This window comes from Arthrobacter sp. MSA 4-2, assembly GCF_016405885.1.
In the GTDB taxonomy this organism is placed as follows: domain Bacteria; phylum Actinomycetota; class Actinomycetes; order Actinomycetales; family Micrococcaceae; genus Arthrobacter_D.
In genome coordinates this window covers 55,315-109,332 of record NZ_JAEKGC010000005.1, presented here as the reverse complement: position 1 = coordinate 109,332, position 54,018 = coordinate 55,315, and the positions used below count along the sequence as shown (strand labels likewise).

At 68.4% G+C, this 54,018-nt stretch carries 56 protein-coding genes, 4 tRNA genes and 1 pseudogene (2 of these 61 cut by a window edge); 22 read left to right on the top strand and 39 right to left on the bottom strand.

What is annotated here, in order from left to right; all coding sequences use genetic code 11:
* The 4 genes from araA to I6N91_RS07240 all read right to left on the bottom strand — a co-directional run.
* Positions 1 to 1,460, bottom strand: the 5' portion of a protein-coding gene (araA, locus tag I6N91_RS07255) for an L-arabinose isomerase (RefSeq protein ID WP_198811929.1). The gene continues 55 nt to the left of window position 1, outside the view; 1,460 of the gene's 1,515 nt are visible here — the first part of the coding sequence; the start codon lies at positions 1,458 to 1,460; its stop codon lies beyond the left edge, outside the window.
* On the bottom strand, positions 1,457 to 2,185 hold the full coding sequence (locus I6N91_RS07250; RefSeq protein WP_198811928.1) for an L-ribulose-5-phosphate 4-epimerase: 729 nt from the start codon (positions 2,183 to 2,185) through the stop codon (positions 1,457 to 1,459). Before I6N91_RS07250 ends, araA begins: the two co-directional genes overlap by 4 nt.
* Entirely contained in the window at positions 2,182 to 3,849 is a 1,668-nt protein-coding gene (araB, locus tag I6N91_RS07245) for a ribulokinase (RefSeq protein WP_307843281.1), read from the bottom strand. The genes I6N91_RS07250 and araB overlap by 4 nt, the downstream gene beginning before the upstream one ends.
* Positions 3,850 to 4,129: 280 nt before the next feature.
* Positions 4,130 to 5,164 (bottom strand): LacI family DNA-binding transcriptional regulator, encoded by a 1,035-nt coding sequence (locus tag I6N91_RS07240; protein ID WP_198811926.1) that lies wholly within the window; start codon positions 5,162 to 5,164, stop codon positions 4,130 to 4,132.
* Positions 5,165 to 5,306: 142 nt separating this feature from the next.
* On the opposite strand from I6N91_RS07240, the gene I6N91_RS07235 reads away from it, so the two are divergent.
* Positions 5,307 to 6,587 (top strand): FAD-binding protein, encoded by a 1,281-nt coding sequence (locus I6N91_RS07235; protein WP_198811925.1) that lies wholly within the window; start codon positions 5,307 to 5,309, stop codon positions 6,585 to 6,587.
* A gap of 15 nt (positions 6,588 to 6,602) precedes the next feature.
* Here I6N91_RS07235 and I6N91_RS07230 read toward each other — a convergent pair whose 3' ends face one another.
* Positions 6,603 to 7,409: a carbon-nitrogen hydrolase family protein gene (locus I6N91_RS07230; protein ID WP_198811924.1), complete on the bottom strand. Its 807-nt coding sequence runs from the start codon at positions 7,407 to 7,409 to the stop codon at positions 6,603 to 6,605.
* Between the two features lie 80 nt (positions 7,410 to 7,489).
* On the opposite strand from I6N91_RS07230, the gene I6N91_RS07225 reads away from it, so the two are divergent.
* Positions 7,490 to 7,984, top strand: coding sequence for a DUF427 domain-containing protein (locus I6N91_RS07225; protein WP_198811923.1), 495 nt, complete (start codon positions 7,490 to 7,492; stop codon positions 7,982 to 7,984).
* A gap of 31 nt (positions 7,985 to 8,015) precedes the next feature.
* Here the strand turns inward: I6N91_RS07225 and I6N91_RS07220 are convergent, their stop codons facing one another.
* Positions 8,016 to 9,305 carry an adenylosuccinate synthase gene (locus tag I6N91_RS07220; RefSeq protein WP_120165775.1) on the bottom strand — a complete coding sequence of 430 codons (1,290 nt, stop codon included), beginning with the start codon at positions 9,303 to 9,305 and terminating at the stop codon, positions 8,016 to 8,018.
* 158 nt (positions 9,306 to 9,463) lie between these two features.
* On the opposite strand from I6N91_RS07220, the gene I6N91_RS07215 reads away from it, so the two are divergent.
* The gene (locus I6N91_RS07215; protein ID WP_198811922.1) at positions 9,464 to 10,063 is read left to right on the top strand and encodes a hypothetical protein; all 600 of its coding nucleotides are present in this window, start codon (positions 9,464 to 9,466) and stop codon (positions 10,061 to 10,063) included.
* Between the two features lie 92 nt (positions 10,064 to 10,155).
* Here the strand turns inward: I6N91_RS07215 and I6N91_RS07210 are convergent.
* The 4 genes and pseudogenes from I6N91_RS07210 to I6N91_RS07195 form a co-directional block, all read right to left on the bottom strand.
* Positions 10,156 to 10,369, bottom strand: a pseudogene (locus I6N91_RS07210) (helix-turn-helix domain-containing protein).
* A 142-nt stretch (positions 10,370 to 10,511) separates the two neighbouring features.
* Positions 10,512 to 10,931, bottom strand: a complete 420-nt coding sequence (locus I6N91_RS07205; protein ID WP_198811921.1) for a DUF3151 domain-containing protein — start codon at positions 10,929 to 10,931, stop codon at positions 10,512 to 10,514.
* Between the two features lie 2 nt (positions 10,932 to 10,933).
* Positions 10,934 to 11,953 (bottom strand): class II fructose-bisphosphate aldolase, encoded by a 1,020-nt coding sequence (gene fbaA, locus I6N91_RS07200; RefSeq protein ID WP_198811920.1) that lies wholly within the window; start codon positions 11,951 to 11,953, stop codon positions 10,934 to 10,936.
* A 155-nt stretch (positions 11,954 to 12,108) separates the two neighbouring features.
* On the bottom strand, positions 12,109 to 12,711 hold the full coding sequence (locus I6N91_RS07195; protein ID WP_307843280.1) for a TrmH family RNA methyltransferase: 603 nt from the start codon (positions 12,709 to 12,711) through the stop codon (positions 12,109 to 12,111).
* Positions 12,712 to 12,862: 151 nt separating this feature from the next.
* Between I6N91_RS07195 and I6N91_RS07190 the strand changes: the two genes are divergently transcribed.
* Positions 12,863 to 13,642, top strand: a complete 780-nt coding sequence (locus I6N91_RS07190; RefSeq protein ID WP_198811918.1) for an HAD-IIA family hydrolase — start codon at positions 12,863 to 12,865, stop codon at positions 13,640 to 13,642.
* Between the two features lie 57 nt (positions 13,643 to 13,699).
* On the opposite strand, the gene I6N91_RS07185 is transcribed toward I6N91_RS07190, so the two are convergent.
* Together I6N91_RS07185 and pyrE are read right to left on the bottom strand one after the other, a co-directional pair.
* Positions 13,700 to 14,698, bottom strand: coding sequence for a thioesterase domain-containing protein (locus I6N91_RS07185; RefSeq protein WP_198811917.1), 999 nt, complete (start codon positions 14,696 to 14,698; stop codon positions 13,700 to 13,702).
* A 69-nt stretch (positions 14,699 to 14,767) separates the two neighbouring features.
* Positions 14,768 to 15,358, bottom strand: coding sequence for an orotate phosphoribosyltransferase (pyrE, locus tag I6N91_RS07180; protein WP_198811916.1), 591 nt, complete (start codon positions 15,356 to 15,358; stop codon positions 14,768 to 14,770).
* Positions 15,359 to 15,484: 126 nt separating this feature from the next.
* Between pyrE and nadE the strand changes: the two genes are divergently transcribed.
* From nadE to I6N91_RS07165, 3 genes are read left to right on the top strand one after another with little or no spacing between them, the layout of a single operon-like run.
* The gene (gene nadE, locus I6N91_RS07175; protein WP_198811915.1) at positions 15,485 to 16,309 is read left to right on the top strand and encodes an ammonia-dependent NAD(+) synthetase; all 825 of its coding nucleotides are present in this window, start codon (positions 15,485 to 15,487) and stop codon (positions 16,307 to 16,309) included.
* A gap of 26 nt (positions 16,310 to 16,335) precedes the next feature.
* Positions 16,336 to 17,145, top strand: coding sequence for an exodeoxyribonuclease III (locus tag I6N91_RS07170; protein ID WP_198811914.1), 810 nt, complete (start codon positions 16,336 to 16,338; stop codon positions 17,143 to 17,145).
* On the top strand, positions 17,142 to 17,996 hold the full coding sequence (locus tag I6N91_RS07165) for a hypothetical protein (RefSeq protein WP_307843270.1): 855 nt from the start codon (positions 17,142 to 17,144) through the stop codon (positions 17,994 to 17,996). The genes I6N91_RS07170 and I6N91_RS07165 overlap by 4 nt, the downstream gene beginning before the upstream one ends.
* Before the next feature lie 62 nt (positions 17,997 to 18,058).
* On the opposite strand, the gene I6N91_RS07160 is transcribed toward I6N91_RS07165, so the two are convergent.
* The 12 genes from I6N91_RS07160 to I6N91_RS07105 all read right to left on the bottom strand — a co-directional run bounded on the left by I6N91_RS07160 (position 18,059) and on the right by I6N91_RS07105 (position 25,513).
* The gene (locus I6N91_RS07160) at positions 18,059 to 19,069 is read right to left on the bottom strand and encodes a LacI family DNA-binding transcriptional regulator (protein ID WP_198811913.1); all 1,011 of its coding nucleotides are present in this window, start codon (positions 19,067 to 19,069) and stop codon (positions 18,059 to 18,061) included.
* 5 nt (positions 19,070 to 19,074) lie between these two features.
* A complete protein-coding gene (locus I6N91_RS07155; RefSeq protein ID WP_198811912.1) occupies positions 19,075 to 20,040 on the bottom strand; it encodes a carbohydrate ABC transporter permease in 966 nt (321 codons plus the stop codon).
* Positions 20,037 to 21,002, bottom strand: coding sequence for a carbohydrate ABC transporter permease (locus I6N91_RS07150; RefSeq protein ID WP_198811911.1), 966 nt, complete (start codon positions 21,000 to 21,002; stop codon positions 20,037 to 20,039). The genes I6N91_RS07155 and I6N91_RS07150 overlap by 4 nt, the downstream gene beginning before the upstream one ends.
* A 149-nt stretch (positions 21,003 to 21,151) precedes the next feature.
* The gene (locus I6N91_RS07145) at positions 21,152 to 22,501 is read right to left on the bottom strand and encodes an ABC transporter substrate-binding protein (RefSeq protein WP_198811910.1); all 1,350 of its coding nucleotides are present in this window, start codon (positions 22,499 to 22,501) and stop codon (positions 21,152 to 21,154) included.
* A 217-nt stretch (positions 22,502 to 22,718) separates the two neighbouring features.
* Entirely contained in the window at positions 22,719 to 23,321 is a 603-nt protein-coding gene (locus tag I6N91_RS07140) for a hypothetical protein (protein ID WP_198811909.1), read from the bottom strand.
* Positions 23,318 to 23,914 carry a DUF6286 domain-containing protein gene (locus tag I6N91_RS07135; protein WP_198811908.1) on the bottom strand — a complete coding sequence of 199 codons (597 nt, stop codon included), beginning with the start codon at positions 23,912 to 23,914 and terminating at the stop codon, positions 23,318 to 23,320. The genes I6N91_RS07140 and I6N91_RS07135 overlap by 4 nt, the downstream gene beginning before the upstream one ends.
* Complete coding sequence (locus tag I6N91_RS07130) at positions 23,911 to 24,300, bottom strand: hypothetical protein (protein ID WP_198811907.1); 390 nt, start codon at positions 24,298 to 24,300, stop codon at positions 23,911 to 23,913. Before I6N91_RS07130 ends, I6N91_RS07135 begins: the two co-directional genes overlap by 4 nt.
* Complete coding sequence (locus I6N91_RS07125; protein ID WP_133404402.1) at positions 24,297 to 24,488, bottom strand: DUF2273 domain-containing protein; 192 nt, start codon at positions 24,486 to 24,488, stop codon at positions 24,297 to 24,299. The genes I6N91_RS07130 and I6N91_RS07125 overlap by 4 nt, the downstream gene beginning before the upstream one ends.
* Before the next feature lie 22 nt (positions 24,489 to 24,510).
* Positions 24,511 to 24,957: an Asp23/Gls24 family envelope stress response protein gene (locus I6N91_RS07120; RefSeq protein ID WP_198811906.1), complete on the bottom strand. Its 447-nt coding sequence runs from the start codon at positions 24,955 to 24,957 to the stop codon at positions 24,511 to 24,513.
* A 183-nt stretch (positions 24,958 to 25,140) separates the two neighbouring features.
* Positions 25,141 to 25,216 (bottom strand) — tRNA-Phe (locus I6N91_RS07115).
* A 61-nt stretch (positions 25,217 to 25,277) separates the two neighbouring features.
* A tRNA-Asp gene (locus tag I6N91_RS07110) sits at positions 25,278 to 25,351 on the bottom strand.
* A gap of 89 nt (positions 25,352 to 25,440) precedes the next feature.
* A tRNA-Glu gene (locus I6N91_RS07105) sits at positions 25,441 to 25,513 on the bottom strand.
* A 146-nt stretch (positions 25,514 to 25,659) separates the two neighbouring features.
* On the opposite strand from I6N91_RS07105, the gene I6N91_RS07100 reads away from it, so the two are divergent.
* Positions 25,660 to 26,019, top strand: coding sequence for a metallopeptidase family protein (locus I6N91_RS07100; RefSeq protein WP_120165793.1), 360 nt, complete (start codon positions 25,660 to 25,662; stop codon positions 26,017 to 26,019).
* Positions 26,020 to 26,054: 35 nt separating this feature from the next.
* Here the strand turns inward: I6N91_RS07100 and I6N91_RS07095 are convergent, their stop codons facing one another.
* The gene (locus I6N91_RS07095; protein WP_198811905.1) at positions 26,055 to 27,074 is read right to left on the bottom strand and encodes a universal stress protein; all 1,020 of its coding nucleotides are present in this window, start codon (positions 27,072 to 27,074) and stop codon (positions 26,055 to 26,057) included.
* A gap of 256 nt (positions 27,075 to 27,330) precedes the next feature.
* On the opposite strand from I6N91_RS07095, the gene I6N91_RS07090 reads away from it, so the two are divergent.
* On the top strand, positions 27,331 to 27,963 hold the full coding sequence (locus I6N91_RS07090; protein ID WP_307843269.1) for an FAD-dependent monooxygenase: 633 nt from the start codon (positions 27,331 to 27,333) through the stop codon (positions 27,961 to 27,963).
* Between the two features lie 16 nt (positions 27,964 to 27,979).
* On the opposite strand, the gene I6N91_RS07085 is transcribed toward I6N91_RS07090, so the two are convergent.
* The gene (locus tag I6N91_RS07085) at positions 27,980 to 28,609 is read right to left on the bottom strand and encodes a copper resistance CopC family protein (RefSeq protein WP_198811904.1); all 630 of its coding nucleotides are present in this window, start codon (positions 28,607 to 28,609) and stop codon (positions 27,980 to 27,982) included.
* Between the two features lie 100 nt (positions 28,610 to 28,709).
* On the opposite strand from I6N91_RS07085, the gene I6N91_RS07080 reads away from it, so the two are divergent.
* Entirely contained in the window at positions 28,710 to 30,158 is a 1,449-nt protein-coding gene (locus I6N91_RS07080; protein WP_198811903.1) for an NCS2 family permease, read from the top strand.
* A 36-nt stretch (positions 30,159 to 30,194) separates the two neighbouring features.
* Here the strand turns inward: I6N91_RS07080 and I6N91_RS07075 are convergent, their stop codons facing one another.
* On the bottom strand, positions 30,195 to 31,007 hold the full coding sequence (locus I6N91_RS07075; protein ID WP_198811902.1) for a fused MFS/spermidine synthase: 813 nt from the start codon (positions 31,005 to 31,007) through the stop codon (positions 30,195 to 30,197).
* Positions 31,007 to 31,345, bottom strand: a complete 339-nt coding sequence (locus I6N91_RS07070; RefSeq protein ID WP_198811901.1) for a thiamine-binding protein — start codon at positions 31,343 to 31,345, stop codon at positions 31,007 to 31,009. The genes I6N91_RS07075 and I6N91_RS07070 overlap by 1 nt, the downstream gene beginning before the upstream one ends.
* A gap of 93 nt (positions 31,346 to 31,438) precedes the next feature.
* Here I6N91_RS07070 and pta point away from each other — a divergent pair, with 93 nt between their 5' ends.
* Positions 31,439 to 33,565 carry a phosphate acetyltransferase gene (gene pta / locus I6N91_RS07065; RefSeq protein ID WP_198811900.1) on the top strand — a complete coding sequence of 709 codons (2,127 nt, stop codon included), beginning with the start codon at positions 31,439 to 31,441 and terminating at the stop codon, positions 33,563 to 33,565.
* A complete protein-coding gene (locus I6N91_RS07060) occupies positions 33,562 to 34,698 on the top strand; it encodes an acetate/propionate family kinase (RefSeq protein ID WP_198811899.1) in 1,137 nt (378 codons plus the stop codon). The genes pta and I6N91_RS07060 overlap by 4 nt, the downstream gene beginning before the upstream one ends.
* A gap of 132 nt (positions 34,699 to 34,830) precedes the next feature.
* Here I6N91_RS07060 and I6N91_RS07055 read toward each other — a convergent pair whose 3' ends face one another.
* Both I6N91_RS07055 and I6N91_RS07050 read right to left on the bottom strand, forming a co-directional pair.
* Positions 34,831 to 35,142: an AzlD domain-containing protein gene (locus I6N91_RS07055; protein ID WP_198811898.1), complete on the bottom strand. Its 312-nt coding sequence runs from the start codon at positions 35,140 to 35,142 to the stop codon at positions 34,831 to 34,833.
* Positions 35,142 to 35,870, bottom strand: coding sequence for an AzlC family ABC transporter permease (locus I6N91_RS07050; RefSeq protein ID WP_198811897.1), 729 nt, complete (start codon positions 35,868 to 35,870; stop codon positions 35,142 to 35,144). The genes I6N91_RS07055 and I6N91_RS07050 overlap by 1 nt, the downstream gene beginning before the upstream one ends.
* Before the next feature lie 110 nt (positions 35,871 to 35,980).
* Here I6N91_RS07050 and I6N91_RS07045 point away from each other — a divergent pair, with 110 nt between their 5' ends.
* Positions 35,981 to 37,156, top strand: coding sequence for a zinc-dependent alcohol dehydrogenase (locus tag I6N91_RS07045; protein ID WP_198811896.1), 1,176 nt, complete (start codon positions 35,981 to 35,983; stop codon positions 37,154 to 37,156).
* Here I6N91_RS07045 and I6N91_RS07040 read toward each other — a convergent pair.
* Together I6N91_RS07040 and I6N91_RS07035 are read right to left on the bottom strand one after the other, a co-directional pair.
* On the bottom strand, positions 37,134 to 38,969 hold the full coding sequence (locus tag I6N91_RS07040) for a glycoside hydrolase family 15 protein (protein ID WP_198811895.1): 1,836 nt from the start codon (positions 38,967 to 38,969) through the stop codon (positions 37,134 to 37,136). The genes I6N91_RS07045 and I6N91_RS07040 overlap by 23 nt on opposite strands.
* A gap of 36 nt (positions 38,970 to 39,005) precedes the next feature.
* Complete coding sequence (locus tag I6N91_RS07035; protein WP_198811894.1) at positions 39,006 to 39,875, bottom strand: glycerophosphodiester phosphodiesterase family protein; 870 nt, start codon at positions 39,873 to 39,875, stop codon at positions 39,006 to 39,008.
* Between the two features lie 162 nt (positions 39,876 to 40,037).
* Between I6N91_RS07035 and I6N91_RS07030 the strand changes: the two genes are divergently transcribed.
* Complete coding sequence (locus I6N91_RS07030; RefSeq protein ID WP_198812039.1) at positions 40,038 to 41,243, top strand: DUF445 domain-containing protein; 1,206 nt, start codon at positions 40,038 to 40,040, stop codon at positions 41,241 to 41,243.
* Positions 41,244 to 41,361: 118 nt separating this feature from the next.
* Here I6N91_RS07030 and I6N91_RS07025 read toward each other — a convergent pair whose 3' ends face one another.
* Both I6N91_RS07025 and I6N91_RS07020 read right to left on the bottom strand, forming a co-directional pair.
* Positions 41,362 to 42,174, bottom strand: coding sequence for a hypothetical protein (locus I6N91_RS07025; protein ID WP_198811893.1), 813 nt, complete (start codon positions 42,172 to 42,174; stop codon positions 41,362 to 41,364).
* Positions 42,175 to 42,424: 250 nt separating this feature from the next.
* Positions 42,425 to 42,691, bottom strand: coding sequence for a GlsB/YeaQ/YmgE family stress response membrane protein (locus I6N91_RS07020; protein WP_198811892.1), 267 nt, complete (start codon positions 42,689 to 42,691; stop codon positions 42,425 to 42,427).
* Between the two features lie 334 nt (positions 42,692 to 43,025).
* On the opposite strand from I6N91_RS07020, the gene I6N91_RS07015 reads away from it, so the two are divergent.
* The 5 genes from I6N91_RS07015 (at position 43,026) to I6N91_RS06995 (ending at position 47,787) form a co-directional block, all read left to right on the top strand.
* Entirely contained in the window at positions 43,026 to 43,283 is a 258-nt protein-coding gene (locus I6N91_RS07015; protein WP_374058924.1) for a DUF6458 family protein, read from the top strand.
* 207 nt (positions 43,284 to 43,490) lie between these two features.
* On the top strand, positions 43,491 to 44,258 hold the full coding sequence (locus I6N91_RS07010; RefSeq protein ID WP_198811890.1) for a DeoR/GlpR family DNA-binding transcription regulator: 768 nt from the start codon (positions 43,491 to 43,493) through the stop codon (positions 44,256 to 44,258).
* Entirely contained in the window at positions 44,255 to 45,262 is a 1,008-nt protein-coding gene (locus I6N91_RS07005; protein WP_198811889.1) for a 1-phosphofructokinase family hexose kinase, read from the top strand. Before I6N91_RS07010 ends, I6N91_RS07005 begins: the two co-directional genes overlap by 4 nt.
* Entirely contained in the window at positions 45,263 to 47,359 is a 2,097-nt protein-coding gene (locus I6N91_RS07000; RefSeq protein ID WP_198811888.1) for a fructose-specific PTS transporter subunit EIIC, read from the top strand.
* Between the two features lie 149 nt (positions 47,360 to 47,508).
* Positions 47,509 to 47,787 (top strand): HPr family phosphocarrier protein, encoded by a 279-nt coding sequence (locus I6N91_RS06995; RefSeq protein ID WP_198811887.1) that lies wholly within the window; start codon positions 47,509 to 47,511, stop codon positions 47,785 to 47,787.
* Positions 47,788 to 47,980: 193 nt separating this feature from the next.
* On the opposite strand, the gene I6N91_RS06990 is transcribed toward I6N91_RS06995, so the two are convergent.
* From I6N91_RS06990 to I6N91_RS06970, 5 genes are all read right to left on the bottom strand, one after another.
* A complete protein-coding gene (locus I6N91_RS06990; protein WP_198811886.1) occupies positions 47,981 to 48,700 on the bottom strand; it encodes a hypothetical protein in 720 nt (239 codons plus the stop codon).
* Positions 48,697 to 49,419 carry a hypothetical protein gene (locus I6N91_RS06985; protein WP_198811885.1) on the bottom strand — a complete coding sequence of 241 codons (723 nt, stop codon included), beginning with the start codon at positions 49,417 to 49,419 and terminating at the stop codon, positions 48,697 to 48,699. Before I6N91_RS06985 ends, I6N91_RS06990 begins: the two co-directional genes overlap by 4 nt.
* Positions 49,420 to 49,895: 476 nt before the next feature.
* The gene (locus I6N91_RS06980; protein WP_198811884.1) at positions 49,896 to 51,185 is read right to left on the bottom strand and encodes an endonuclease/exonuclease/phosphatase family protein; all 1,290 of its coding nucleotides are present in this window, start codon (positions 51,183 to 51,185) and stop codon (positions 49,896 to 49,898) included.
* Between the two features lie 164 nt (positions 51,186 to 51,349).
* Positions 51,350 to 52,024 carry a hypothetical protein gene (locus tag I6N91_RS06975; protein ID WP_198811883.1) on the bottom strand — a complete coding sequence of 225 codons (675 nt, stop codon included), beginning with the start codon at positions 52,022 to 52,024 and terminating at the stop codon, positions 51,350 to 51,352.
* 168 nt (positions 52,025 to 52,192) lie between these two features.
* A tRNA-Lys gene (locus tag I6N91_RS06970) sits at positions 52,193 to 52,265 on the bottom strand.
* A 188-nt stretch (positions 52,266 to 52,453) separates the two neighbouring features.
* On the opposite strand from I6N91_RS06970, the gene I6N91_RS06965 reads away from it, so the two are divergent.
* The 3 genes from I6N91_RS06965 to I6N91_RS06955 form a co-directional block, all read left to right on the top strand.
* On the top strand, positions 52,454 to 53,101 hold the full coding sequence (locus I6N91_RS06965; protein WP_198811882.1) for a hypothetical protein: 648 nt from the start codon (positions 52,454 to 52,456) through the stop codon (positions 53,099 to 53,101).
* Between the two features lie 210 nt (positions 53,102 to 53,311).
* Positions 53,312 to 53,929: a DUF47 domain-containing protein gene (locus I6N91_RS06960; RefSeq protein WP_120165818.1), complete on the top strand. Its 618-nt coding sequence runs from the start codon at positions 53,312 to 53,314 to the stop codon at positions 53,927 to 53,929.
* On the top strand, positions 53,930 to 54,018 hold the 5' portion of the coding sequence (locus I6N91_RS06955) for an inorganic phosphate transporter (protein WP_198811881.1). The gene runs 922 nt beyond the window's last position; the window shows 89 of its 1,011 coding nt (coding positions 1–89); its start codon is at positions 53,930 to 53,932; the stop codon falls past the right edge of the window. It begins immediately after the preceding gene.

Here is a 54,018-nt window from a genome sequence, read left to right as displayed (position 1 = left end):
AATTCCCGCAGGGTCGTCGAGTCGTCGATGCGCAGGAGTTCGGTTTCGGCGATCACGGCGAAGTCCTCGAAGACGTCGAGTCCGACCGCTGTGCTGAGCACCGTGTGGTGGGCTGCACCGGCGCTGAGCCAGGCCGCAGCCGAGGTTGCGAGGTCCGGTGCGGGTTTCCAGACCGCACGGGCCACCGGGAGGTTCGGCAGCGGGGCGTCCGGCGGCACGACGTCGACGGCATTGGCGGTGAGCCGGAACCGGTCGCGCATGTCGGAGAGTGCGACGACGACGCCGGGCCCGGGATCGGTGTCGAACACGAGCCGAACCGGGTCCTCCCTGCCGCCGATTCCCAGCGGGTGCACCTCAAGGGAGGGACGCGCCGTCGTCAGGGTGGGGCAGATCTCGAGCATGTGGGCTCCAAGGATCTTCTCCTCCCCCGGGACAAGGTGGTAGGTGTAGTCCTCCATCAGCGAGGCGCCGCCGGGCAGGCCCGCACCCATGACCTTCGCGGCGCGCACCAGGACGGCGGTCTTCCAGTCGCCTTCGGCGCCGAAGCCGTAGCCCTTGGCCATCAGCCGCTGCACGGCGAGGCCCGGAAGCTGCCGCAGGCCGCCGAGGTCCTCGAAACTCGTCGTGAACGCACCGAAGCCGCCGGCCTCGAGGAAGGAAAGAAGGCCCAGCTCGAGGCGGGCGCCGTAGCGCAGCGACTCGTGGCGTTCGCCGCCGCGCCGCAGTTCCGGGGCCACGTCGTAGCTTTCCTCGTATTCGGCGACGAGCTCGTCGATGAGGTGCTCAGGCTGGGCGTCGACGACCTCGACGAGGTCGTTGATGCCCCACGTGTTGACCGAGACGCCGAAGCGCAGTTCGGCCTCGGTCTTGTCCCCCTCGGTGACGGCGACATAGCGCATGTTGTCGCCGAAGCGGGCGACCTTCAGTTCGTGAACGGCGGCCCAGCCTGCGCAGGCGCGTTGCCAGCTGGAGACCTGGCCGGTGACGGCCGGGTTGGTGACGTGCCCGACGACGGTCTTGCGCGGGACGCCGAGCCGCGACTGGATGTACCCGAACTCGCGGTCGCCGTGCGCGGCCTGGTTGAGGTTCATGAAGTCGAAGTCGATCTCGGCCCAGGGCAGGGCGACGTTGATCTGGGTGTGGAGATGCAGCAGCGGCTTCCGCAGCGCGTCCAGGCCCGCGATCCACATCTTGGCGGGGCTGAAGGTGTGCATCCAGGCAATGATGCCGATGGCGTTGTCCGCCGCGTTGGCCTCCAGGGCCATCCTGCGGATCGAATCCGAGTCCTTGAGGGTCGGCTTCCAGACGACCTCCACTGGCAGTCCGGAGTCGTTGAGGATCTTTACGATCTCCTGGGACTGCAACTCCACCTGGGCGAGGGTCTCCTCGCCGTAGAGGTCCTGGCTGCCGGTGAGGAACCAGATTTCGTAGCTGTCGAAGGTGGTGCGAAGTGAGGTCATCGGGTGGCTCCTGCCTGGGTTGGGGCCTGCGCGGCGGGCTGACCGTAGACGTTCTGGTAGCGCTCGAAGAGAGAATCGATGTGGGCGTCGGCGATGGCCGCGGGCTCCCCCAGCTGGCGGGAGAGGTGCACGGTGCGGGCGACGTCCTCGAGCATGACGGCGGCCTTGACGGCGTCGCGGGCGTCCTTGCCGATGGTGAAGGGGCCGTGGTTCTTCATCAGCACGGCCCGTGAGCGGTGCCCTGCCAGGGTGTCGACGATGCCCCTGCCGATGGAGTCATCACCGATGACGGCGAAGGGGCCGACCGGCACCTCTCCGCCGAACTCGTCGGCCATCGCCGTGAGAACGCAGGGAATCGCCTCGCCGCGGGCCGCCCAGGCGGTGGCGTAGGGCGAGTGGGTATGGACCACCCCGCCTACCTCGGGAAGGTGCCGGTAGACATAGGCGTGGGCCGCGGTGTCACTCGAGGGTGAACGTTCACATCCTGCGGTTCCCGCGACGACGGAGCCGTCGAGGGTGCACAGGATCTGGTTTTCGGCGCACAGGTCGTCGTAGCCAACACCGCTGGGCTTGATGACGAACAGGTCCGCTCCAGGCACCCGGCCCGAGACGTTCCCTCCGGTCCACACGACCAGCCCGTAGCGCACGAGTTCGGCGTGCAGGTCGGCGACCTCCCGGCGGGTGCGGTCGATCGCCTCCTGAAGGGCGGGGCTAAAGCCAGTCATGCCGACACCGCCTGCACCGGAGAAACCGAAAGGGCAGAGCGCCGCATCGCCTTGAGCCGGCGCATCACGTTGTTGCCGCCGCGGCCGAAGTAGTCGTGAAGCTCCCGGTACTCCGCGTACAGCGCGGTGTAGGCCTCGACCCTGGCGGGATCGGGGGTGAATGCCGCGCGCTCCAGGCGGCCCATCGCCCCAGCGGCTGCGGAGATGTCCGGGTACTCTCCGGCGGCGACGGCGGCGTGGATGGCGGAGCCGAGTGCCGGCCCCTGGGCGCTTCCGATGACGGAGATGGGCATATTCAGCACGTCCGCGTAGGTCTGCATCAGGAAGGAGTTCCGGATGAGCCCACCCGCCGCCACGAATTCGGTCACCGGGACCCCTGAGTCGTTAAAGGCCTCGACAATCCTCCGGGTTCCGAAGGCCGTCGCCTCAAGGAGCGCCCGGTACACCTCGTGAGGTGCGGTGGCGAGGGTCAGCCCCACGATCAGGCCGGAGAGCTCGTGGTCGACGAGGACCGAGCGGTTGCCGGAGTGCCAGTCGAGGGCGATCAGGCCCGAGGCGCCGACGGGTTCGTTCCGGGCCTGCTCGGTCAGGTACTCGTGCACGCTGAGTCCTGTCCGTGCCGCCTCCGCGGAAATGTCCGCAGGAACCTGGTTTGCGACAAACCAGGCGAAGATGTCTCCCACCCCTGACTGCCCGGCCTCATAGCCGTACAGTCCCTCGACGATCCCGCCGTCGACGACGCCGCACATCCCGGGGACTTCCCGGAGCGCCTCGGAGTTCATCACGTGGCAGGTCGAGGTTCCCATGATGGCGACCATCTGCCCGGGGTCGGTGGCCTGCGCCGCGGGCGCGGTGACGTGGGCGTCGACATTGCCGACGGCGACCGCGATGCCCTCCGGCAGCCCGGTCCAGCCGGCGGCCTCCGCGGACAGGGTTCCGGCGGCGGAGGCGAGTGCACCGATGGGATGCTCCACCTTGTCCTCGGCGAAGGAGGCGAAATCCGAGTTCAGCGCCGCGAGGAACTCCCGGGAGGGGTAGGCGCCGTCCTGCAGGATGCCCTTGTAACCGGCGGTGCAGGCGTTGCGGACGTAGCGGCCGGTCAGCTGCCAGACGATCCAGTCGGCGGCCTCAACCCAGTGGTCCATGCGGGAGTAGAGCTCGGGGTCCTCCTCAAGGAGCTGCAGTCCCTTGGCGAACTCCCATTCGCTGGAGATCAGCCCGCCGTACCGGGGCAGCCAGGTTTCACCGCGCTGCCGGGCGAGTTCGTTGATGCGGTCGGCCTGGCCCTGTGCGGCGTGGTGCTTCCAGAGCTTGACGTAGGCATGGGGACGGGAGGCGTAGCCGGGCAGTTCGTTGAGCGGCGTGCCGTCGGCGGTGGTGGGGATCATCGTGCAGGCAGTGAAGTCCGTTCCCACGCCGACGACGTCCTGGGGTGAGATGCCGGCGTCGCGCACCGCTGCGGGGACGGCGGTGCGGAGGACCTCGACATAGTCCGCGGGCACCTGCAGCGCCCAGTCGGGGGGAAGCGGTGCACCGGTGGCGGCAAGGACCGAGTCCATGACGGCGTGTGGGTATTCGGTGACTGCCGAGCCGACTTCGGCGCCATCGCTCACCCGCACCACGACGGCGCGCCCGGAGAGCGTGCCGAAGTCGATACCGATCACGTATTTCGGGGCGACAGGGGACCCGGGCCGGGCCGCCGGGGAGCCGGACGTCTGGCGCGCTGCGGCCGGATGGGTGGGGGAAGCTTCGCTCACGAAAAAACCTCATTGTCTTTCGGGTGATGCCTGGCCAGCGGACATCTTCGCCGTCGACCCGCGATGTGAACGGTCACATTCACTGTGGGTGCCACGATACACGGATAGCAGCGGCTCGGGTTCGGAGATTTCGGTAACGCTTCCATAACGGGAGTCGGACCAGACTGCCCGCAGGGTGACACAGAGGTCAGGGGGGCGGCGCGGTAGTGGATCGGCGCACGATCAATTCCGGCGCGATGTCTCCCTGCGGCAGAGAGGGCCCATGGCCGAGCATCCCGAGCAGGGCGGCCACACAGCGCCGCCCAAGCTCAGGGAAATCCTGGCGCACCGTCGTGAGCGGCGGAAGGTAGTGGGCGGCCTCGGGGACGTCATCGAACCCGACGACGCTGATATCGCGCGGGACCCGCAGTCCGGCCTCCGCAAAGGCGTGGATGAGCCCCAGCGCCATCTGGTCGTTCGACGAGAACACCGCACTGAAGCCGCCGGCCCGCATCGCGGCCTTCCCGGCGCGGTACCCCGACTCGGCGGTCCAATCGCCGTCCGGCGCGTCGAGGGGCGGGACATTCCAAGCCGCCATCTCTTCCCGGTAGCCCTGAAGCCTCGCCGCGGATTCCACCCAGCCTTCCGGTCCAGCCAGATGCAGGACACGGCGGTGTCCAAGCTCCAGCAGGTGCCTGGTCGCGAGTCGTGCACCGGACAGCTGGTCGACGGAGAGCCGGTGGTCGGAGAAACGGCCCGTCGAATGCACCGTGACGAAGGGCAACCGGATTGCGAGATCCTCGATCACCTTGAGGGACCGGGACTGGGGTGCGAGGATGACCAGTCCCTCCACCGCATGGTCCATCAGTCGATCCAGCGCCGCAACGATCGAGCCGTGGTCGGTGCGTTCAAGGTTGGCGACATCGATCCAATAGCCCGCGTCGGCGGCTGCCTCCTGGATGGCCTGCAGGCTTGCCGCGGGGCCGTACTCGACACCGTGTGAGACGAGCACCCCCAGGATGCCTGACCTGCTGGTGACAAGGGTGCGTGCGGCCCGGTTCGGCCGGAATGAAAGTTGCTCCATCGCCTCAAGGACGCGCTTCCGCGTTTCCTCCCGCAGGCTGGGGTGGTCATTGATCACCCGCGAGACCGTCTGGTGGGACACCCCCGCGGCGCGGGCCACGTCCCGGATATTTGCGGCACGTTCCGGCCGCACCGCTTCTCCGGAAATGTTGTCCGTCATGGCGGACACGCTACTGCACTGCGCCGGTCCCGGCCGCCCGTGCGAACCTCGCGGCGGATGTCCCTAGAGTGGTCTTGGTGGTGCTGCCACCCGGTGACGGCTTGGTTGCCGGTGAAACGTGCCGATGGACGAGGATGGAGACATGACGCCCGAATACAACTGGGCCGGCAACCTGGGCTACCGGCAGGATCGGCTTGAACGCCCCACCGAGGTGCACGCCCTTCAGGAGATTGTCGCTGCGGCGTCCTCGGTGCGTGCGCTCGGCAGCCGCCATTCCTTCAACGACATCGCGGACACCACCGGCTCGCTGGTATCCCTTGAGAACCTGCCCTCCACCATCAGCGTCGACGGCGCAGGACGAACGGTGACCGCCGGCGCAGCCACCCGCTACGGTGAACTCGCCGCCGAACTCCAGCGGCAGGGTTTCGCGCTCGCCAACCTCGCCTCCCTGCCCCACATTTCCGTCGCCGGAGCGGTCGCCACGGCCACCCACGGCTCGGGGAACGGCAACGGGAACCTCGCCACCGCCGTTGCCGCCATCGAGTTCGTCACGGCCTCCGGGGACCTGCGCACCGTGCGGCGGGGCGAGGACCCGGATTTTGAGGGCATGGTGGTGAACCTTGGGACGCTCGGGATCATGACCCGGCTCACCCTCGACATCGAGCCGTCCTTTACGGTGCGCCAGAACGCCTACACCGACCTGCCGTGGGCCCGGGTGCTGAGGGATTTCGAGGAGATCACCGGCGCCGCCTACAGCGTCAGCCTGTTCACCGACTGGGCCGGCGGCACCGTCAGCCAGGCCTGGCTGAAGTCGCGGACCTCGGCGGACGACGGCGGCCCGGCCGCTGAGGCGTTCTTCGGCGGAACGAGGGCCGCGGAGCCGCTGCACCCGGTCCCCGGCATGTCACCGGTGAACTGCACGCAGCAGCTCGGCGTGCCCGGGCCCTGGTCGGACCGCCTCGCCCACTTCCGCCTCGCCTTCACCCCGAGCAGTGGTGCGGAACTGCAGTCCGAATACCTGGTCGGCTCCGAGCACGCCCTGGCGGCGATCGACGCGGTCCGCTCCCTCGCTCCGAAGCTCGCACCGCTGCTCCAGATCTCGGAGATCCGCACGATGGCGGCCGACCGCCTGTGGCTGAGCGGCAACTACGGCCGTTCGGGGATCGGCCTGCACTTCACCTGGAAGCCCCTGCAAGCCGAGGTCGAGGCCTTCCTTCCCGAGCTCGAGTCCAGCCTCGCCCCCTTTGCGGCCCGGCCGCACTGGGGCAAGCTGTTCACCGGGCAGGCCGGCCCGCTCGAGCGCCTGTACCCGCGCCTCGGGGATTTCCGGGCGCTGGCCGACGCCTGGGATCCGCAGGGCAAGTTCCGCAACGGCTTCCTCGAGCGGACGGTGTTCGCCCCGGCCGCCTCCCCGGCGTCCTGAGCGGAAGCTACGGTCCTAGTGCGCGTCGACGATCGCCCCGTTGGGCCCGAAGCGGCGGTTGCGCAGCACGGGAAGGAACTCGCGGACGTCGTCGACCCGGTGCCGGGTGACCTCCGTCGTCACGACGGCCTCGGACTCGTGTTCGAGGAAGGCGTGCGCGACGCCCATCGGGTCGAGGATGGCCGAGTGGCCGATGGTGTGGTCGCTCGAGGTGCCGGCGGCGGCGATCCAGACGGTGTTCTCGATGGCGCGGGCCTTGAGGAGGGTCTCCCAGTGCTCGATCTTGTGCTCGCCCTGGAACCAGGCAGCGGGCACGCAGATCAGGTCGGCGCCGGCGTCGGCGAGCGCCCGGGCCTGCTCCGGGAAGCGGACGTCGTAGCAGGTCATCAGCCCCACGGACATCTCCCCGAGCGGCACCACGGTGAGGCCGCCGTCGCCGGGTTTGATCCGCTTCGACTCCTGGTAGCTGAACGCGTCGTAGAGGTGAAGCTTCCGGTAGGTGTCGGTGATCCGGCCGTTCCGGTCGATCAGCACCAGCGTGTTGTAGGGGCGTTCCTCCCCGCTTGACTCATAGCCGCCCGCCACGATCGCGAGGTCGAGCTCCGCGGCCAGGAAGGAGAGCTGCTGCACGAAGGTGCTCCAGCTGCCCTCGACGGCGGCCTGCAGCGGGCCGGTGACCTTGCCGATGGTGAACATCGACTCTTCCGGGAACACGATGAGCTCCCCACCGTCGGACTTTGCCTTCCGGGCGAGCTTCCGCATCACTTTGAGGTTCCCCTGCACGTCCCCGCCCGGCCGGAACTGTCCTACGCTGACTTTCATATTCCCCGCCTCCGCGTCGCTGTCCCCTGCGCACAAGCCTACAGACTGCGCAGCGGGTTGCTAAAGGCTAGCGTTGGGCCATGAGCATTCGACGCGCAGTCCCCGGTCCCGGCCAGGAATCCGTCTGGGACTATCCGAGGCCACCACGGGTGGAGGCGAGCACCGAGGAGATCGTCGTGCGGTTCGGCGGCGAGGAGATCCTGCGAACCTCCTCGGCCCTGCGGGTGCTCGAGACGAGCCATCCGCCGGTGTACTACCTGCCGGCCGCGGACTTCGCGCCCGGGGCGCTGCAGGCCGCGGAGGGAAGTTCGTTCTGCGAGTTCAAGGGCACCGCAGGCTACTTCGACGTCGTCGGCGGCGGGAGGCGCGCGGCGCGGGCGGCCTGGACCTATCCCTCTCCCTCGGCCGGTTACGAGGACCTCGCCGGCCGCGTCGCCGTGTACCCGGGGGCGATGGATTCCTGCACCGTGGACGGTGAACAGGTCACCGCGCAGGCCGGGGACTTCTACGGCGGCTGGGTCACCGCGCGGATCGTCGGGCCTTTCAAAGGCGGGCCGGGAACCCGGGGCTGGTAGCGCCCCGGGTCCGCGGGCTCGAGGTGCTGCGTCAGCCGGTGATGAGGTCGTTGACCACGATGGTCTGGTCGCGGTCCGGGCCGACGCCGATGGCCGAGAACCGGGTCCCCGACATCTTCTCGAGCGCCCGCACGTAGACCTGTGCGTTATCCGGCAGGTCCTCGATGCTGCGCGCACCGGTGATGTCCTCGGTCCACCCCTCGAAGTATTCGAAGATCGGCTTCGCATGGTGGAACTCGGTCTGGGTCATGGGCATCTCGTCGTGGCGTACGCCGTCGACGTCGTAGGCGACGCAGACGGGGATGCGCTCGATGCCCGTGAGCACGTCAAGTTTCGTCACAAAGTAGTCGGTGAAGCCGTTGACGCGGGCCGCGTGGCGCGCGAGCACGGCGTCGTACCAGCCGGTGCGGCGCGGACGCCCGGTGTTCACGCCGAACTCCCCGCCGGTCTTCTGCAGGTAGAGGCCCATGTCGTCGAAGAGCTCGGTGGGGAACGGACCGGCGCCCACGCGCGTGGTGTAGGCCTTGATGATGCCCACGGCCCGGGTGATGCGGGTCGGGCCGATGCCCGAGCCGACCGAGGCGCCGCCCGCCGTCGGGTTGGACGAGGTGACGAACGGGTAGGTGCCGTGGTCGACGTCGAGGAAGGTGGCCTGGCCGCCCTCCATGAGAACGACCTTGCCCTCGTCGAGCGCCTCGTTGAGGACGAAGGTCGAATCGATCACAAGAGGCCGCAGGCGCTCGGCATAGGACAGGAAGTACGAGACAATCTCATCCACCTCCACGCTGCGGCGGTTGTAGACCTTCACCAGCAGTTCGTTCTTCTGCTTCAGGGAGCCTTCGACCTTCTGGCGCAGGATCGACTCGTCGAAGACGTCCTGGACGCGCAGGCCGAGCCGGGCGACCTTGTCCATGTAGGCCGGGCCGATGCCGCGGCCGGTCGTGCCGATGGCGCGCTTGCCCAGGAAACGCTCGGTCACCTTGTCGAGCACCTGGTGGTACGGCGCGACGAGGTGCGCGTTGGCCGAAATCCTCAGCTTGGAGGTGTCTGCACCCCGGGCCTCGAGTCCGTCGATCTCGTCGAACAGCGCCTCGAGGTTGATCACGCAGCCGTTGCCGATGATGGGGATGGCGTTCGGGCTGAGAATGCCGGCGGGAAGGAGCTTCAGCTCATACTTCTCGCCTCCGACGACCACTGTGTGCCCGGCGTTGTTGCCTCCGTTGGGCTTGACCACGTAGTCGACACGACTGCCGAGCAGGTCGGTGGCCTTGCCTTTACCTTCATCGCCCCACTGGGCTCCGACAATCACAATCGCAGGCATGGGATCCTCCCCCATTGTGGCGGCGCGGTGCGCGGTTCTGGTGCAGCCGCTGCCGTCATGAGAATGCCCCCGGACATGCGCCCGTTCCCGGCCGCATCAGGGGCTCTTACGTCCCAAGTTTAGCCGAGCGCGCGGTAACGGCGCTGCACAATGGTGCAATGGACCGATTTACAGGACATATCGCCGGCATCGGCACCGCCTCAGGCACCCGGCTGGTGGTGGGCCGGTGGGACGAGTCGCCCTTCGGCGCCTTCACCGACGTCATGATGGAGGACGCCGGCGGCCGCCGGACCCTGCTGGCCCCCTCGGAGGACATCGCCGCCTACGTCGGGTCGACCTACTCCTTCGACGAGGTCCGGGTGGTCCCGGTCTTCTCAACGCTGTCGGCCTCGCACCTCACGGTCGAAGGCGGCGGCCTGCACCTCAGCGCCGACCTCGGAGCACCCACCCCGCTGGGGCGGCTGCTAGGGCTGGTCCCCCAGGCCCTCGCCACGAGTCCCCGGTGGCTCGCACTGATTTCACCGGCGGCGGCTCTTCTCCTGCCGGGGGTCCGCACCGCAGGCTCGGCCGGCAACGGCCGCCGCGAGTACTACGGAGTCACCTCCGCCCGGAGCATTACCGCCGCCTCGGCCGAACTCCACGGGGCGGGCCTGGGGCCGCTCGCGCCGCTGCGACCCGCGGTCCGGTTCGGCTTCAGTTCCGCCCCTGCGGCGCCCCAGATCGTCAGCGTCGTGACGACCATTTCACACGCCGGCTGAACCGGCTGTTCGAGCACCCAGGTTCAATCACCCCGGGCCGACCGCCCGCGCGCCCATCCGGACGGGCGCGGACCGCCGCCCCCGTGGAAGGGTTATCCCACGGAGCGCCGCTCCGGGTTCATCACATCCAGGTACTGCTGTACTGCGTCCTCAGGGACCCGGTAGGAACGCCCGAAACGGATCCCGTGAATCGCCCCCGACTGAACCAGCCGGTAGACCGTCATCTTGGAGACCCGCATCATCGAGGCCACCTCCGACACGGTAAAAAGGTGAGTTGGAATTGTCTTGTTGTCCGCCACGGCACACCCGCTTCCACAAACCCAGCCGCCACTTTGGCGACTCCCTTAACTGTGTTGGTTCCAGTGGAAGGCTCACAAGGGATCGCGCTACTCGTTTCCCGGTACAGCAAAGACGAGTAGTTCGGTGGAGCGGGTGCGCGCCGGTGGAATCAGGACCCGAGCTGGGCGCTTGCCTCGGGGTCGGATTCCCGCAGGAACACCGCAATCCGCTCCGCTTCCTCGATCTCGCCGATCGAGGCGGCGGCCCGGCCCAGGGCGTAGAGGGACCTCAGGAAGCCCCTGTTGGGCACATGGGAGTACGGCACCGGTCCGGCGCCGCGCCAGCCGTTGCGGCGCAGCGCGTCAAGGCCCCGGTGGTAGCCGGTGCGGGCGTAGGCGTAGGACTCGATGGTGCGGCCCTCGGCGTAGGCCTCATCGGCGAGGATGGCCCACACCAGCGACGACGTCGGGTGCTTCGCCGCCAGGTCCACCGCCTCGTCGCCCGCCTTGAGCCGGGCCTCGACCTCGGGTTCCTCGGGCAGGTACGTCGGCTCTGGACCGAGCAGGTTCTTGCGGAATTCGTCGGACATCTCTAAAGCTTCTTTCCTGCCGAGCCCAGGGACTCGGCCGCTTCGACGACGCGGGCCGCGAGGGCCGCTTCGGCCGAGGCGCCCCAGACGCGGGGGTCGTACACCTTCTTGTTGCCCACTTCGCCGTCGACCTTCAGGACGCCGTCGTAGTTGCGCAGCATGTGGTCCGCCACGGAGCGGGTGAATGCGTACTGGGTGTCGGTGTCGATGTTCATCTTGATGACCCCGTACGACACGGCGTCGGCGATCTCCTGCTCGCTGGAGCCTGAGCCGCCGTGGAAGACCAGGTCGAACGGCTTGTCCTTGCCGAGCTTGGAGCCCACCTGCTGCTGGATGTCCTTGAGGATCTCCGGGCGCAGCTTGACTCCACCGGGCTTGTAGACGCCGTGGACGTTGCCGAAGGTGAGGGCGGTGATGTAGCGCCCGTGCTCGCCGGAGCCCAGGGCGTCGACGGTGGCCAGGGCGTCCTCGACCGTTGTGTAGAGCTTGTCGTTGATGGCGTTCTCGACGCCATCCTCCTCGCCGCCGACGGTGCCGATCTCCACCTCGAGGATGATCTTCGCGGCTGCCGCACGGGGCAGGATCTCGCGGGCGATGCGAAGGTTCTCCTCGAGGGTCTCGGCGGAGCCGTCCCACATGTGCGACTGGAAGAGCGGGTTGCCGCCGGCCTTGACCGCTTCCTCGGAGGCCGCAAGGAGCGGCAGCACGAAGTCGTCGAGCTTGTCCTTGGGGCAGTGGTCGGTGTGGAGGGCGATGTTGACGTCGTACTTCTTCGCCACTTCGTGGGCGAAGGCCGCGAAGCCCCGGGCCCCTGCAACCATGTCCTTTACGCTGGCCCCGGACCAGTAGGCCGCCCCGCCCGTCGAAACCTGAACGATGCCATCGGAACCCGCCTCGGCGAAGCCGCGCATGGCGGCGTTGAGGGTCTGCGACGACGTGACGTTTACCGCCGGGTACGCGAAGCCACCGGCCTTCGCGCGGTCGATCATGTCGGCATAGATTTCGGGTGTGGCGATGGGCATGGTCGACTCCTTGTAGCTGGGTTCGTGGACGCCGGGCGGAAAGCACCCTGTGCGGTCGTTCCCATCCTAGCCATCCGCCCGTGCCCCCGCAGGGCTAATCGGTGCGGTGCCCTTCGGCCTGGGCTCAGGCCTCCTGCCCCTGGGGCCGGCCGTGCTTAGACGCGCTGGTCGAACACGTGCCTGCGGATCCAGCCGTGCATGGCGATGGCCGCGGCCGCCGAGGCGTTGATCGACCGTGTCGAGCCGAACTGTGCGATGGAGAGGGTTGCCTCGGCCGCGGCGTGGACCTCCGGGGTCAGCCCCGGCCCCTCCTGCCCGAACACGAGGACGCACCGCTCGGGCAGGTCGTAGGTCTCGAGCGGCACCGAATCGGGGAAGTTGTCGATGCCGATGACCGCGAAGCCTTCGGCATCCGCCCAGGCCACGAAGTCCTCGACCGTCGGGTGGTGGCGGACGTGCTGGTAGCGGTCGGTCACCATGGCCCCGCGGCGGTTCCAGCGGCGCCGCCCGATGATGTGCACCTCGGCGGCGAGGAAGGCGTTCGCGGTGCGCACCACCGAGCCGATGTTCAGGTCGTGCTGCCAGTTCTCGATGGCGACGTGGAACGGGTGCCGGCGGGTGTCAAGGTCGGCGACGATCGCCTCGTGGTTCCAGTACCGGTAGGCGTCCACCACGTTGCGGGTGTCCCCCGCTTCGAGCAGCTCCGGATCCCACTGCGGCCCCGAGGGCAGCTCGCCCTCCCAGGGCCCCACGCCCACCGGTGCGGCAGCGTCCGGAGCCCCCGCCGGCGGGGTGTCCTGCCCGGGCCCCTGCGGGGCGGCGTCGTCGTTTTCGCCTCGATTTTTCACCTCTCAAGCCTAAGGTGAAAGACTGACCCGGATTCCCCGCCCAGCCCACCGAAGGAAGCAGATGCGCAACAACGACTACATTGAGTGCTGGCTGACGGACATGGACGGCGTACTGGTTCACGAGAACCATCCGATTCCCGGAGCCGCGGAGCTGATCGAGCGCTGGGTCGCCACCTCGAAGCGGTTCCTCGTGCTGACGAACAACTCCATCTACACCCCGCGTGACCTCGCGGCACGGCTTGCGGCGTCGGGCCTTGAGATTCCCGAGGAGAACCTGTGGACCTCGGCGATGGCCACCGCGGAATTCCTCAAGGGCCAGCTGCCGGGCGCACGCGCCTACGTGATCGGCGAGGCCGGCCTCACGACGGCCCTTCACGAGGCCGGCTTCGTGCTCACCGACACGAACCCCGACTACGTGGTGCTCGGGGAGACCCGCACCTACTCGTTCGAGGCCATCACCATGGCCATTCGGCTGATCCTCGACGGGGCGCGGTTCATCGCGACCAACCCCGACGTCACCGGCCCGTCCAAGGAGGGCCTGCTTCCCGCCACCGGTGCGATTGCGGCGCTCATCACGGCGGCGACGAATAGGGACCCCTACATCGTGGGAAAGCCCAACCCGATGATGTTCCGTTCGGCCATGAACCAGATCGAGGCGCACTCGGAGACCACCGCGATGATCGGCGACCGGATGGACACCGACATCATCGCCGGCATGGAGGCGGGCCTCCACACCGTCCTCGTGCTCAGCGGGATCACCCAGCGTTCAGACATCGAGGCCTACCCCTTCCGGCCGGCCCAGGTGATCAACTCGGTCGCTGACCTGATCGACACCTTCTAGGTCGTCGACAGCTTCCGGGCCCCGAGCAGCGGTGAGGCCACCACAAGTCGCCGCGGGTCAGGTCACTGTGGCGCGGCCGCCGCCGCGGGGCAGCGGGATCAGCTGCTCCTGAACCTGCTGCAGCAGCGGACGGTAGGTCAGCGGGTTCCACTGCGGGCTCGCGTGGGCCGGGCGGGCCCCTTCGGTCACCAGGTCGCTCAGGATGAGGTTCCTCGGGAAGATCTCTGCCCAGCCGGCCCGGGCCGTGCCGTAGTTCACCACGGGGTCCTCCGGGTTCCCAAGGAACGCCAGCTGCGTGGCACCCAGGGCGTCCCGGAAGCGTGTCGGGTCGAAGTGGTAGATGTAGGAGGCCTGGGACTGGATCAGGACGCTGCTTGGGGCCAGCGGCGAGAGCTGCTCGAAGGTCTGGTCGATGATCTTGCGCCACGTGCGTTCGTTCTTGTGGGCGATGCGCTCACCGAGTTCGTACCCGCCCCGCACCACCGTGGGAATCCGGTACCCGGCCTCGTACAGGAACACCACGCCCTCGAACATTTCCTGTTCGAGTACGTCGAACTTCGTGTGGGGGCTCGAGTCGAGCACAATCAGCTCGACGGGGATGCCGCGGGCGGCGAGCCGGGCCGCGACCTCGACGGCGACCATCCCGCCGAAGCTGTGGCCGTAAAAGTAGAGCTTTTCAAGCTGGAAGTTCCGCACGTACCGGTTCAGTTCCGCGACGATATTGCTCACGTCAAGCCCGCGGTTCGAGTACCCCACGGTAGCCATCTGCGCCCGCCGTGACAGCGTGGGCCGCAGCGAATTGAGGATCCACAGGGCCTCCTCCCAGCTGGTCTTATAGCCGGGAAAAAGCACCCAGCGGGAGTGCGGGAAGGCGGCCCGGGCGCCGTCGTCGGGCACCGGGAGCAGGCGAAGGTTCTCCCGTTCCTGCTGGATCCTGCGGGTGAGGACGAGGTCCGCGGCGAGCGCCAGGCCGAGCGAGGAACCGGTCAGGAACGCCCTGCGGGAGAAGGCACCGACCTCACTTGCGTCACCCAGCAGGCGGCGGGCATCATCCATGGCGGATCAATCGCCTCCCGTCTCTCCAGATGTCGTCCCTCCGCACTTCCGCCGGCAGCTGCCCGCACCTCAGTCGAGGCCGAGTTCTTCCTTCCCGAAGGCGTAGAAGTAGGGCACCCGCGCTTCGGCTTCGATCCGCTCGCGCGAACCGGTGTTCCGGTCGACGATGACGGCGACCGCGCGCACGTCGCCGCCGGCCTTACGGACGCCCTCCACGGCGGTCAACGCCGATCCCCCGGTGGTCGAGGTGTCCTCAAGGACCACCACGGGCCTGCCGGAGACGTCGGGTCCCTCGACCTGGCGTCCCATGCCGTGGGTCTTCGAGGTCTTCCGGACGACGAAGGCGTCGACCGGGCGCCCGGCCTGGGCTGCGGCGTGCATGAGGGCGGTCCCTACCGGATCCGCGCCCATGGTGAGCCCGCCCGCGCTTTCGAATTCGATTCCTGCGTCATCCAGCAGCCGGAGCATAACGCGCCCGACGAGCTGGGAGGCCTCGTGGTGGAGGGTGATCCGGCGCAGGTCGATGTAGTAATCGGCCTCGACCCCGCTGGAGAGCGTCACCTTCTCGTGCACCACGGCGAGTTCCTTGATGAGTTCGAGGAGCCGGGCGCGGTCGGCGGCGGGTGCTGAGGTGTCGGCGGGCGAGATGTCGGCGGTCATGGACCGAGTCTATCGAGTCCCCGGGACCGCTGCGCCCGGTCCGGGAGGGCCGGAGGCGGGCCCTCGTTGCAGCCCTACCGCCCCCCGCGTAACGCCCCCGAAACCTGCGCGTAGTAGCCTGAGCGCATGCGCGAACTCCAGGCGAAGATCATCGATGAAATGGGCGTGCGCCCCAGCATCGACCCCGCGGGGGAAATCCGGACCCGCGTCGGGTTCCTCAAGGACTACCTGCGGGCGAGCCGGACGAATGGGTTCGTCCTCGGCATCAGCGGCGGGCTCGACTCCACGCTCGCCGGCAAGCTCGCCCAGCTCGCCGTGGACGAGCTGCGCGCGGAGGGCGAAGACGCCGACTTCATCGCCGTCCGCCTGCCCTACAACGCCCAGAAGGACGAGGAGGACGCCCAGGCCGCTCTCGCCTTCATCGAACCGCGCAGCACGCGCGAGTACAACGTCGCCCCCGCCGTCGACGGCTTCCAAGACGAGTATGTGAAGACCACCGGCGAGAAGATTTCGGACTTCAACAAGGGCAACATCAAGGCCCGCGCCCGGATGGTGGCCCAGTACGCCCTCGCCGGCCAGCACAACCTCCTGGTCCTCGGCACCGACCACGGCGCTGAGTCCGTCACGGGCTTCTTCACCAAGTACGGCGACGGCGGAGCCGACATCCTGCCGCTGTTCGGGCTGAACAAGCGCCAGAACCGGGAGCTGCTGAAGGAACTCGGAGCCCCCGAGGCGCTGTACAACAAGGTTCCGACGGCCGACCTGCTCGACGACGCGCCCGGCCAGGCGGACGAGAAGGAACTCGGCCTGACGTACGACCAGATCGATGACTACCTCGAAGGGCGCGAGGTCGCCGAGGCGGCCGCGGCGGCCATTGAACACCGTTACTGGATCACCCGCCACAAACGCACCGTTCCGGTCACCCTTTTTGATTCCTGGTGGCGGGGCTGAAGCAACCCGTTGGTAACCTAGTGCCCGTGAAGATCGCCACTTGGAACGTCAACTCCCTCCGTGCCCGCGCCGACCGTGTCGAGGCGTGGCTTGGCCGCTCCGACGTCGACGTCCTGGCCATCCAGGAGACCAAGTGCAAGGACGAGAACTTCCCGTGGGAGATGTTCGAGAACGCCGGCTACGAGGTAGCCCATTTCGGGCTGAGCCAGTGGAACGGCGTGGCCATCGCCTCGCGGGTGGGGCTCGACGACGTCGAACGCACCTTTCCGGGCCAGCCGGCCTTCGCCAAGCCCGGGATTGAGCCCGTCCAGGAGGCCCGTGCCATCGGCGCCACCTGCAACGGGATCCGCGTCTGGAGCCTGTACGTGCCCAACGGCCGCTCCCTCGACGACCCGCACATGCCCTACAAGCTTCAGTGGCTCGACGTGCTCCGCCAGCACGCGAAGGAGTGGGTCGCCGCCAACCCGGAGGCCCAGATCGCCCTCATGGGCGACTGGAACATCGCCCCGCAGGACGAGGACGTGTGGGACATCGACTTCTTCGTCAATGGCGGCCTCACCCATGTCAGCGCCCCGGAACGCAGCGCCTTCCAGGGGTTCCTCGACGCCGGTTTCGCCGATGTGGCCCGCCCGTTCACCCCCGGACCCGGCGTCTATACCTACTGGGACTACACGCAGCTGCGCTTCCCGAAGAAGGAGGGCATGAGGATCGACTTCGTCCTCGGCTCCCCCGCCCTCGCGGCGCGGGTCGCCAATGCCTCGATCGACCGGGAAGAACGCAAGGGCAAGGGCGCCTCGGACCACGCGCCCGTGATCGTGGAGCTCGACGGACAGTGACCCGCCGCCACCCCACCGGAATCGCCCGGCCTTTTCCGTACGTCTCCTTCCTGCGGGTGTACGAGCCCCTCGACGCGTTCGACGACGCCCAGCAGCTCGCCATCCTCGAACAGCGCTCGCGTGGACGCCGCATCACCGAGCAGCTCGACTACGAGCAGTCGCTGCGCCGGGTGACCCGCACGGTGTCCGACCCGTTCCCGCATCACGAACCCGACCTGGTCCGGGTCCTCCACTTCCCCGGAAACAGCGGCAGCACCACCCCCTACTACTGCCCGAACCAGCTCTCGGTGCGTACCACCCTCGCCGCCGAGTCCCTCGATGCGACCCTGCGGGGCCCGCTCGTCGACGTCCTCGTGCCCGAGGCGGCCCGCGAGGCCCAGCAGGCCCGGCTCGACCCGGACACCTTCGCGGACTCCGTGGCGAAGCTCCACACCCGCTCGGCCACCTGGGGCGTGCCCTTCGCCTGGTTCGTCCTCATCCACGAGGACGACCTGACGGAGGTCATCGAGGACAACGGCAGGGTGAGCACCGTCCGCATCTCGGCCCGGGTGCACGAGTGCATCGACCGCGCCCGGCACGCCATCGCGCAGCTCGCCATCGGCGCCCCGGAACTGGACCTGCTCGAGGAGCTGACCGAGCTCACGCAGTGGCTCGAGGTGTTCCGCCGGGACGCCATCGTGGAGATCGACTACGGTGCCGTCGCCGACCGGGTGTTCCCCGATGAGTCGCCGCACGATGTGCGGATCGGGATCGAAAGCCTCGCCGAGGCGGACATGACCGGGGCAGCCGCCTCCTACCGCAGGCTGGCCTCGCGCTGGATTCCGATCCGGCAGCTCGCGCGCGCGTCCTGACGCCACGAGCAGCCCCCTGACCGGCCCCGGTCGGCGGGCAGGACAGCCTGCGGCAGAACAAGCTAGCGCGGAACCGGCCCCGTGGAGCCGCGCACGATCAGCTGGTGGGGCTGGACCGGAATGACGTCGGCCGCGGGCTGGCCCTGGAGTTCGTCAAGCAGGATGCCCGCCGCGAAGTCACCCTGATCGACGGGACTCTGCCGGATGGTGGTCAGGCCCATGGGGTCGGAAAACTCGTGGTCGTCGATACCGATCACCGACAGCTCTCCCGGCACGTCGATGCCGAGTTCCACGGCCGCCCGCAGCACCCCGAAGGCCATCTCGTCGGAGGAGCAGAAGACCGCCGTCGGCCGGTTCCCGGGATCGGCAAGCATGTGCAGGGCCCCTGCGAGGCCTTCCTTGAACCGGAAGTCGCCGAAGACCTCCCACTCCGGATGGATGACGAGGCCGTGGTCGGCCATGGTGCGCCGGTAGGCCGTTTCGCGGATCAGCGGAACCTGGAAGTCGATGCCGATCGATCCCCCGCCGCGCAGGTGCCCGATGCGGGTGTGCCCCAGGCCGATGAGGTGTTCGACGGCGTCGCGGGCCGCGGCGCTGTCGTCGATCCCCACATGGCGCACCCCCTCGACCGCGCCGCCCACCACGATGGTGGGCGACTCGAGCTCCAGGAGGGAGGAGCGTTCGGAGTCGGTCAGTTCAAGGCACAACACCAGCAGCCCGTCGATGCGCTTGCGCAGGATGGAACGGTGGAACACCCGCCCCCGGTTGACGCCGGACCCGCCGAGGCTGAACAGCACCAGGTCGTAGCCCGCCGCCCGCAGCCGCCGGTCGACCCCCTCGAGGACGGCCGAGAAGTACCACCGTTCGATCTGCGGCAGCAGGACCCCCAGGGCCATGGTGCGCCCCGAGGCAAGCCCCGCTGCCGCCGACGACGGGACGTACCCGAGGTTCTGCGCCTCCTGCTCCACGCGGGAGCGGGTGCTTGGCGAGACCCCGGGCAGCCCCCGAAGGGCGCGCGATACCGTGGCGGTGGAGACCCCCAGCGACTTCGCGACATCTTCGATGCTCGTCATCGGAGTTACCCCTTGAGGCCACCCGCCAGCAGCCCACGGACGAAGTACCTCTGCAGCCCGAAGAAGACTGCCAGCGGAATGAGGATCGAGACGAACGCACCGGCCGTAAGCCGCTGCCACTCGCCGCCGCGGGAACCCTGGAGCTCGGCGAGCCGCTGGGTGATCGGCGCGACGTCGGCACCGCCGCCGGAGAAGACGAGCGCGACCAGCAGGTCGTTCCACAGCCATAGGAACTGGAAGATCCCGAAGGAGGCGAGCGCCGGTGTGGCCAGGGGGATGATGATCCGCCAGAAGATGGTGCTGTGCCCGGCGCCGTCGACCCGCGCCGCTTCGATCACCTCGCCGGGGATTTCGGCGATGAAGTTGTGGAGCAGGAAGATGGCCAGCGGGAGCCCGAAGATGGTGTGGGCGACCCAGAGCTGGGCGTACGTGCCGCTGGGGAACAACTGCATGTCCCCGATCTTCAGGACCTGGGTGAACAGCTGCAGCAGCGGGATCAGCGCCATCTGCAGCGGCACGATCTGCAGGGCGAAGACGAAGATGAACAGTCCGTCCTTGCCGCGGAATTTGCCCCACGCGAACATGTACGCCGCCATGGCGCCGATGACCAGGGTGAAGATGGTCCCGGGAATGACGATGGCGAGGGAGTTCACGAAGTAGGAGCCGAGGTTCGGCGACTGGCTTCCGCCCGGAGCCAGCACGTCCTCGTAGTTGGCGAGGGTGAACTGCCAGTCGGTGAAGACGTTCCACCAGCCATTGCCCTTGATGTTGTCCTCGGGGCGGAAGGATGAGACGAACAGGCCGAAGGTCGGAATCGTCCAGATGACGGCGATGATGACGGCGGCCGCCGTCGCGCCCCGGGAGGTCAGCCGCTGGCGGACCCGCCGCTGGATCGGCGGGCGTTCGCCCGGTTCAATGTCCTGGAGTTCCGGGAAGACCTTGTTGGTGTTCTCGGCGGGGATGGCGCTCATCGGATCTCCTTCTGCTGGCGGAGCAACCGCGCGTTGTAGACGACGACCGGCAGGACCATCAGGAACAGGACCAGCGCGAGGGCGGCACCGCGGCCGGGCTCGCCGGCGCGGAACGCCTGGGTGTACATCTCATTGGCGACGACCGAGGTTTCGTACTGCCCGGCCGTCATGGTGCGCACGATGTCGAACACCTTGAGGGTGCCGATGGTGATGGTGGTGACGACGACGATCAGGGAGCCGCGGATGGTGGGGATCGTGACGTTTCGGAACTGCTGCCACGCGCTGGCGCCGTCGAGGCGGGCGGCCTCGACGATTTCGGTGGGAATGCCCTTGATCGCGGCGGAGAGCACCACCATGGCGAACCCGGTCTGGATCCAGATCATGACGGCGATCAGGAAGAAGGTGTTCTCGGGGGCGTCGAGGAGGAACTGCTTGGGGGTCTGCCCGAACCAAACGAGGATCTGGTTGACCAGGCCGATCTGGTCCGCCTCTTCACCCTTGTAGGCGTAGACGAAGCGCCAGATGACGCCGGCACCCACGAAGGAGATGGCCATGGGCATGAACACCAGCGCCTTGAGTGCCTTCTCGCCACGGGCCTTGTCGATGAAGACCGCGTAGGCGAGGCCGATCGACGAGGCGAGCAGGGGCACCAGGACTACCCAGATGACGGTGTTGCGCAGGGTGATCAGGGCCTCGGGCTGGGTGAACATCCACACGAAGTTGTCCAGGCCGATGAACTCTCCGGCCGCGTTGGTGAACGAGAGGTAGGTCGTCTGGAGTGCCGGGTACACCAGCCCGACCGCGAGCAGGACGAGGGCCGGGGCGAGGAACCCGGCGATCTGGACCTTTTCCCGGGCCGATTTCGGTGCCCGGTCGACGATGAGCATGATCACGCCGATGATGGCGGCGAAGATGGCGAGAGCCACCACCACCTGTAAACCTTTTTCTGCTATATCTTCCACAGCCCAGCCTCCTTGGTGCGCCTGGTGGATGAAACGATGAACGGTCCGGGCGCGGGGCGTGCGCGCGTGCGCGGCAGCCTGCGCGGCGCCGGAGGGCACTAACGCCGCCGGCCCTCCCTGCGGGGGCCGGCGGCGTTAGATGCATCGAACTACGAGCTGGGCCAGCTGCTTTCGACCGAGTCGGTGACCTTCTTGGTCTCGTCGCCGTTGATCCAGTTCACGATGCCGCTCCAGAAGGAGTTGGCGCCGACGGCACCGGGCATGAGGTCGGAGGCGTCGAAGCGGAAGACCGTTTCGGGATCCTGGAGCAGCTCGATCGACTGGCGGTCGAGGTCCGATCCAGCGAGCTCGGGATCGAGTCCCTTGTTGGCGCTGATCGCACCGCCCTGCTCAACGCGGGCGTTGGCGAACTCGGCGCTCGCCATGTACGACTGCAGGGCAACGACCTCGGGCTTGTCCGAGTAGGCGCCGACCATTTCGCCGCCACCGGTGATGGCGGTGCCATCGGCGGGGTCAACGGGAGGGGTCATGAAGGCCCAGACGTCGCCGTCTTCGGCCACCTCGGTGCCTTCGGGCCAGTTGGCAGCCTGGAAGGAGGCCTGGTGGTGCATGGCGCAGGCGCCGTCGAGGACGGGCTGGCCGGCCTCGGCGAAGGCCGTCGACAGGATGGAGCGCGAGTCGCCGAAGCCGCCGTTGACGTAGTCGTCGTTCTTCAGGATCTCCCCGACCTTGTCGAAGGACTCGACGATCTTCGGGTCGTTGAACGGGATCTCGTGGGCGACCCACTGGTCGTAGACCTCGGGGCCGTGATCGCGGAGCACCGCGTCCTCGACCCAGTCGGTTCCCGGCCAGCCGGTGGCCTCGCCGGATTCGAAGCCGGCGCACCAGGGCTTCATTTCCTCTTCGTCGCTGGCGATCTTCTCGGTCAGCTCCATCATCTCGTCCCAGGTCTTGGGAACTTCCCAGCCCTTCTCTTCGAAGGTGGCCGGGACGTACCAGACGTAGCCCTTGATGTTTGCGAGCATGGGGGCGGCGTAGAAGGTTCCGTCGACCGTGCCGTACTTCTTCCAGTCCTCGGACCAGCCCTCATCAACGAGGTCGGAGACCTCCTGGGGTGCCGGCTTCAGGTTCTCCGCCTGGGCGGCGAGCAGGCCCGGCTGCGGGAAGATGGCGAGGTCCGGCGGATTGCCGGCCTTGGCGCGGACGCCGATCTGGGTTTCGAATTCCTTCGACCCTTCGTAGGCGACCTCGATGCCGGTGCATTCGGCGAAGTCGGCCCAGGAGTTTTCGAGCAGCTCTGCCTCGACGTCGACGATCGTGGAGTAGACGCTGACCTCGGTGCCTTCGTGGTCTCCGTAGGCTTCGTAGAGGGAGCAGTCGGCGTCTCCGCCGCCGCCGGCTTCACCGGATCCGCCGGATCCGCAGGCGGAGAGTGCGAGCGTCAGGACGCTCAGAGCCGCGAGCGGCGCCAGCGCTTTCTTGGTGCGAAACTGTGGCATTAAAGAGACTCCTTTGTCTGGCAGCCCGCATCGGTGTGCTCCGGGTCCACCATCGGACCCTGAAACCAACCGTGCCGCCGCCTCACCAGATTGATCTCCCGAGAGTAAGCGCTTACGTAAGGCCGCGGCAACTCAGGGTGGCCCCGGGCACCCCTTTGATGCCGAATCGTGACTCTCGTCACTCATATCCCAGGCGCACCAGCGCGGAGGGGCTGGCTCAGCTGACCCGGTCGGCGTGGGTGAAGCGCGCGCGGGCACCGGCGCTGATGCTGATCAGCACCGGCGCCCGGTGGCCCAGGACGACGTCGAGCGCCTCAACGAGCCCCGCGACCTCCTCCGCAACCCTTGCTGGAGCGGCTCCCTGCCGCGGATAGACCCGGATGCGCAGCGCGGAGGTGCCCCGGAACCGCCAGGTCGTCACGGCGGCGTTCACGAGGTCGCGCCGGTCCTGCAGCGCCACCTTGAGCGCCTGCTCCGCCGCAGCCGCGGTGATGGTGACCGTTCCGGCGGTCTCCCCGGGCTCCTGCCCGCGGTCCTGGATGAAGTCGCCGGTCCTCCCCCGTCCCTGCACGGCCAGCCAGATGATCATCAGCGTGGCCAGCAGCAGGAACACCAGGGCCAGCAGGATCCACAGCCAGTCCTCGCCGCCGCGCACCCCGAGCGAGCGGATTCCGGCGGCGGCGCTGGAGGAGACGGCCCGCCAGGTCCGGGCGGCCTCCGGGATCAGCGCCGCGGCCGCCGCGGCGGCCCCTGCGGCCATGAGCACCAGACCGAACAGCCCCAGCAGGATTCGGTTGAGTGCGCGGGGGGTCGAATTCACTGTCCGATCACCCCGCTCGGGGCGATAGCCACCTGAACGGTGGGGAACGGCTCGGCGACCGTGCCGCGGAGATCCTCCTCGACGGCCTGCCGCACCGCCTCGGCGTCCACCGGGAGACCGGAGGTCGGGCGCACGGAGACCTCGACCCGGCGCCGCCCCACGGTGACCAGGACCTGCTCGGGGCCGACGCCGGCGGCCAGGCGGGCGCGCCGGGCCAGTGTCGCGGCAAGGATCTCCGAATCGACCACCACGGCGGCCCTGGCGTTGGGCACCGCAAAGCGGGCCCGCCGGCCCGGAAGGACGGCCGCGAGGGCAAGGACCAGGCCCAGAACGAACACCAGCAGGCCGGCGGGCACCAGGACGGACGCGGGCACGAGGTCGGGCAGGCGGCCCAGCGCCGCGGCCACCCGGTCGAGGTCGATCAGGAACGGCGGGTCCCCGACCGCCTTCAGGACCGCTTCGAGGAACAGCAGGATGCAGGCGGCCGCGACGACGGTACCCGTGATGACCGAGGGGACGGCGCGGGAGGCATGGAGTTCCCGCCGAAGGGCATGCGCCGTCACCCCGTCGTTGGAACCGGTGATCCCGCTCATCGGACCCGGCCCTGCACCGAGGCCGTGCCAATGACCCGGATATCGACACGGCTGAGGCGGGTGCCGGTGAGGGTGGCCACCGTCGCCAGGATGCCGGCCTTCGCCTGCCGGGCCCGCTCGAGGACCGATCCGCCGGACGGCGCGGAAAGGGAAGGCTCCGCGGCCACGCGCGCCAGCGGCGGGATGGGCACGGGCAGTGACAGCTCAAGGGCGAGCAGGCCGACGTCGTCGGTGTACACCGCGCGGACCTGGGCCGCCTGGACCCCGAAATGCTCCGCGGCGGCGGCCCGTGCCGTACTGACGAGGGCCTGGGTGGTGATCCGGTTGTGCCCGGCGACCCGCGGGGAGGCCGCAGGCTCGGGCGTGCGGACCGCTGCGGTGCTCACGAAGACGATCGGCGCCCGGTGAGGGCATCCCGGACGCCGCGGAAATCGAGCTTGCCTTCGGCGCTGCGTCCCAGCAGCGCACCGGTCCCCATCAGCAGGGCCGTCAGCAGGAAGCCCCAGAATCCAAAGGCGAGGCCGGCGAAGGCGAGAACCGCCCCGGCCGCCATGCCGGTGACTGTCGGTGTCATGAAAAGTCCTTCGTTGGACGGGTCAGAGCTGGGAGGAACCGAGGGCTCGGGTTTTCTCGCTGGAGCGTACGTCGTTCAGCCCCGGCACGTGCACGTCGCAGACCTCGACGTTGACCTCGATCACCTCGAGGCCGACGAGGTCGCTGACGGCCTGGTACACGGCCACCCGGACGGCGTCGGCCAGCCGGTGCAGCGGGTAGCCGTACTCGGCGACGAGGCTGACATCGACCGCGACCTGGGTCTGGCCCACCTCCACGCGGACGCCCTGGACCGGCTCGGCAGCGCCGACGGCGTCGCGGAGCGCCCCCAGCGCCCGGCCCGCGCCGCCCCCAAGGGCGTAGACGCCCGGCACCGAGCGCGCCGCTACGGCGGCGATCCGGACGGCCGCCGGGTCGGCGATCACCGTCCGCCCGGGTGCCGCTCCCGGAGCGGTGGAAGGAAGAGGGGGTTCAGTGGGAAGCGGGTCCATGCGCGCGCACCTTTCGTCTCTGCCCAGCCTAAGCCCTTGTCCCGGTTGGAGGAGAGGACCTAAGGCCGCACCGGATTCTGCGTCGGCGGACGGGGCCGCGACGGCGGGTCAACCCGTCCTCGCGGGTTCCGGCTTAAACAAGAAAACCCCGGATTTCCGAAAAGGAAACCGCGGGGTATTCAGTGGTGGCTCCGACCGGCGTCGATCCGGTGACCTTTCGATTTTCAGTCGAACGCTCTACCAACTGAGCTACAGAGCCGTGCAATCATCTTCCGATGATCACCGCATCAAACCGGCACTGCTTTCGCCTGCCGCCTGAGCGACCCTGACGGGACTTGAACCCGCGACCTCCGCCGTGACAGGGCGGCGCGCTAACCAACTGCGCTACAGGGCCTTGCTATCTTGCACTTTCAATTTTGCAAGAGTTTCATCCTACCAGCATCTCTGCCGTGCGAATGACCACCGAAACCGGCGGATCCTGCGTACCCCCAACGGGATTCGAACCCGTGCCGCCGCCGTGAAAGGGCGGTGTCCTAGGCCGCTAGACGATGGGGGCCTTGACCACACTGGGCGAAAACCCCCCGCTGTGGACCTATAAAACTATAGGTCCTTACTCTGGAATTTCCAAAATGCAGCGACGCTGCGTTTCGTGCCGCCAAAACCGGCCCGCAGCGCGGATACAGTCGAAGCGTGCCTATCGACATGAGCCTTGCCGACTTCGAGGCGGCCGTGGATGACGCCATCGACTCAATTCCCGAGGACCTCGCCCGTGCCATGAACAATGTGGCGATCTTCGTCGTGGAGGAGTACGAGCCGGGCCCGGGCGACGAACCGGACCCGGACCTGCTGGGCCTGTACGAGGGGGTGCCCCTGACGGAACGTGACTCCTGGTGGGACGCCGGATCCCTGCCGGACCGCATCAGCATCTTCCGTCAGCCGCTGATGCGCATGTGCTCAACCCGGGAGGAACTCGTTGAGCAGATCCTTATCACCGTCATCCACGAGGTGGCCCACCACTTCGGCATCGACGACGACCGCCTGCACGAGCTCGGCTGGGGGTAGCCGGTCTCGACGCCGGGTTTCCGGGAGGGGGCCCCTCAGCCCACCGGCGGGATCATGGGCCCGAAGGAACTGCGGTCCAGCAGGCGCGGGTCCTCGCTGTCCGGAACCACCATCACCGGTCCCTTGGCGTGGTGCAGCACGCCCTGGCTGGTCGAGCCCATCAGCATGCCGGTGAATCCTCCGCGGCCGCGCGTGCCGACCACGAGCAGTTCGGCCGTGCGCGAGGCGTTGATGAGCACCTCGGCCGGCGGTCCGTCGAGCTGCTCCACGGTGATCTCCAGGCCCGGGAAGTGGCTCTGCAGCCAGTTCCGGCCCGCCTCGAGCTGGACGGTGATGTCCGCGTGAAGCGCCTCCCGGTCCAGGGGTGCCGGCACCCAGGCCAGCGAGCCGTTGAACGGGGGGATGGAGCAGATGACCCGCAGCGGGATGCCGCGGGAGACGGCCTCCTCGGCGGCCGCGAGCGACGCCCGCCGTGCCTGCTCGGAGCCGTCGACGCCGACGACGACGACCCTTTCGATCCCCGACGCCGGCGGGCCGGGCTCGCCCTTGGACCTGCCCACAAGCTGCGGCTGCCCGAAGCGCGGCGCGCATGAGAGCGGGACGATCACCGTTGGGCTCTTGGCGTGGGCCGGGAGGGCGCTGCTGACCGACCCCAGGAGCCGCCCGACGAAGCCTCCCCTGCCGCGGGAACCCACGACGACGAGGTCGGCCTCGGCCGAGAGGTCGAGGAGCACTCCGGCGGCGTCGCCGGTCTCGATCCGCGGGATGACCTCTAGTCCCCTGCCGGACAGGTGGGCCACCGCCTCATCGAGGACCGCGCGGGCCCCTTCGCGGATGACCGAGTCGTCAACCGTCGCGTAGCCGGCGTCCATGCTCGAGGCGGCGAAGACCGGCACGGTGTAGGCGGTCACCACGTACAGGGGCGACCGGCGCCGCTCGGCTTCCTGCGCTGCCCACAGCAGGGCGCAGACGCTTTGGTCGGAGCCGTCGACACCCACAACAATTCCGGATCGGACCGGCGCTTCGGCCGGATGATCGCCCTGCGAGGTACTCATGGCACGCCCCTTTGCTCACCGCCCGACCCCGACCCGGGGCCGGTTGTCAATATTTGTAGCCTACTCCGGCACCCTGGTCTATTCACGGTGCAAAAAGTTATATAGGCTTCGTGAAATCGAGACCCGGAGGTCCGCCGTTTGGCGTGCTTCTCCGCGCTTCGGTTCCCGTCCGACCCGTTCGCGGCCGGGAATCAGTACGGCCCGGAAGAGGCGCCGGGCCGTACTGTGCTCTTCTTCGAACCGGAGGTACTTCGTCGTGGATTTGCTGCCGCCGGACCCAGCGCATGCCCTGCCCGAGGCGTCCACGGCGGCAGAACTGACCACCACCGTCGTGATCGGCTCCGGGCTCCCGGGGCTGGCCGTCGCCAGCGAACTGAGCCGCCATGGCATCGATTCGATCGTCGTCGAAGGGCTCGACTGCCTCGACTCGGGACCGATGCGCACGGTGATGAGCGACTCCGTCTCCCTCTCGGAGAGGTCCGAACTGCTGCGCCTGCTCAGGGCCTATGCCTCGAGCCACTGCCTCGATGTCCGGAGCGCGACCCGCTGTGAGGAGCTCAGCATCATCGGGCACTCCACCGTGCTTCCGGCGCGGGTCCCCTCAAGCAAGAAGTGGGCCATCCAGACCGCCGACGGTGTGCTGCTGGCCGACCACGTGGTGCTGACCAAGTACCCCCAGAACCAGCTGCGCCGGTTCCTGCGCTCGCTTGGCATCGCCATCGGCGCCGACTTCCGCGCGGCCCTGGCCGCGATCGGCCTTCACCTCGTGGGCGTGGGCGAGGTCCTCACCCCAAGCACGCGGGAGATCGTGCGCCAGGCGAAGCTCGTCAGCGACACGATCGCCGCCTCCGGCGCGGCCGGCAGGGGCCCCATCGCCCGTCACGCCTAGGCGTTAGGGAACCGGGCTACCGGTTGGCGCCCAGCCGCTTCCGGGCCGTTGTGGCAAGCACCGCGGCGAGGATAAGCAGCACGACGGCCATCACGGCGATGCTCCAGGGGAAGTCGCTGGTTCCCGCGGCCTGCGGCGAATCCTCCTCCGCCTCGGCGGGCGCGATCGGCACGGCGGTGCCGGCCGAATCCGGCGCGGCCGAGGTTCCGGACTCAGCGGTGAAGGTCAGGACTCCCTCGATGGGGTGGGAGTCCGAGGACACCACCCGCCAGTTGACCGTGTACTCCCCTGCCGGGGCCCCCGCGCGCACGCTCTGCTCCGCGGTGTTGTCCGTGATCCGAACGGGCCCGTCGGACCAGGACTTGCCCTCGGCGTCGAGCACCTCGACCTGCGCGCCAAGGCCCGATGGGACACTCGAGAAGGTGAGTTCGATGGCTCCCGGAACTGCGGCAACCGTTGCGCCGTCGGCCGGGCTGCTGCCCGCCAGCTCGTCATGGGCCGCCGCCGGTCCGGCCGCCAGGCCGAGGAGGACCAGCAGGATGAGCCCCGGGGCCAGGACGGCGCGGGTCAGGACGGTGCGGGGCCAGCCGGCGGAGGTCCTCCGGCGGCGGTGGAGACGGGAGGGGCTGAAAGCGGAGAAAGCCATGGCTTCAGCCTACGCTCCGCGCCGGCGTAACCCGTGGGTGATTGGCCGGCGCCGGGATAGAATCTGCTCGGTTTCCCTTCCTCCTCTCCAAGGATTGATCATGCTCAAGACGGGTTCAGCGCTCGACCGCTACTTCGAGGTCACCTCCCGGGGATCCACCTATTCGCGGGAAATCCGCGGCGGCGTGGCGACCTTCTTCGCGATGAGCTACATCGTCGTCCTGAACCCGCTGATCCTCTCCGGGGCCGACGCCTCGGGCACCGAACTCGGCTTCGAACGCGTCGCCGCCGTGACGGCCCTGATCGCAGGCATCCTCACCATCACCATGGGCGCCTGGGCCCGGTACCCCTTCGCGCTCGCGACGGGCCTCGGGGTCAACGCCTTTGTCGCGATCACCGTCGCCACCAACCCCGGACTGACCTGGCCCGACATCATGGGCCTGGTGCTGCTGGCCGGGCTCACCATGCTGCTGCTGGTGCTCACCGGCTTCCGGACCGCCGTGTTCAACGCAGTCCCTGAGAGCCTGAAGACGGCCATTGTCGTCGGCATCGGGCTGTTCATCGCGCTGATCGGGCTCGTCAACGCCGGCTTCGTCCGGCGCATCCCCGACGAAGCCCAGACCACCGTGCCTGTCGGCCTCGGCTTCGAGGGCGTCCTGCTCGGCTGGCCGACGGTTGTCTTTATTTTCGGCCTGGTGCTGACCATCGCCCTCGTGGTGCGGCGGGTCCGCGGGGCGATCCTCATCGGCGTCCTCGCCGCCACCGCCCTCGCCGTGATCATTGAAGCCGTCGCCGACATTGGCCCGAGCTTCATCCCGGGCCAGGACCCGAACCCGCAGGGGTGGTCGCTTGTCGTTCCCGAACTGCCGACGGGCGCCTGGGTCGGCGCGCCCGACCTCGGACTGCTCGGCAACGTCAGCCCGTTCGGCGCATTCGGCCACCTGGGAGCCACGGCCGCGCTGCTGCTGACCTTCACGATCCTGCTCAGCATCTTCTTCGACGCCATGGGCACCATGGTGGGCCTGGCCAACGAGGCGAAGCTCGTCGACGCCCGCGGCAACATCCCCGGCGTCAACCGGGTCCTGATCGTCGACGCCCTCGGCGCCGTCGCCGGCGGTGCCGGCTCGGTGTCCTCGAACCAGATCTACGTCGAGTCCGGGGCGGGCATCGGTGAAGGCGCCCGCACCGGCATCGCAAATATCGTGACCGGCGTCCTGTTCCTGCTGGCGATGTTCATCACCCCGTTGATCAGCCTCGTGCCCTTCGAGGCCGTGGCACCCGCCCTGGTGGTCGTGGGCTTCATGATGGTCTCCCAGGTGGGCCGGATCGACTGGCAGGACTGGGGAATCGCGATCCCGGCGTTCCTGACCTTCACCCTCATGCCGTTCACCTACTCGATCGCCAACGGCCTGGGAGCCGGGTTTATCGCCTTCGTCCTGGTCCGCACCATCCAGGGCCGGGCACGAGAGATCCATCCGCTGATGTGGGCGGTGGCCGGGGCGTTCGTGATCTTCTTCGGCATCGGTCCCATTGAGCAGATCCTGCTCTAGCGGAGCGCCCTGCGCAGGGCCGAACCGGGCAGGGCGTCAGTCGGTGAGTGGCTGCGCCCCGGCGGCGAAGCGGCGCACCTGGTCGTCGTGCCAAAGGTGGGCCGGCACACCGCCGCCGAGCAGCCCCCGGGCCAGCCCGGGGCCTTCGCCGAGCGGGCCGTCGCTGCCGGCGATGATCACGTTGCCGTAGCGGCGCCCCTTGAGCATTGCCGGATCGGCGACGATCGCCGTATTCGCGAAGGCCGAGGCGATGGTGGCCGCTTCCCGTCGCGCCATCTTCAGGTCGGGACTGTCGCCGCAGTTGACCAGGTAGATCCCGTCGGCGGCGAGCACCCTCTTTGCCTCCTGCGTGAACCCGACGGTTGTCAGCGGGTGCGGGGTGCGGCTGCCTGCGAACACATCGCGGATGATGAGGTCCCGGCTGGCCTCCGACAGCGACCGGGTCACCTCCCGCGCCTCCCCCACCCGGATGCGCACCAGCGGGGCCCTCGGCAGGTCGAACCACTGGCGCACCAGTTCGGCCAGCTTTCCGTCGAGCTCGACGACGACCTGCCGGGCGGCCGGGTGCGCCGCAGCGATGTACCGGGGCAGGGAGCACGCACCGCCGCCCAGGTGCAGCACCCGGAGCCGGTCGGAGGGACCCCAGCGGGCATCGACAAGGGCTGCAATCCAGCGCATGTACTCGAAGTCAAGGCGCAGCGGGTCGTCGATGTCGATGTGTGAGCTTGGGACTCCGTTGACGCGCAGCACCCAGCCGTTGGTGCTGTAGGGATCGGGCTCGAGTTCGCAGGTGCCCGTGTCGATCGTAAATTCGCCCGCGACCGGCGCGGGCGCCCCCTGACGCGGCATCAGGAGTGGCCCTCGAACTCCTGCATCTCCCCCAGGGCCTGCTCGAGCCGTTCGACCTTGCCGGTGATTTCGCCGGTGTGCCCGGGCCGGATGTCGGCCTTCAGCACCAGCGATACCCTGCTGCCGTACCGGCCGGCGGCTTCGGTGGCGTGCTTGATCACGGCCATCACCTCGTCCCACTCACCTTCGATCGTCGTGAACATCGAGTCCGTTGAGTTGGGCAGGCCGGACTCGCGCACGACGGCGACGGCGGCGGCCACCGCTTCATGAACCGAGTCACCTCCGCCCCTTGAGTGCTCGGAGGATCCGGACGGTGCGACTGAGAAGGCGACAAGCATGGTCCAAGTCTCCCAGAAACCGCCGCCCGCGTCCCGGCCGGACGTGTGGGCTGCGTTATGGCACCCCGGGCAGGTCCCTGACAGGATGGTGAAATGACCCGCGGAATATACGTCAGTGCCATGAACCCAGGCTCCGGGAAGTCCCTGATCTCCCTTGGCCTCGCCGATATGCTCCACCGGCACGCCGACCGGGTGGGTTTCTTCCGGCCGATCGTCGAGGGCGACGACCCCGCCGCGGACCCGATGGTCCAACTGATGCAGCGCAGCTTCAACCTTCCGCCCGAGCGTTCCCGCGGCGGGCTGACCCGCGCCCAGGCCCGCGCGCTGCTGGTGGCCGGCAACCGCGAGGAGATCGACACCGCGTGCGTGGCGATCTACAGCGAGATCGCCAGCAGGTGCGACGTCGTCATCGTCGAGGGCACCGACCTCGGCGGCCACGACGCAGCGGTGGAGTTCGACCTGAACGCCCGCCTCGCCAACAACCTCGGGGCGATGGTGCTGGCCGTGGTCAGCGCGAAGGAGATGTCCGTCGCCGAGGCTGCCGACGCCGTCGACGTCGCCCGGCAGGAGCTCGACGAGGCCAAGGTCTCGCTGCTGGCCATGATGGTGAACCGCGCCCCCGACGATGCGGTTGAGGGCATCCGCGCCGAGGTCCGCCCGGGCCGGTCCGGACGGCCCGTCTATGTCATTCCCGAACTGCCCGAGATCGCCCGTCCCACCATTTCGGAGGTGGCCGCGGAGCTGGGGGCGAATCAGATCGCCGGAAGCACCAACCTGGAGCGGGACGTGCTCTCCGTCCGGGTCGCCGCGATGAACGTGGGCAACTTCCTGCACCTGCTCACCGACGGCGCCCTGGTCATCGTTCCCGGCGACCGCGCCGACGTGCTGGCCGCGACGCTCGCCTCCTCCTTCTCGCCCGAGTTCCCCGTGCCTTCCGGGCTCGTCCTCACGGGCGGACTCGAGCCGGACCCCCACCTGCTGCCACTCCTGGCCCAGGCCCCCTTCCCCGTGTTCGCGCTCGACGACGACACCTACACCGCCGCCCAGCGGGTCGGCGGGGTGCGCGGAGAGATCGCCACGGGGCTTCGCCGGAAGTCTGCCGCCGCGCTCGGCGCGTGGTCGCGGCAGGTTGACGAGGAGGAACTGCTCGAACGTCTCGCGCTTCCGCGGGCCATCTCCATGACGCCGTTGCGGTTCCTCCATGAACTCATCCAGCGGGCCCGCTCGCAGCGCCGCTCCATCGTGCTGCCCGAAGGAACCGACATCCGGATCCTTCGCGCCGCGGAAATCCTGCACCGCCGGGACGTGTGCGACCTGACCATCCTCGGCCCTGAATCGCAGGTTCGGGAACTCGCCGCCGGGCAGGGCATCGACCTCACCGGCATCACCCTGATCGATCCCGAAACCTCGGACCTGCGAGAGGAGTTCGCCACCGAGTACGCCCGCCTCCGCGCGCACAAGAACGTCACCATCGAGACCGCCCGGGAACGCATGCTTGACGGGGCATATTTCGGCACCATGATGGTCCAGCTCGGCTATGTCGACGGTATGGTCTCCGGCGCGGCGCACACCACCGCCAACACCATCCGGCCCGCCCTCGAGTTCGTCAAGACGCGCGAGGGCGCCCGGATCGTCTCCTCCGTCTTCCTCATGCTGCTCTCCGACCGGGTGCTCGTCTACGGCGACTGCGCGGTGAATCCCGAACCGAACGAGGAGCAGCTCGCGGATATCGCCTCCGCCTCGGCCGACACCGCCGAGCAGTTCGGCGTCGAGCCGCGCGTGGCGATGCTCTCCTACTCGACGGGGGAATCGGGCTACGGCGGGGCCGTCGACGAGGTCCGCCGCGCCACCGAACTCGTGAAGGCGCTCCGGCCCGAACTGCCGGTCGAGGGCCCGATCCAGTACGACGCCGCCGTGGATGCCTCGGTCGCGGCGTCGAAGCTCCCGGGCTCCTCGGTGGCGGGCCAGGCGACGGTCTTCATCTTCCCGGACCTCAACACCGGCAACAACACCTACAAGGCCGTCCAGCAGTCGGCCGGCGCGGTCGCCGTCGGGCCGGTGCTCCAGGGCCTCCGCAAGCCCGTCAACGACCTCTCCCGCGGCTGCACCGTTGAGGACATCGTCAACACGGTCGCCATCACCGCGGTTCAGGCGCAGCAGGCACCTCCCGCCTCGGCCGCCGTCGCAGCCGCATCAACCCCAGGAAAGCAGCAGGCATGATCATCCTCGTCATCAACTCCGGCTCATCCTCACTCAAGTACCAGGTGCGCGAGGGCGACGACGTCCTGGCGCAGGGGCTGATCGAAAGCATCGGCGAGGAATGGGTGCCCGACCACGCCGCGGCGATCGAACACTTCGACACCGAACTCGCGGTCATCCTGCAGGGGAAGACCATCGACGCAGTGGGACACCGGGTGGTCCACGGCGGCGAGCGCTTCGGGGAACCGGTGCTCATCACCCCGGAGATCATCCGCGCCATCGAGCGCCTCAACCCGCTGGCACCGCTCCACAACCCGGCCAATGTGCTGGGGATCCGGGCGGTCGCCCAGAAGTGGCCCGGCATCCCGCAGGTGGCCGTGTTCGACACCGCGTTCCACCGGACCCTCCCCGAGCGGGCCTGGCGCTACGCGGTGCCCAACGAGCTCTACACGAAACACGGGATCCGGCGCTACGGCTTCCACGGGACCTCCCATGACTACGTCACCGGGAAGGCCGCCGAATTCCTTGGCACCCCCCGCGAGAACTTTCATGCCGTGATTGCGCATCTGGGCAACGGCGCATCGGTGACGGCAGTGCGCGGTGGCCGGAGCATAGACACCTCCATGGGCTTCACCCCGCTCGAAGGACTGGTGATGGGCACCCGCTCGGGCGACATCGACCCGTCGATCCTGCTGTTCCTGGCCCGCGAGGGCTACTCCCCCGAAGACCTCGACACCCTGCTGAACCGCGAATCGGGGCTGCGCGGGCTGGCGGGCACCAATGACATGCGCTCGGTGGAGAAGGCCGCCGACGGCGGGGACAAGGCGGCGCAGCTCGCCCTCGAGATCGCCGCCTACCGCCTCGCGAAGTACATCGGCGGCTACCACGTGGCGGTCGGCGGAGCACACGCCCTGGTGTTCACCGCGGGCATCGGCGAGAACTCCTCGTCTTTCCGCTCACTGGTGGCGGGCGAGCTCACGGCGCTCGGCATCGAACTCGACCCCGAACTCAACGAGCCGCGCGGGTCGTCGGCGCGCGTCGTCAGCACCGCGGGATCGGCGATGCCCGTGCTGGTGGTCCCGACCGACGAGGAGGCCGCAATCGCCGAGGCGACCGCCGCCACCGTCGGTGCCGCAGCAGCCGCGGGAAGCTGAACGCGCGCTACCCTGCCGCGCCAGCCGCCGCGCCACCAGCCCGACACGCGGCCGGACAGGCGCACAGGGCAGGAGCTCATGGCAGGGACATGGGGTCCCGGCCGCCGGGGCAGGACCCTGAGGACCGGGGCGTCAGGGCAGGCCCGCCATCCGCGCCGCTGCAGCGGCGAGCGCCCCGGCAGCGACCACGACGAGGAACGGAGCCCGGAGCCAGAGGGCGACGGCGGCCGCGGCAGCTGCGGCGAGCCGCGCATCCGGCACGAGGACGCTGCCCGAGGAGACCGTGGTGACGACAGTCAGCGAGGTCAGCAGCCCCACCGTGAGCGCCCCCGCAGCGCGCAGCATGCGTGGATTGCCCAGGATCCGGGCAGGCACCAGGTAGCCGGCAAGCTTGGTCGCGAAGGAGACGAAGCCGGCGGCCAGAATCCAGGACCACAGGACCATCAGGCACCCCCGTTCAGGCCGGGCTGCGGGTCCGGCCGCCGGTCCGCCGCGGCTTCCGGAGGCCGGGGAGGCGTCCGGCGCAGGCCGAGGACAGCGGCCACCACGGCAGCGCACAGGATGGGAACCCCCGGCGGGGCCAGGGGCACGGCAACGACGGTCACCACGGCGCAGGCAACCGCGATGGCCCCGGCCTCCCGGGAGCGCAGCCGCGGCCACAGCAGCCCGAGGAATGCGGCGACTGCGGCGCCGTCGAGCCCCCACTGCCGCGGATCGCCCACCGCACCGCCAAGCAGCGCCCCCACGAGGGTGAAGACGTTCCAGAGCACGAACACCCCGATGCCTGCGGTCCAAAAACCGCGCTTCGCCTCCAGCAGTTCGCTCTGGGCGGTGGCGGTGGCGACCGATTCGTCGATGGTGAGCTGCGCGGCCGCGGCCTTCCGCCAGCCCCGCGGCCGCAGCAGAAAATTGAGCTGCATCCCATACACACCGTTGCGGAGCCCGAGCAGCGCAGCGGCCGACAACGCCGACAGCCCACTGCCCCCGCCGGCCACGACGCCGATGAAGGCGAACTGAGAACCCCCGCTGAACATCAGCAGGCTCAGGGCGGCCGTCTGGGCGAGGCTGAGGCCGGAGGCGGCGGACAGCGCCCCGAAGGAGATGCCGTAGAGGCCGGTGGCGACGGCGACCGAGAGACCCACGCGGACGGCGGGCGAGGCGAGGAGTTCCACCGAATCAGGGTAGTGGGTGCGGCCCGGCTTCTCGCACCCGGCTTTGCTTTCCGGCCGGTCCGGGGGAATAGTAGGAAAAGACAGCACCCTTACTACCTTTGGAGGCAGGCGTGAAAGCAGTGACCTGGCAGGGCCGTCGGAAGATCAGCGTCGAGGAAGTTCCGGACCCGATCCTTCAGGAACCGACGGATGCGATCGTGAGGATCACCTCCACCGCCATCTGCGGCTCCGACCTCCACCTCTATGAGGTCCTCGGGCCTTACCTGTCGCGGGGGGACATCCTGGGCCACGAGCCGATGGGCATCGTCGAGGAGGTCGGCAGCGAGGTCACGAACCTGGTGCCCGGGGACCGCGTTGTCGTTCCCTTCAACATTTCCTGCGGCCACTGCATGATGTGCCGCAGCGGACTGCAGTCCCAGTGCGAGACCACCCAGGTCCGCGAGAAGGGCACGGGCGCAAGCCTCTTCGGCTTCTCCTCCCTGTACGGCTCGGTGCCGGGCGGCCAGGCCCAATTCCTGAGGGTCCCGCACGCGAACTACGGACCCATCAAGGTGGGGTCCGAGCTTCCCGACGAGCGATACCTCTACCTCTCCGACATCCTCCCCACGGCCTGGCAGGGGGTCAAGTACGCCGATGTTCCCGACGGCGGTACCCTCGCCGTCTACGGGCTCGGCCCGGTGGGCCAGTTCGCCGCCCGCATCGGCAGGCACCTCGGGTACCGCGTCATCGGCATCGAACCGGTCGCCGAACGCCGGGCGATGGCCCAGCGGCACGGCATCGAGACCCTGGACTTCTCAAAGAACCTGGGCGAGGAACTGCGCAGCATGACCGGAGGGCGCGGACCCGACTCTGTGGTCGACGCAGTGGGGATGGAGGCCCATGGCTCCCCCGCCGGTGCGTTCGCCCAGAACGCCGTCGGCCTGCTGCCGGACGCCCTGGCCCGCAAGGCCGTCGAAACGGCGGGGATTGACCGCCTGAGCGTCCTGCACTCGGCCATCGATTCGGTGCGCCGGGGCGGAACCGTCTCCCTCAGCGGGGTGTACGGCGGCAATGCGAACCCGATGCCGCTGTTCACCATGTTCGACAAGCAGCTCCAGCTGCGCATGGGCCAGTGCAATGTCCGCCGCTGGACCGAGGACCTGCTTCCCCTCGTCGAGGACCCCGCCGATCCCCTGGGCGTCACCGACCTGATGACCCACGAAGTGTCGATCGATGAGGCCCCGGAGGCCTACTCCAGCTTCCAAAAAAAGCAGGATGGGTGCATCAAGGTTGTTCTAAAGCCGTAACCCCGAGGGCGCCGGCCAGGGAGGACGGCTGCAGGGCGGCGGCGTAGTGGATCGCGTCGGCGGCCCGCACCAGTGTCAGGTGGGAGAACGCCTGCGGGTAGTTACCGACCATGGTGCGGGCCTTGGCGTCGTACTCCTCCGAGAGCAGCCCCAGCTCGTTGGCAAAACCGATCAGCCGGTCCATGAGGCCCCGCGCCTCCTCGCCGCGGCCGCTGCGCGCGTACTGTTCGACCAGCCAGAAGGAGCAGGCAAGGAAGGGGTGCTCGCCGGGCTCGAGCCCGTCGTCGGACTCGTCGGTGCGGTAGCGCAGCAGCAGCCCCTCATCGGTGAGGAGGTTCTTCTCGAGCGCAGCCACGGTCCCGAGCATCTTCGGGTCGTCGTAGGCGAGGAAGCCCACCTGCGGCAGCTGGAGGAGCGAGGCATCGAGCTGCTCCTCGCCGTAGGCCTGGGTGAAGGAGTTGAGTTCCTCGTTGAAGCCGTGCTCCATCACCTCGGCGCGCAGCTCATCGCGCAGGGCGATCCACTGCTCCAGCGGGCCGTCGAGTCCGTGGTCCTCCACGGCACGGACGGCGCAGTCGAACGCGGCCCACATCATCACCCGGGAGTGGGTGAAGTGTTTGAGGTCCCCGCGCATCTCCCAGATGCCGTGGTCCTTGTCGTGGAGGTGGTTCTCGGCGAAACCGAGAAGTGCGCGCTGCAGCGGCCAGGAGAAGTGGTCCTCCGTCACCCCGTGGCAGCGGAGCTTCTCGAGGGCCACGATCACCTCGCCGACAACGTCGGCCTGATACTGGTGGACGGCGCCGTTGCCGATGCGCACCGGCAGGGAGTCCCGGTACCCGGGCAGGTGGGAAAGGATGGTCTCGGGAAGGTGCCGTTCCCCGGCCAGGCCGTACATGATCTGGAGGTCCTCGGGATCCCCGGCCACCGCGCGGAGGAGCCAGTTCCGCCACTCGAGCGCTTCCTCCTGGTAGCCGTGGGTCATCATCGCCTCAAGGGTCAGGGCCGCGTCCCGGAGCCAGCAGAAACGGTAGTCCCAGTTGCGTTCGCCGCCGAAGTGCTCGGGCAGGGAGGTGGTGGGCGCCGCGACGATCCCGCCGGTGTCCTCATGGGTCAGGGCCCGGAGCACCAGCAGCGACCGCTTGACCATGTCGTCGTACTCGCCCTGCGGCTCGTAGTTCGACGCCCAGGCGCGCCAGTAGGCGATGGTGCTCTCGAGGCACGGCGCGGCCTCCTGGCTGCGGGGTGCGGTGCGGTGGGAGGGGAACCACGCCAGCTCGATGTCAAGGCGCTGGCCCGCCGTGACCGTCAGCGTCCCCTCGTGCTGGTGCCCCTGGGGCTTCAGGGGGTTGCCGCGGTGCATCAAGGCGTTGGGGCCGGCGATCGCCAGCAGCATGGGGCCGTCGTCGTCATGGGCCTTGCGCACCCACGGCACCACGTCGCCGTACTCGAAACGCAGCTGAAGCTCCTCACGCATCGTGACGGTCCCGCTGATCCCCTCGACCCGCCGCACCAGGGACGCCCGGCGGTCCTCCACCGGCATGAAGTCGGTGACCAGGACCTCCCCCGTGCTGGTCCGCCAGCGTGTCTGCAACACGAAGGTGGAATCGAGGTATGCACGCCCGATCACCTCCGCATCCTCCTCTACGGGGGCGAGCAGCCAGCGGCCGTGGTCTTCGGTTCCCACCAGCTTGGTGAAGACGGACGGGGAGTCGAAGCGGGGAAAGCACAGCCAGTCGACGCTCCCCCGGCGCGATATCAACGCGCCGGTGTGAAGGTCCGATACCAGTGCGTAGTCCTCAATGGGCGAATGCATGCATTAACTCAACCACAAAGCGGAGTGCTGGGAGCCCTATCCGCCTGAGGAAATTGCAAAGAACGAGCGCATTTCCGCAGGGTAGTCGGTGGTGATTTCCTGGACCCCCAGCCCCGCCACCAGCTCGGCTTCCGCCTGCGTATTGACCGTCCACACCCGCACCCGGACGCCCTCCGACACCCACCGGCGCACAATGTCCTGGTGTGCCCTCACATAGGCCACGCCCGGCCCTGCAATCCCAACGGTGTGGGCGTCGATCAGAGCCTCGCCCTCGTCGATGGCGCGCCGCATCAGGTTGACCACGGCACCCGAGGTGATCGAGCCGAAACTGAGCGCCTCCCGCACCTCGTCGGGCTCGACGTCGGCCACCAGCTGGCACAGGGCGTGCGCCGGGGCGATCTCTCCGAGCTGGTGCATCGAGTCGGGGTTGAAGCTCATGAAGCTGATGGTGAGGTTGCCGAGGGTCGAGCTCTCCGGATCCCAACCCTCATCGAGGAGGAACGCGACAAGTTCGGCTTCAAGGCGCAGGCCGAACGGGCTAGGGTGCTTGAGCTCGATGGCCAGGGCAATGCTCCGCCCGGCGGACCGCAGCAGCCGCAGGAGGTCGGCCAGGGTCAGCAGCTGGTTCCGGGGCCCCCCATACTCGGCCGGAATCCGAACGCCCTTCCACGAGGAGAAGTCGAGTTCCCGAAGCTGGGCCAGAGTATGGTCGGCGACGTCCCCCGAGCCGTTCGAGGTCCGCTCAAGGGTCGGATCGTGGATGCAGACGAGCTGCTCGTCGCGGGTCAGGTGCACGTCGCACTCGACGCCGTCGACGCCGTCGGCCAGGGCCTGGAGGAAGGCGGCACGGGTGTGCTCCGCGTAGCTGCCGCTCGCACCCCGGTGGGCGAAGATCTGTGGACTCATGCTTGACCCTACTCTCGGTTGTTTCCCGGAAGCCGAACCTTCCCCCGATTACGGTACGCGATGGACACGCCGGCAGGGACATCCGGCGGCCGCGCTCGATAGACTGGGCTGGTGAATGTAACGCCGGGCACCGATGAGGAACGAGCCGCAGCGCTGCGCCGAATGAAGGTCCTGGCCACAGCCCTGCTCGGGGTGCTCTCCGTGATCTTCGTTGTCGCGTTCGCGCTGCAGGAGCGCTATCCGTGGCTTCAATATGTGCGTGCTGCGGCCGAAGGCGGCATGGTCGGCGCGCTCGCGGACTGGTTCGCCGTCACGGCGCTCTTCAAACACCCGATGGGGCTGAAGATCCCCCATACGGCGATCATCCCCCGGAAGAAGGACCAGATCGGCGAATCCCTCGGGCAGTTCGTCGAAGAGAATTTCCTTTCCGAGGCCGTGGTGCGGGCAAAACTCGACTCCGCCCGGATTGCGGAGAAGGCCGGCAGCTGGCTTGCCCGCCCCGAGAGCGCCGACCGCGTCGCCGTCGAAGGCGCTGCGCTCATCCGCGGCGCGTTCACCGTGCTCAATGACGAAGCGGTCCAGGGCGTCATCGAGTCGATGGTCCGCAAGCACGTGCTGGGTCCGCCGTGGGGCCCGCCGGTTGGAAGGATCGCAGAGCGGCTGTTCCGGGAGGGGCACCACCACCGCCTCGTTGACCTGCTGGTGGACCGGGCTGCCGACTGGGTGGATGCCAACTACGGGGTGGTGACCCGGGTCGTGGCCCAGCGCTCGCCCACCTGGGTGCCGCGCCTCGTCGACGGCGTCGTCGGGGACCGCGTCTATGCCGAGCTGTCGAAGTTCATCCGCGCCGTCCAGGACGACCAGCACCACGATGTCCGGATCGCCCTCGACAAATACCTCAAGGACCTCGCCCAGGACCTGCAGTACAGCCCGGAGACAATCGCCAAGGCCGAGGAGATCAAGGGCCAGCTCCTTGACGACCCCCGCGTGCGCGACCTGACCGCCCGCACCTGGGCCACCATCAAGAGTGCCCTGCTCGAGGCTGTCAGCGATCCGCAGAGCGAACTGACGGAGAACTTCAAGGCCGCGGTGCGGGACTTCGGCGGCCGGCTCGCCAGTGACCCGGAACTGGCGGCAAAGGTGAACCGGTGGATCTCCGACGGTGCGGCCTACGCAGTGCGGACCTACCGCAGCGAAATTGCCGGGGTGATCTCGGAGACGGTCGGGCGCTGGGATGCCGAGGAAACCTCACGGAAGATCGAGCTCCAGGTCGGTAAGGATCTCCAGTTCATCCGTATCAACGGCACCGTCGTTGGCTCCCTGGCGGGACTCGCCATCTTCGCGCTCGCCCACGCGGTCTTCGGCTGACATCCCGGCGGCAGGCGTCCGGCTCGGTCACGAGCCGGACCAACTTCGGCCGGATCCGCCACTGCCGGCCGGCGTCCGCTCCCGTTTCGCTGAAGCGGCCGACGGCCGGCGCGCGGCGTTAGGCCCCGGACCCGGACCCGGACCCGGACCCGCTCGAGGGTTTCTCCGGCGCTGCATCCAAGGTATTCGCGAGGTCGCCGGGAACCACCAGCGGCGGCGGCCCGAACGCGGTCCGGGTGGCGTTGATGACTGCCTTGCCCATCGCATGGTTCCCCGCCCCACCGATCGCTGCGCCCACACCGAAGGGGAGTGCGCGTCCAAGGAGGGCGCCACCCTGCCGGGCGACCATCCGGCGGATGAACCGGCGCCGGATGCTCGCGCTCAGCGCGCGGACGAGGGAGGCCGGCGCGGCGCTGCCCACGGCGTTCCCCCAGGGCTGCTGTCCGGAAGAGACCGAGGACCCGCCCAGTCCTGACTGAATGAGTGCCATCCCCTCCTCGCCCATCAGAATTGCCATCACCATGGTGCGCGACCGCTCCGGGTCGTCGGTGTGGATCCCGTGCAGTTCCGCGATCGACTGGGCATAGAGCGCGGTCGCCTCAAGGAATCCCACGGTGGCGGCGGCCGAGAGGCCCAGCGACGCGATGGTACCGACGGCCGGCACCGCCGCCGTCGCACCCACCGCGGCACCGGCGGCCGTGATAGCCATCAGGTAATCGCGCTCAAGGAGTTCGGCGAGTTCGGCGGGCGTAGCCGCCGGGTGGCGCCGGCGCACGCGCCGCAGGTTGGCCAGGACCAGGGGCCGTTGAACGTCGATCGCCCGTTCGATGCCGCGGTAGATCCCGGGCTTGGGATTGCCGTCCTTGTCGAAGAGGGCGCTGCTTGCGGCTTTCACGGCCGGGTTCGACCGGCCAATGTTCGGTGGATTCACTCGCTGGAGTTCCTTTCACAACCGGCCATCCGGTGGGGATGGCGTGCATTCAGTCTAGGACCGGACCGTCGGCGGCGGTGCGGGAAAATCGGGGGCGTACTCGGAGCCGCGCTGGCCGGACAGAGGCGGCCGGATAAAGGCGGCCGGATAAAGGCGGCCGGACACGGAAAAGGCGCCGCCGGGAATCCGGCGGCGCCTCCAATTCAGCTGTTCCCCCAGGTTCAGCCGGCACCCAGTGGGTGCATCCGGATTATGCGCGTGAGCGGTTCTTCGTCACGGCACCGTAGATGATCAGCACGATGAGCGCGCCACCGATGGCGAGCAGCCAGCTGGAGAGATCGAAGAAGCCGTCAATGCCCGTTCCAAAGAGCGCGCTACCGATCAGGCCGCCGAGGATCGCACCGACAACTCCGAGGACGAGGGTGATGACCCAGCCGCCGCCCTGATGCCCGGGCAGGATCAGCTTGGCGATTGCGCCGGCGATCAGGCCGAGAAGAAGAAAACCTAGAATACCCATGAAATGCTCCTTTGAGTGATGGCCATCCGCCGAAGCGAATAACTCAACTGATAAATCCGATGCACCGAAGTGCAACTTTTAGACACTCTACTTCATCAGCATGCTTACCGTTCAATCCTACCATCCGCAAAGTCAGGATATTCGCTCCCGGCGGGCTCCCGCAATGGATCCGCCGGTGCAGGTTGCGGCGGGGCGCCGCGGCCGGAATGCCGCGGGAAATGCCCCGGTGAGAAGTATGCTTAGCACCACCTCGCCGTCAAGCGGCGATTTGGCATCCGCCGGGCGGGCCTTGAGAAATCGGGTTGGTCCACCATGCATTTTCAACGAAGGAGTAATGGCCATGAGAATCGGATCCTCAATAGCTTTGATCGCGATCGGGCTAATTCTTGCTTTTGCCGTCGCCGACATCGTGAGCTTCATCGACCTCCGCCTTGTCGGCTACATCCTCGCGGGTGTCGGACTCCTCGGCCTGATCATCTCGCTCTTCCTCAGTGCTCCACGCAGCCAGCGCCGGGTCACGGAGTCCCGCTCGCTTCATGACCCGGGTACGGGAGAGACCGTCACCCGCAATGAGACGCGGGAAGGCCTGTAACCCCCAGGGGTCGAACTTCTCATACCATCCACAACGGGCCGGGGCGCATGCGCCCCGGCCCGTTTTACGTCCTCCACCTGTGAATCTGTGGGGGTTTCGCAAAAACCCTTGTTCTTCGGGCAAAACTACAGATAAACTCACATAAACACAGACCGGCGGTGGGACCCATCGGTTGCTCGCTTCGACCGGCTTGACAACGGAGTCGCCATGTTCGCCGAAGAACGTTACCGCCAGATCAGCACCCTCGTACGCACCGACGGCCGCGTGAGTGTCACCGACCTCTCCGAGCGGTTCAGCATCACGGCCGAAACCGTGAGGCGGGATCTGGCCCTGCTTGAGAAGGACGGAGTCCTGCGCCGGGTGCACGGCGGCGCCGTCGCGCGGGATGCCGCCAGCACCCGGGAATCAAGTATTGAGAGCCGTCAGTCCCAGTACCGCGCCGAGAAGCAGCGGATCGCCAAGGCCGCCCTGGACATGGTTCCCTCGACCGGATCGGTGATCCTTGACGCCGGCACCACAACGGGGGCCCTGGCCGCCCTGCTCGCCGTCGAGTTGCGCACGGACCTCACCGTCATCACCCACTCGGTTCCGATCGCCCACCTCATCAGCGGCTCCTCCGTCCACCTCGAACTGATCGGCGGCCGGGTCCGGGCGCTCACCAGCGCCGGGGTGGGCAGCAGCGCCGTCGCCGCATTCTCCCGGCTCCGTGCCGACGTTGCCTTCATCGGGGCCAACGGCGTGGCGGAGCACTTCGGCCTCAGCACCCCTGACACCGACGAGGCCGCCGTCAAAACCGCCATCGTCCGCTCGGCCCGCAGGGTGGTCCTGCTCGCCGATTCGTCAAAGTTCGGCGAGGAATCCCTCGTCAGCTTCGCATCCCTGGAGGAGATCGATGCAGTTGTCACTGACTCAACACCCGGGGGCGCCCTGGCCGCCGCCCTCGCACGCGCACAGGTCGAGGTGGTGAGCGCATGATCATCACCCTGACCGCCAATCCCAGCATCGACCGCACTGTCGAGCTTCCGCTTGCCCTGACCCGCGGCGAGGTGCACCGCGCCGTCAGCGCACACCAGGAAGCAGGAGGCAAGGGGGTCAATGTGAGCCGCGCGCTCACGAAATCGGGAGTTCCCTCCGTGGCACTGCTCCCCGGCGACGAGGGTGATCCCGTGCTCGCCGGGCTGGCCGCGGCGGCGGTTCCCTTCCGAAGCCTGCCCATCGGTGTTGCACTGCGGACCAACACCGCCCTGACCGAGCCGGACGGCACCACCACCAAGGTTAACGAGCCGGGACCCACTCTGAGCCCGGAGCACACCGCGGCCCTGCTCGACCTCGTGGTGACGGCCAGCGCCGGCGCCTCCTGGCTCGTGCTGGCCGGGTCGCTGCCGCCGGGGGTGCCTGCGGATTTCTACGCCTCCGCCACCGCTGCGGTGCGGAGCCGGTACGGCGTAGACGCTCCCCGGGTCGCCGTCGACTCATCGGGGAGCGCCCTCGCCCACGCCGCTGCCGGAGCCCCGGACCTGCTTAAACCAAACGCCGAGGAGCTTTCGGAGCTGACCGGCATGGGGTCGGGCACCGAACTTGAGACGGACCTCGAGCTCGCCCTTCAGGCCTGCACCGCCCTGGTCGGCGGTGGTGTGGGTGCAGTCCTCGCAACGCTTGGCTCCCGCGGTGCACTGCTCGTCACCGCCTCGGGCGCCTGGCACGCCCGCCACAGCCCCGTCGCGGCGCGCTCGACCGTCGGCGCCGGAGATTCGGCACTGGCCGGTTACCTACTCGCCGCCGCCGCCGGCGAAGGCCCCGAGGGCTGCCTCCGCCAGGCCGTTGCCCACGGGTCCGCCGCGGCGTCACTGCCGGGCTCCGAAGTCCCGGCCCTCGACCAGACCACTCCGGAGGCCGTCACCCTGACTGCCTTCGCCCCAGCTCTCAACTCCGGCGCACCCGCGCACCAGGCAGCATCGTCTCCAAAGGAGGAAAACTGAATGTCCGATCTCATCACGCCAAGCCTCGTCACTCTCGATTCAAACCTCGGGACTGACCGCTCGGCGGTCATCCGGTACCTGGCAGAACAGGTCACCGCACAGGGCCGGGCCTCCGGCGCTGAGGGCCTTTACGCCGACGCCCTGGCCCGCGAGGAGAAGACCGCGACCGGGATCCCCGGCGGCATTGCAATCCCCCACTGCCGCTCCGGGTCGGTCCTCGAGCCCACACTCGCCATGGCCCGCCTGGCTCCGCCGGTCGACTTCGGCGCGAAGGACGGTCCCGCTGACCTCGTGTTCTTCATCGCCGCTCCCGACGGCGCCGATCAGGAACACCTGAAAATGCTGTCGAAGCTGGCGCGGTCCCTCATCAAGAAGGACTTCACCGCCGCGCTGAGGAACGCCGCCTCCGAACAGGAGGTGGTCGACCTCGTCGAGGGGGCCCTGGGAACCGGCAAGGCTCCGGCTTCGACGCCCGTGAGTGCCACCGCCGGCGCGGCCGCGGGTGCCGGAACAGGCTCCGGCGCCCACGCCGCCTTCGCCGCTCCGGGCGGCACCGAGCAGGCGCCTGCCGGTGAAGCCCCAGCACCTGCGAAGGAGGACGGCGAGGTCCGCCGCCTGGTCGCGGTCACCGCCTGCCCAACGGGCATCGCCCACACCTACATGGCGGCTGACTCCCTCGTCGCCGCGGCCAAGGAACGCGGCATCGATCTGCAGGTCGAAACCCAGGGCTCCTCGGGGGCAACACCCCTCGACCCAGCGGTGATCGCGGCGGCGGATGCCGTCATCTTCGCCGTCGATGTCGACGTCCGGGACAAGCATCGCTTCGCCGGTCTTCCGGTCATCAACGCCCCGGTGAAGCGCGGCATCGACGAGCCCGGCGAGATGGTCGAGGAGGCCGTCGCGGCGGCCCGGAACCCTTCGGCCCGCCGGGTCGCCGGTGACTCCGGAGGAAACGACGCCGACGCCGACACCAGCAGGGAAGGCATCGGCGGGACCCTGAAGCGGGCGCTGCTCACCGGCGTCAGCTACATGATCCCCTTCGTCGCCGGCGGCGGGCTGCTGATCGCCCTCGGCTTCCTGATCGGCGGCTACGACATCACCGAGGTCGCGGACACCGTCGTACTCGAGAACAACCTGGGGAATTTGCCTGAGGGAGGCCTTGCCACCTACCTCGGAGCAGTGGCCTTCAAGATCGGCCAACTGTCGCTGGGCTTTCTGGTACCGGCGCTGGCCGCCTACATCGCCTATGCCCTGGCGGACCGCCCGGGTATCGCCCCGGGCTTCGTCGCCGGTGCGGTGGCAGGCTTCATGGACGCCGGCTTCCTCGGTGGCATCGTCGGCGGCCTGCTCGCCGGCTATGTCGCAATGATGATCGGGCGGCTGAGCGTCCCCCGGTGGCTTCGCAGCCTCATGCCCGTCGTCATCATTCCGTTGCTCGCGTCCCTGATCGCCTCGGGTGCCATGTTCATCATCCTCGGCGGACCGATCGCCGGTCTGACCGCGGCGCTGAACGACTGGCTGTCCGGCCTGACCGGGTCGGCGGCCGTGGTACTCGGGATCATCCTCGGCCTGATGATGGCCATCGACCTGGGTGGACCGGTCAATAAGGTTGCCTACTCCTTCGCCGTCGCCGGCCTGGGCGCCGCAACCACCGCTAACCAGGCTCCCCTGCAGATCATGGCAGCCGTCATGGCGGCGGGCATGGTGCCGCCGCTGGCGATGGCCCTGGCAACCGTGATCGACCGCCGCAGGTTCTCCCTGGCCGAGCGGGAGAACGGCAAGGCCGCCTGGCTGCTCGGGGCGTCCTTCATCTCCGAAGGGGCCATCCCGTTCGCCGCGGCCGACCCGCTGCGCGTGATCCCCTCCTCAATGGTCGGCGCCGCGGTGACCGGCGCCATGGTGATGGGCTTCGGGGTCACCTCCCAGGCACCCCACGGCGGGTTCTTCGTGTTCTTCGCCATCGGCGGGCTGCAGTGGTTCATCCTGTCGATTGTCGTCGGGATGGTTATCTCGGCCGTCATCGTCGTCGCCCTCAAGCGGCTCCGTGACCGCAAGCTGGACCGCAAAGGCGCCGTCGCCGAACCGGTCGCCGCCTGAGCCGCCCGGCCGCTACCCTGCCGCAGCACGGGAACAAGTTATCCGCCCCGGAGCCGGTTCCGCCGGCTCCGGGGTGGATACCTGCCCCCGAACAGCAGATGATGAAAGACCAGCAGAACCGACCTACCCGCCGAACCGAAGGAAAGACAATGCCAGAACGCAAAGCCACTGTAGCCAGCCGCGTAGGGCTCCACGCCCGCCCCGCGTCCATCTTCGCCGAGGCCGCGGGTGAGGTTCCCGTCGAGGTGACAATTGCGATGGACGGCGATCCCGTCGATGAGGCGATGGACGCTTCAAGCATCCTGTCGCTGATGAGCCTTGGGGCTACGCACGGTGACATTGTCGTCCTGCGCGCCGAAGGTGAAGGGGCGGAGGAGGCCCTTGAATCCCTGGCCAAAATCATTGAGACCGACCACGATGCCGAATAGCTGACGGCCCGCCGGCCGGCTGCACACCTGGGTGCGTCCACCCGTTCTGACGGACGCACCCAGGTGTTGTCATAACGATCCGCTGACCCCCCACTGTCAGCGGCAGTTACATATTCATTATTATTTCCTATGAACATGAAACTGTGAACAAAGTTCGGCAACGATTGTGCCTCAATCCCATCCGGGAGCGGCGCTAGGCAAGCGGATTCCGCTGCCGAGGCCTGCCGTGGCGCCGGCTGAACCAGATCAGGGTCAGCCCGGACACGACGAGCAGGATGGCCCCGAAGGGCAGGACCAGCTCGAAAATCCCGAGGTTGAGGCCCTGAAAAAGCTCGAGGACGGCAAAACCGGCCACCAGGAAGAACCCGGCTGCGAGCAGTGAGCAGGCGAGGCGGTGGGCCGGCCGGGATCTGGAGCGCAGGGACCCGGCGGCCGCCGGCAGCACCAGGCATGCGGAAACATACCCCGGGTAGAGCCTTCCGATGTCGGCATACCGCTCGACGGTTGGTTGCCCGTGGTATCGGGCGAGGCCGGTTGAGGACTCGGGAAGGTCGCTCAGGGCGAACAGGACGAGGGTGGCGGCCACGGTGAACAACAGCACCGAAATCCCTACCGGCCCAACAATCAGGGCCCGGACCCGCTCCGCGTCGAATGCGGCGGCCATCCGCAGTCCCAACAGGACGACGACGGCGTAGAGCGAGAGTCGGATGACCAGGTTCGCCGCATTCCAGCCTCCCAGGACGCCGTCCACCGGGAGGTAGATCGGCGGGAGGGACAGCGCCACGGCGATGGCCATCAGGACGAGGGCAGCGAAGATCATCCGGCCCCTGCCCCGACGCACGCCGGGCACACGCAGCAGGGCGCCCAGGACGCACAGCAGCAGGGCCGCCCACTGAATCAGGTGGCCGCTCATCCCAGGTTCTCCCAGATCGCACGATCACGGTTTTCATCCGCGTCCGCTTTCCGAAGCTGCTTGCCGAGGGCATCCAGGCGGTCGCGCGCCAAGAGGACCAGGTCGGTGTCCGACAGGGCGTTGAGCGCATCGGCGCGCCCGGTGACGGGCCAGCCGCCCTCGGCGCAGGTGAGCAGGCCCGTCACTACGAGGCCACTGGTGGAGGAGACGCCGGCGATCCGGGACGCCTCGATGGCAAGCCCCGGGCTGAGGCGCCCAGCACTGAGCTGCGCGGAGAGGTTCTGGCGGGCGATGCCCGAACGCTCCGACAGCTGCTGCCGGAGATCACCTGGGTCGATCGCCTCGATCCATGCACGGACCGAATTGCGGTGGGGGAAGGGGACAAGGTCCGGCAATCCGTTCCCGGTCCCCTCGCCGCGGGCCACAAGGAGCTTGAGGATGTCCCGGTGGGATACCTGGCTGAGGAGTTCGGCACTGGTTGGCGCCCGCATCCCCGTGAGGAGGTCCGTGTAGCCCTCGAACTGCGTGAGGGCACAGACCGGATCGAGCCCGTAGCCCCGCGCGACCGCGAGCAGGGTGCTGACAGACACTTTTCCACGCACGAGCTGCTGGGCAAGCGTCGAGCGTTTGATGCCTGCCGAGCGGCAGAGGTCGGAGACCGAATCCGTGGGTGCTATCTCCTGGCGCCACAGCTGGAACGCTTTTGCCGTGACTGCCATCCCACCTCCCCCTTGGACATTCGACGATCAGTTCGCAGTATACTTAAACCGCTGGCTCCCCTTTCTGCGATTCCCCCATACGCAGAACGTGGAGCCAGCTTTTCGTTAAGCCGGGCCGGTCGAATCCGCCCCGCGCCGGGTCACCGCTGCGCCCGCGCCGGGTCACCGCTGCGCCCGCGCCGCCGGCTTCTCGAAGCGCTCACGCACCGGCCAACGGACGGAGCCACCCGAGCTTCTCGAAGATGCGGCGCTGGATCATCGGATCCTTGACCAGGTCGGGCGCGAAGCGGATCTTGTTCGTTCATCCCGCCTAAACAGCCAGCCCATGTGCGCGTGCCAGAAGCTTTTCGCCCGCTGCTTTGGGTCTTGCGATGTCACGGTTGACCTGGCCTTCTTCGGGAAGCGCCGCACCTACGGCAGCGTAACTTACGCAAGCGTAGGTTAGCTCGGCCGGCCCATCAAGACCTAGCGGACTCCTAGCTGCCCCGAACCCTCAGGTCGGCGTAGACGAGGCGGTGGTCACTTGAGGGAAACGGGAAGATTCCGGTCAGGTCGGAGCCGGGGGTTCCCACCCGCGGCCAGAAGACTCCGCTTCGAAGCACCGGCAGATTCTTCGAGGGCAGCACGTAGTCGACGCGGAGGTTCCCGGCGGACTGGTCCTCGAAGTCGGCGGTGTCATGCGCCGGGAGGCCGCGGTGCTGCGCGTTGGCGCCTCCCTGCAGGGCCGACGCCTCCGCCGCCCCTTCGGAGGAGGGCAGCGGGTCATGCACCAGGCGGTGGATCAGGAGCTGGTCGATCGAGCCCGCGATCGAGTCGCCGTCCAGGGGATCGCTGTTCTGGTCACCCAGGATGACGAACCGCTCGCCCCCGTCGAGCCCGCCCCACCGGCCCTGGTCGTCGTAGAGGTAGGCCGCCGCCTTCCCGCCTTCGATGTAGTCGGCCCACAACCGGATCTCATCGTTGTTGCGCCTGCCGTTGCGGTCCTCGCGTCCGTCGAAGACCGGCGGCGTGGGGTGGCTGGCCAGGATGTGGATCGACTTCCTGCCGATGATCACCGGAACATCCCAGTGGGATTTGCTGGAGAGCCGCACCTGGGCCAGTTCGTCGGCGGAGTACCAGTCGGCTCCGCCCGACACCGGGTCGGTCGGAAGCAGCGCGCCGGGCATGTCGCTCCACTTGAAGTTCTGAAAGGTGCGGACGTTGGCCGTATCGATCGGATATTTCGAGTAGAGAACCATGCCGTACTGGCCCTCGAAGGCCCCGTAGCCGAACGCGTCGTCCGGCCCGCCGATGACGCCGTCGTTATTGAGGTCCAGGCCGCTGGGAACACCGGTATTGGACGGCGCGGTGTAGACGTAGGGGTAGGTGATGCCCCGAGCGCCGCCCGTGCCGACCGCGAGGTAGTTGGTGCGGAAAAGCTCGGCTGCGCGGTGATCGGGGTCGTAATCGAATTCGTTGAGGAGCACCACGTCGGGTGCGGTGGCCTGGATGATTCCTGCGACCGCCCGCGCTTGGGTGCTCGTGGTGCCTGACAGCTCGCGGACCAGGTCCCCGGGGTTCTGCCGGTTGAGGCTGGCGTTGTAGGTTGCGACCCGGACCGGGGAAGTCCCTGCGGCCTTCTCCCCCACCACCACGTGCGCGGCGGGCTCTGCGGGGACGGGAACCGCGGAGGCGGGAACCGCTGCGGATCCGGTGGCGAAAACTCCACCGACCGCGACCATTGCGGCAGCCGTCAGCACGAGAGAGCACCGTCTCAAAAAGCGCATGAGTCCCTTCCGTATCATCCCTTGTCCGGTATCAAACCCTACCGGGCGGCAGCCGGGGCGGCACCGCCTGGACCATAACGATTTCGAACTGGAGCTTCCGGAGACGGGACCTCCGAGCTCCGGCCGAGGGGCGGCGTCGGACTCCGCGCCTGGACCTCGGCCCGTTACGCCTCGGGTGACGGCGCCCGAGGGGGGCCCACGCGTCGCCGCTGGGGCTCCTCCTGCAGCCGCGCGGGTCCCTGCGTCGGTTCGACGCCGGCGGCCGCCTCCGCCGCACCCAGGGCCCGCTCCAACGCCAGGACCGACGCGGCGTAGTCGGCCAGGAGGGAACCGGTCCCGGACCCCTGGCCCGATGCCGCTGCCGGCTCAGGCTCGAGGGCCCGGCGCCGGTTCAGGGCTTCGCGCATGGCGGCAAGCACCCGGCGCGACTCGGGCCCGCGGGTGTCGGTCATTGCCGGGTAGTTCAGGGCCAGTGCCGGGTCGAGCTCGTAGGCCGCCCAGCGGCGCAGCACGGCGTCGTGCCGGGCCTCAAGGGAGCGCAGCCGGCCGGAGGCGGCCGCCGTCCTACGGGTCCCGGCCCGCCGCTGCTCCCTCAGCCCGAGCCAAACGGTCCCTGCGGTGGTTGCTATCAGCGCAGCCGCGGCCGCGGCGCCACCGGCACCCGCCGGGACCGCAGCGAGGCATCCGGCGACCAGGGCCAGGAGTGAGGCGAAGGCGAGCCAGAAGAGCGTATCGGCGTCCGCACGGCGCTTGAGGGCGGCGTCGATGCGCCAGGCGGCACAGCCGACCAGCGCCGCTATGGCAGCGGCTGCAACGATCAGAGCGGTGGCGGCGGGCATCGGACTACTTTCGCAGGTGCCGTCCGGACCCTCGGCCCGGCGGGCGGTTACCCCTCCATTGCAGACGCACCACGGGCCGTAGTCAATCCCCCGCCTCCGGATCGGCCCGGACGCAGAAAACCCCGCCCGGCGCGGTGCCGGGCGGGGTTGTCGGCACTCCCGGAGGAGTGGGCCCTGTGGGGCTCGAACCCACGACCCACGGATTAAAAGTCCGATGCTCTACCAGCTGAGCTAAAGGCCCGCCGCCTCCGAACCGGTTTCACCAGCCCGGGCGACTTTTTAACTTTATCCCAAACACCCCCGGGGCGTTGCACCGGGACTCTCACCACGGGCCTTCCCTCTTCACCCGCACCACCGCGGTGTCCATCCTTCCGGAACGCTGAGTCATCGCCTTCGAACGGCCTTCCGTAGCAGGAGTATCCTCATTTCATGGACGGCGACTACAACAACAAAAGCCCACGGCCGCATAAACCGAAGCCCTTCGCCCCGGTCGATTTCGAGATCTTCGCCGGCGGGATCGACCCGTCCAGGGTCTCCGAGGCCGCACACATGGCAGCGCATGCGCTGGTGCACCACGGGCGGGAATCCGACGACCCCGAGGTGACCCGCCGGCTGGTCGAACTCGCCGACAAACAGGGCCTTGAGGCCGTGGCGGAGATGTGGGCCGAGAGCCCGGCGCGGTCCCTGCCCGGTGCCCTGTGGCGCCTCTACGCCCTGCGCGCCGCGACGCAAAAGGACCCGGAGCGCATCGCCTCCTACTTCACCTCGGGCAAGGAGGTGGCCCAGGTCTCGAAGGTTGTCGCCGGCGTCGCCGAACCCCCGGGTGCCACCGAGATGACCGATATGGCCGACAAGATCCTTTCCGGGGCCTTCGAGGGGGATTTCGACGTCGCCCTCGAACGCTTCGCCGCTTTCTGCCGGGTGGTCGCGCTGGGCCAGGTGAACCATGCGGAGCAGGCCCACCATTCAAACGAAGCCCACGCAGCGAAACTGACGAAGAACTCGCACCGGCTGATCAAGACCGCCGAGGACCTTGAACACGCGGCGGCCGCCTGGCGGCGGGGGGAGCTTGACTAGGCGGGCGCAGGTCACGATGTTGACACCGGCGCAACGGAGTAGAAGACTAAAACCGGCGTCGGACCGTGGAACCCCCGGGCTTCAACACTCAGCCGCTTCGAGCGGCCTTCCGCCGAGAGGCGCTCCCGGTTCGACGCCATTACCGCGCCCAGACGCAGTGCGCCCCCCGTTCGTTAGTTCTGCCGCCGTGCCTGAGACAGGGAAGCATCAGTGAAGTTACGCCTCTTTCCACAGGAAAACGCGGGCCTCGAACTGCTCTCCCGCATGGCGCGGCAGCTCGTGCTCGGGGTGGGTACGATGTCGGCGGTGCTCGGCGCCACAACCGAGGAGTACGACCGCCTGGCCGAGGAGATGCACCAGCACGAAGCGGTCTCGACCGACCTGCATTTCGCCCTGCTGACCTCGATGCGGACCTCGTTCGTGAACCCGCTCCCCCGCGAGGATCTCTACACCCTTTCCCGCCTGCTCAACGAGGCGATCGAAAAGCTCGACGGCGCCGCGGAGCTGATCGCCCTGTACAAGCTCAGCCGGCTCAGCCAGCGCGCGGCCGAACAGCTCGAGGTCATCAACCGGCAGGCGGAACTGACCGCCACCGCCATGCAGCGCCTCGACTCGATGGACGAACTCGAGGAGTACTGGATCGAGATCCTGCGCCTCGCCCGCCGGGCCGAACGCACCCACCGCAGCTGGTGCGCCGAACTGCTCGGGGAGCACAAGCCGCTGGCGTACGCCCGGCACCGCGACATCGCCAACCAGCTCGTCGAGGTGACCAAGGACATCCGCAAGGTCGCCACCCATGTGGGCAGCATCCTGGTCAAGGAATCCTAGGTGGAGCTCTTCCTGCTGACGGCCGTCATCGGATGCGCCGGCGGCTTTGCGTTCCTCAACGGCTTCCATGATGTGTCGAACTCGGTCGC

Excerpts from the sequence above, each read along its gene's own strand:
- I6N91_RS07240 (WP_198811926.1), bottom strand. The coding sequence starts at position 5,164 with ATGACGGACAACATTTCCGGAGAAGCGGTGCGGCCGGAACGTGCCGCA.
- I6N91_RS07030 (WP_198812039.1), top strand. The coding sequence starts at position 40,038 with ATGAAGGTCCTGGCCACAGCCCTGCTCGGGGTGCTCTCCGTGATCTTC.
- I6N91_RS07155 (WP_198811912.1), bottom strand. The coding sequence starts at position 20,040 with ATGAGCGCCATCCCCGCCGAGAACACCAACAAGGTCTTCCCGGAACTC.
- I6N91_RS07055 (WP_198811898.1), bottom strand. The coding sequence starts at position 35,142 with ATGGTCCTGTGGTCCTGGATTCTGGCCGCCGGCTTCGTCTCCTTCGCG.
- I6N91_RS07100 (WP_120165793.1), top strand. The coding sequence starts at position 25,660 with ATGAGCCTTGCCGACTTCGAGGCGGCCGTGGATGACGCCATCGACTCA.
- I6N91_RS07040 (WP_198811895.1), bottom strand. The coding sequence starts at position 38,969 with ATGCATTCGCCCATTGAGGACTACGCACTGGTATCGGACCTTCACACC.
- I6N91_RS06985 (WP_198811885.1), bottom strand. The coding sequence starts at position 49,419 with ATGGCAGTCACGGCAAAAGCGTTCCAGCTGTGGCGCCAGGAGATAGCA.
- pta (WP_198811900.1), top strand. The coding sequence starts at position 31,439 with ATGACCCGCGGAATATACGTCAGTGCCATGAACCCAGGCTCCGGGAAG.
- I6N91_RS07250 (WP_198811928.1), bottom strand. The coding sequence starts at position 2,185 with ATGACTGGCTTTAGCCCCGCCCTTCAGGAGGCGATCGACCGCACCCGC.
- I6N91_RS07085 (WP_198811904.1), bottom strand. The coding sequence starts at position 28,609 with ATGGCTTTCTCCGCTTTCAGCCCCTCCCGTCTCCACCGCCGCCGGAGG.
- I6N91_RS07015 (WP_374058924.1), top strand. The coding sequence starts at position 43,026 with ATGGCCATGAGAATCGGATCCTCAATAGCTTTGATCGCGATCGGGCTA.
- I6N91_RS07135 (WP_198811908.1), bottom strand. The coding sequence starts at position 23,914 with ATGAGCGGGATCACCGGTTCCAACGACGGGGTGACGGCGCATGCCCTT.
- nadE (WP_198811915.1), top strand. The coding sequence starts at position 15,485 with ATGCGCGAACTCCAGGCGAAGATCATCGATGAAATGGGCGTGCGCCCC.
- I6N91_RS07070 (WP_198811901.1), bottom strand. The coding sequence starts at position 31,345 with ATGCTTGTCGCCTTCTCAGTCGCACCGTCCGGATCCTCCGAGCACTCA.
- I6N91_RS07035 (WP_198811894.1), bottom strand. The coding sequence starts at position 39,875 with ATGAGTCCACAGATCTTCGCCCACCGGGGTGCGAGCGGCAGCTACGCG.
- I6N91_RS07225 (WP_198811923.1), top strand. The coding sequence starts at position 7,490 with ATGAGCATTCGACGCGCAGTCCCCGGTCCCGGCCAGGAATCCGTCTGG.
- I6N91_RS07235 (WP_198811925.1), top strand. The coding sequence starts at position 5,307 with ATGACGCCCGAATACAACTGGGCCGGCAACCTGGGCTACCGGCAGGAT.
- I6N91_RS07215 (WP_198811922.1), top strand. The coding sequence starts at position 9,464 with ATGGACCGATTTACAGGACATATCGCCGGCATCGGCACCGCCTCAGGC.
- I6N91_RS07080 (WP_198811903.1), top strand. The coding sequence starts at position 28,710 with ATGCTCAAGACGGGTTCAGCGCTCGACCGCTACTTCGAGGTCACCTCC.
- I6N91_RS07125 (WP_133404402.1), bottom strand. The coding sequence starts at position 24,488 with ATGACACCGACAGTCACCGGCATGGCGGCCGGGGCGGTTCTCGCCTTC.
- I6N91_RS07190 (WP_198811918.1), top strand. The coding sequence starts at position 12,863 with ATGCGCAACAACGACTACATTGAGTGCTGGCTGACGGACATGGACGGC.
- I6N91_RS07205 (WP_198811921.1), bottom strand. The coding sequence starts at position 10,931 with ATGTCCGACGAATTCCGCAAGAACCTGCTCGGTCCAGAGCCGACGTAC.
- I6N91_RS07230 (WP_198811924.1), bottom strand. The coding sequence starts at position 7,409 with ATGAAAGTCAGCGTAGGACAGTTCCGGCCGGGCGGGGACGTGCAGGGG.
- I6N91_RS07010 (WP_198811890.1), top strand. The coding sequence starts at position 43,491 with ATGTTCGCCGAAGAACGTTACCGCCAGATCAGCACCCTCGTACGCACC.
- I6N91_RS07220 (WP_120165775.1), bottom strand. The coding sequence starts at position 9,305 with ATGCCTGCGATTGTGATTGTCGGAGCCCAGTGGGGCGATGAAGGTAAA.
- I6N91_RS07075 (WP_198811902.1), bottom strand. The coding sequence starts at position 31,007 with ATGCCGCGTCAGGGGGCGCCCGCGCCGGTCGCGGGCGAATTTACGATC.
- I6N91_RS07185 (WP_198811917.1), bottom strand. The coding sequence starts at position 14,698 with ATGGATGATGCCCGCCGCCTGCTGGGTGACGCAAGTGAGGTCGGTGCC.
- I6N91_RS06995 (WP_198811887.1), top strand. The coding sequence starts at position 47,509 with ATGCCAGAACGCAAAGCCACTGTAGCCAGCCGCGTAGGGCTCCACGCC.
- fbaA (WP_198811920.1), bottom strand. The coding sequence starts at position 11,953 with ATGCCCATCGCCACACCCGAAATCTATGCCGACATGATCGACCGCGCG.
- I6N91_RS06975 (WP_198811883.1), bottom strand. The coding sequence starts at position 52,024 with ATGCCCGCCGCCACCGCTCTGATCGTTGCAGCCGCTGCCATAGCGGCG.
- I6N91_RS07145 (WP_198811910.1), bottom strand. The coding sequence starts at position 22,501 with ATGCCACAGTTTCGCACCAAGAAAGCGCTGGCGCCGCTCGCGGCTCTG.
- I6N91_RS07095 (WP_198811905.1), bottom strand. The coding sequence starts at position 27,074 with ATGAGTACCTCGCAGGGCGATCATCCGGCCGAAGCGCCGGTCCGATCC.
- pyrE (WP_198811916.1), bottom strand. The coding sequence starts at position 15,358 with ATGACCGCCGACATCTCGCCCGCCGACACCTCAGCACCCGCCGCCGAC.
- I6N91_RS06965 (WP_198811882.1), top strand. The coding sequence starts at position 52,454 with ATGGACGGCGACTACAACAACAAAAGCCCACGGCCGCATAAACCGAAG.
- I6N91_RS07005 (WP_198811889.1), top strand. The coding sequence starts at position 44,255 with ATGATCATCACCCTGACCGCCAATCCCAGCATCGACCGCACTGTCGAG.
- I6N91_RS07000 (WP_198811888.1), top strand. The coding sequence starts at position 45,263 with ATGTCCGATCTCATCACGCCAAGCCTCGTCACTCTCGATTCAAACCTC.
- I6N91_RS07020 (WP_198811892.1), bottom strand. The coding sequence starts at position 42,691 with ATGGGTATTCTAGGTTTTCTTCTTCTCGGCCTGATCGCCGGCGCAATC.
- I6N91_RS07120 (WP_198811906.1), bottom strand. The coding sequence starts at position 24,957 with ATGGACCCGCTTCCCACTGAACCCCCTCTTCCTTCCACCGCTCCGGGA.
- I6N91_RS07160 (WP_198811913.1), bottom strand. The coding sequence starts at position 19,069 with ATGACGAGCATCGAAGATGTCGCGAAGTCGCTGGGGGTCTCCACCGCC.
- I6N91_RS07060 (WP_198811899.1), top strand. The coding sequence starts at position 33,562 with ATGATCATCCTCGTCATCAACTCCGGCTCATCCTCACTCAAGTACCAG.
- I6N91_RS06990 (WP_198811886.1), bottom strand. The coding sequence starts at position 48,700 with ATGAGCGGCCACCTGATTCAGTGGGCGGCCCTGCTGCTGTGCGTCCTG.
- I6N91_RS06980 (WP_198811884.1), bottom strand. The coding sequence starts at position 51,185 with ATGCGCTTTTTGAGACGGTGCTCTCTCGTGCTGACGGCTGCCGCAATG.